The 57,671-nt window shown below is 51.8% G+C and carries 55 protein-coding genes, 1 other RNA gene and 1 other annotated feature (1 of these 57 only partly in view); of the genes, 25 read left to right on the plus strand and 31 right to left on the minus strand.

The genetic code is table 11. The annotated features are described in order from the left end of the window. From chbR to chbG, 3 genes are all read left to right on the plus strand, one after another. On the plus strand, nucleotides 1–33 hold the end of the coding sequence (chbR, locus tag FOB24_RS11975) for a transcriptional regulator ChbR (protein ID WP_003030617.1). 807 nt of this gene lie to the left of the window's left edge; 33 of the gene's 840 nt are visible here — the last part of the coding sequence; its start codon lies off the left edge, out of view; its stop codon occupies nucleotides 31–33. 124 nt (nucleotides 34–157) lie between these two features. After that, the gene (locus tag FOB24_RS11980; protein ID WP_038640160.1) at nucleotides 158–1,513 is read left to right on the plus strand and encodes a 6-phospho-beta-glucosidase; all 1,356 of its coding nucleotides are present in this window, start codon (nucleotides 158–160) and stop codon (nucleotides 1,511–1,513) included. Between the two features lie 12 nt (nucleotides 1,514–1,525). Beyond that, complete coding sequence (chbG, locus tag FOB24_RS11985; protein WP_150344967.1) at nucleotides 1,526–2,284, plus strand: chitin disaccharide deacetylase; 759 nt, start codon at nucleotides 1,526–1,528, stop codon at nucleotides 2,282–2,284. A gap of 37 nt (nucleotides 2,285–2,321) precedes the next feature. On the opposite strand, the gene katE is transcribed toward chbG, so the two are convergent. Next, the gene (katE, locus tag FOB24_RS11990) at nucleotides 2,322–4,580 is read right to left on the minus strand and encodes a catalase HPII (RefSeq protein WP_087856705.1); all 2,259 of its coding nucleotides are present in this window, start codon (nucleotides 4,578–4,580) and stop codon (nucleotides 2,322–2,324) included. 213 nt (nucleotides 4,581–4,793) lie between these two features. Between katE and cedA the strand changes: the two genes are divergently transcribed. After that, entirely contained in the window at nucleotides 4,794–5,036 is a 243-nt protein-coding gene (gene cedA, locus FOB24_RS11995) for a cell division activator CedA (RefSeq protein ID WP_230592298.1), read from the plus strand. Between the two features lie 62 nt (nucleotides 5,037–5,098). On the opposite strand, the gene tcyP is transcribed toward cedA, so the two are convergent. From tcyP to hxpB, 4 genes are all read right to left on the minus strand, one after another. Beyond that, nucleotides 5,099–6,490, minus strand: coding sequence for a cystine/sulfocysteine:cation symporter (tcyP, locus tag FOB24_RS12000; RefSeq protein WP_006684833.1), 1,392 nt, complete (start codon nucleotides 6,488–6,490; stop codon nucleotides 5,099–5,101). A 135-nt stretch (nucleotides 6,491–6,625) separates the two neighbouring features. After that, nucleotides 6,626–7,225 (minus strand): metal-dependent hydrolase, encoded by a 600-nt coding sequence (locus FOB24_RS12005; protein ID WP_087050648.1) that lies wholly within the window; start codon nucleotides 7,223–7,225, stop codon nucleotides 6,626–6,628. A gap of 83 nt (nucleotides 7,226–7,308) precedes the next feature. Next, complete coding sequence (gene kduD / locus FOB24_RS12010) at nucleotides 7,309–8,070, minus strand: 2-dehydro-3-deoxy-D-gluconate 5-dehydrogenase KduD (protein WP_069324270.1); 762 nt, start codon at nucleotides 8,068–8,070, stop codon at nucleotides 7,309–7,311. A gap of 139 nt (nucleotides 8,071–8,209) precedes the next feature. Next, nucleotides 8,210–8,878, minus strand: a complete 669-nt coding sequence (hxpB, locus tag FOB24_RS12015) for a hexitol phosphatase HxpB (RefSeq protein WP_069324269.1) — start codon at nucleotides 8,876–8,878, stop codon at nucleotides 8,210–8,212. A gap of 167 nt (nucleotides 8,879–9,045) precedes the next feature. On the opposite strand from hxpB, the gene FOB24_RS12020 reads away from it, so the two are divergent. Then, nucleotides 9,046–9,582, plus strand: coding sequence for a YniB family protein (locus FOB24_RS12020; protein ID WP_069324268.1), 537 nt, complete (start codon nucleotides 9,046–9,048; stop codon nucleotides 9,580–9,582). A gap of 56 nt (nucleotides 9,583–9,638) precedes the next feature. Here FOB24_RS12020 and FOB24_RS12025 read toward each other — a convergent pair whose 3' ends face one another. Together FOB24_RS12025 and pfkB are read right to left on the minus strand one after the other, a co-directional pair. Continuing rightward, nucleotides 9,639–10,499, minus strand: a complete 861-nt coding sequence (locus FOB24_RS12025; protein ID WP_069324267.1) for a fructosamine kinase family protein — start codon at nucleotides 10,497–10,499, stop codon at nucleotides 9,639–9,641. 269 nt (nucleotides 10,500–10,768) lie between these two features. Continuing rightward, nucleotides 10,769–11,698: a 6-phosphofructokinase II gene (pfkB, locus tag FOB24_RS12030; protein WP_061381454.1), complete on the minus strand. Its 930-nt coding sequence runs from the start codon at nucleotides 11,696–11,698 to the stop codon at nucleotides 10,769–10,771. 287 nt (nucleotides 11,699–11,985) lie between these two features. Here pfkB and FOB24_RS12035 point away from each other — a divergent pair, with 287 nt between their 5' ends. Then, the gene (locus FOB24_RS12035) at nucleotides 11,986–12,744 is read left to right on the plus strand and encodes a DUF481 domain-containing protein (protein ID WP_038640176.1); all 759 of its coding nucleotides are present in this window, start codon (nucleotides 11,986–11,988) and stop codon (nucleotides 12,742–12,744) included. A gap of 165 nt (nucleotides 12,745–12,909) precedes the next feature. Here FOB24_RS12035 and yniD read toward each other — a convergent pair whose 3' ends face one another. After that, on the minus strand, nucleotides 12,910–13,017 hold the full coding sequence (gene yniD, locus FOB24_RS24440; protein WP_223851243.1) for a small membrane protein YniD: 108 nt from the start codon (nucleotides 13,015–13,017) through the stop codon (nucleotides 12,910–12,912). 302 nt (nucleotides 13,018–13,319) lie between these two features. On the opposite strand from yniD, the gene thrS reads away from it, so the two are divergent. The 14 genes from thrS (at nucleotide 13,320) to selO (ending at nucleotide 26,174) form a co-directional block, all read left to right on the plus strand. Next, entirely contained in the window at nucleotides 13,320–15,248 is a 1,929-nt protein-coding gene (gene thrS / locus FOB24_RS12040; RefSeq protein ID WP_032939806.1) for a threonine--tRNA ligase, read from the plus strand. A gap of 3 nt (nucleotides 15,249–15,251) precedes the next feature. Next, a complete protein-coding gene (gene infC / locus FOB24_RS12045) occupies nucleotides 15,252–15,794 on the plus strand; it encodes a translation initiation factor IF-3 (protein WP_048997935.1) in 543 nt (180 codons plus the stop codon). 96 nt (nucleotides 15,795–15,890) lie between these two features. Next, on the plus strand, nucleotides 15,891–16,088 hold the full coding sequence (gene rpmI / locus FOB24_RS12050) for a 50S ribosomal protein L35 (protein WP_003030583.1): 198 nt from the start codon (nucleotides 15,891–15,893) through the stop codon (nucleotides 16,086–16,088). Between the two features lie 54 nt (nucleotides 16,089–16,142). Beyond that, nucleotides 16,143–16,499, plus strand: a complete 357-nt coding sequence (gene rplT, locus FOB24_RS12055; protein WP_003030578.1) for a 50S ribosomal protein L20 — start codon at nucleotides 16,143–16,145, stop codon at nucleotides 16,497–16,499. Nucleotides 16,500–16,618: 119 nt separating this feature from the next. After that, nucleotides 16,619–16,743 (plus strand) — a sequence feature (Phe leader region). Then, a complete protein-coding gene (gene pheM, locus FOB24_RS24285; protein ID WP_001386830.1) occupies nucleotides 16,624–16,668 on the plus strand; it encodes a pheST operon leader peptide PheM in 45 nt (14 codons plus the stop codon). Its footprint overlaps the feature before it by 45 nt. A gap of 165 nt (nucleotides 16,744–16,908) precedes the next feature. Beyond that, nucleotides 16,909–17,892 carry a phenylalanine--tRNA ligase subunit alpha gene (gene pheS, locus FOB24_RS12065; protein WP_150344968.1) on the plus strand — a complete coding sequence of 328 codons (984 nt, stop codon included), beginning with the start codon at nucleotides 16,909–16,911 and terminating at the stop codon, nucleotides 17,890–17,892. A 15-nt stretch (nucleotides 17,893–17,907) separates the two neighbouring features. Continuing rightward, complete coding sequence (gene pheT / locus FOB24_RS12070) at nucleotides 17,908–20,295, plus strand: phenylalanine--tRNA ligase subunit beta (RefSeq protein WP_137347197.1); 2,388 nt, start codon at nucleotides 17,908–17,910, stop codon at nucleotides 20,293–20,295. 4 nt (nucleotides 20,296–20,299) lie between these two features. Further along, entirely contained in the window at nucleotides 20,300–20,599 is a 300-nt protein-coding gene (gene ihfA, locus FOB24_RS12075) for an integration host factor subunit alpha (RefSeq protein WP_003030571.1), read from the plus strand. Nucleotides 20,600–20,754: 155 nt separating this feature from the next. Continuing rightward, nucleotides 20,755–21,735, plus strand: coding sequence for a vitamin B12 ABC transporter permease BtuC (gene btuC / locus FOB24_RS12080; RefSeq protein ID WP_042308812.1), 981 nt, complete (start codon nucleotides 20,755–20,757; stop codon nucleotides 21,733–21,735). A gap of 60 nt (nucleotides 21,736–21,795) precedes the next feature. Then, the gene (locus tag FOB24_RS12085) at nucleotides 21,796–22,347 is read left to right on the plus strand and encodes a glutathione peroxidase (RefSeq protein WP_038640185.1); all 552 of its coding nucleotides are present in this window, start codon (nucleotides 21,796–21,798) and stop codon (nucleotides 22,345–22,347) included. Beyond that, a complete protein-coding gene (btuD, locus tag FOB24_RS12090; RefSeq protein ID WP_038640187.1) occupies nucleotides 22,347–23,096 on the plus strand; it encodes a vitamin B12 ABC transporter ATP-binding protein BtuD in 750 nt (249 codons plus the stop codon). The genes FOB24_RS12085 and btuD overlap by 1 nt, the downstream gene beginning before the upstream one ends. 77 nt (nucleotides 23,097–23,173) lie before the next feature. Beyond that, nucleotides 23,174–23,638, plus strand: a complete 465-nt coding sequence (locus tag FOB24_RS12095) for an NlpC/P60 family protein (RefSeq protein WP_038640189.1) — start codon at nucleotides 23,174–23,176, stop codon at nucleotides 23,636–23,638. A gap of 318 nt (nucleotides 23,639–23,956) precedes the next feature. Beyond that, entirely contained in the window at nucleotides 23,957–24,670 is a 714-nt protein-coding gene (locus FOB24_RS12100; protein ID WP_038640192.1) for an EAL domain-containing protein, read from the plus strand. Between the two features lie 61 nt (nucleotides 24,671–24,731). After that, the gene (selO, locus tag FOB24_RS12105; RefSeq protein WP_150344969.1) at nucleotides 24,732–26,174 is read left to right on the plus strand and encodes a protein adenylyltransferase SelO; all 1,443 of its coding nucleotides are present in this window, start codon (nucleotides 24,732–24,734) and stop codon (nucleotides 26,172–26,174) included. On the opposite strand, the gene FOB24_RS12110 is transcribed toward selO, so the two are convergent. From FOB24_RS12110 to ppsR, 8 genes are all read right to left on the minus strand, one after another. Then, complete coding sequence (locus FOB24_RS12110) at nucleotides 26,171–26,950, minus strand: heme ABC transporter ATP-binding protein (protein ID WP_137350530.1); 780 nt, start codon at nucleotides 26,948–26,950, stop codon at nucleotides 26,171–26,173. The two genes, selO and FOB24_RS12110, sit on opposite strands and share 4 nt — an antisense overlap. Beyond that, entirely contained in the window at nucleotides 26,943–27,935 is a 993-nt protein-coding gene (locus tag FOB24_RS12115) for a FecCD family ABC transporter permease (protein WP_150344970.1), read from the minus strand. Before FOB24_RS12115 ends, FOB24_RS12110 begins: the two co-directional genes overlap by 8 nt. Continuing rightward, the gene (locus tag FOB24_RS12120) at nucleotides 27,935–28,756 is read right to left on the minus strand and encodes a heme/hemin ABC transporter substrate-binding protein (RefSeq protein WP_038640201.1); all 822 of its coding nucleotides are present in this window, start codon (nucleotides 28,754–28,756) and stop codon (nucleotides 27,935–27,937) included. The genes FOB24_RS12115 and FOB24_RS12120 overlap by 1 nt, the downstream gene beginning before the upstream one ends. Further along, nucleotides 28,753–29,784, minus strand: a complete 1,032-nt coding sequence (locus tag FOB24_RS12125) for a hemin-degrading factor (protein ID WP_150344971.1) — start codon at nucleotides 29,782–29,784, stop codon at nucleotides 28,753–28,755. Before FOB24_RS12125 ends, FOB24_RS12120 begins: the two co-directional genes overlap by 4 nt. A gap of 47 nt (nucleotides 29,785–29,831) precedes the next feature. Beyond that, entirely contained in the window at nucleotides 29,832–31,817 is a 1,986-nt protein-coding gene (locus tag FOB24_RS12130) for a TonB-dependent hemoglobin/transferrin/lactoferrin family receptor (protein WP_150344972.1), read from the minus strand. A gap of 74 nt (nucleotides 31,818–31,891) precedes the next feature. Then, the gene (gene hemP, locus FOB24_RS12135) at nucleotides 31,892–32,080 is read right to left on the minus strand and encodes a hemin uptake protein HemP (RefSeq protein WP_038640207.1); all 189 of its coding nucleotides are present in this window, start codon (nucleotides 32,078–32,080) and stop codon (nucleotides 31,892–31,894) included. A 170-nt stretch (nucleotides 32,081–32,250) separates the two neighbouring features. Beyond that, complete coding sequence (gene aroH / locus FOB24_RS12140) at nucleotides 32,251–33,297, minus strand: 3-deoxy-7-phosphoheptulonate synthase AroH (RefSeq protein WP_038640209.1); 1,047 nt, start codon at nucleotides 33,295–33,297, stop codon at nucleotides 32,251–32,253. Between the two features lie 126 nt (nucleotides 33,298–33,423). Continuing rightward, a complete protein-coding gene (gene ppsR, locus FOB24_RS12145) occupies nucleotides 33,424–34,257 on the minus strand; it encodes a posphoenolpyruvate synthetase regulatory kinase/phosphorylase PpsR (RefSeq protein ID WP_038640212.1) in 834 nt (277 codons plus the stop codon). Between the two features lie 328 nt (nucleotides 34,258–34,585). Here ppsR and ppsA point away from each other — a divergent pair, with 328 nt between their 5' ends. Further along, nucleotides 34,586–36,964 (plus strand): phosphoenolpyruvate synthase, encoded by a 2,379-nt coding sequence (gene ppsA / locus FOB24_RS12150; RefSeq protein WP_150344973.1) that lies wholly within the window; start codon nucleotides 34,586–34,588, stop codon nucleotides 36,962–36,964. Between the two features lie 67 nt (nucleotides 36,965–37,031). On the opposite strand, the gene fadK is transcribed toward ppsA, so the two are convergent. From fadK to FOB24_RS12175, 5 genes are all read right to left on the minus strand, one after another. Then, entirely contained in the window at nucleotides 37,032–38,669 is a 1,638-nt protein-coding gene (fadK, locus tag FOB24_RS12155; RefSeq protein WP_038640218.1) for a medium-chain fatty-acid--CoA ligase, read from the minus strand. 81 nt (nucleotides 38,670–38,750) lie between these two features. Further along, a complete protein-coding gene (locus tag FOB24_RS12160) occupies nucleotides 38,751–39,044 on the minus strand; it encodes a ferredoxin (RefSeq protein WP_038640220.1) in 294 nt (97 codons plus the stop codon). Next, nucleotides 39,041–40,330 (minus strand): FAD-dependent oxidoreductase, encoded by a 1,290-nt coding sequence (locus FOB24_RS12165; protein WP_150344974.1) that lies wholly within the window; start codon nucleotides 40,328–40,330, stop codon nucleotides 39,041–39,043. Before FOB24_RS12165 ends, FOB24_RS12160 begins: the two co-directional genes overlap by 4 nt. A gap of 56 nt (nucleotides 40,331–40,386) precedes the next feature. Beyond that, a complete protein-coding gene (locus FOB24_RS12170; RefSeq protein WP_150344975.1) occupies nucleotides 40,387–41,322 on the minus strand; it encodes an electron transfer flavoprotein subunit alpha in 936 nt (311 codons plus the stop codon). A gap of 21 nt (nucleotides 41,323–41,343) precedes the next feature. Further along, nucleotides 41,344–42,108, minus strand: coding sequence for an electron transfer flavoprotein (locus tag FOB24_RS12175; RefSeq protein ID WP_085049448.1), 765 nt, complete (start codon nucleotides 42,106–42,108; stop codon nucleotides 41,344–41,346). 473 nt (nucleotides 42,109–42,581) lie between these two features. Between FOB24_RS12175 and FOB24_RS12180 the strand changes: the two genes are divergently transcribed. Next, nucleotides 42,582–43,472, plus strand: coding sequence for an AraC family transcriptional regulator (locus FOB24_RS12180; RefSeq protein ID WP_038640228.1), 891 nt, complete (start codon nucleotides 42,582–42,584; stop codon nucleotides 43,470–43,472). 54 nt (nucleotides 43,473–43,526) lie between these two features. Here FOB24_RS12180 and FOB24_RS12185 read toward each other — a convergent pair whose 3' ends face one another. The 9 genes from FOB24_RS12185 to ydiK all read right to left on the minus strand — a co-directional run bounded on the left by FOB24_RS12185 (nucleotide 43,527) and on the right by ydiK (nucleotide 52,778). Then, nucleotides 43,527–44,678 carry an acyl-CoA dehydrogenase gene (locus FOB24_RS12185; RefSeq protein ID WP_038640230.1) on the minus strand — a complete coding sequence of 384 codons (1,152 nt, stop codon included), beginning with the start codon at nucleotides 44,676–44,678 and terminating at the stop codon, nucleotides 43,527–43,529. Between the two features lie 13 nt (nucleotides 44,679–44,691). Next, a complete protein-coding gene (locus FOB24_RS12190) occupies nucleotides 44,692–46,287 on the minus strand; it encodes an acyl CoA:acetate/3-ketoacid CoA transferase (RefSeq protein WP_150344976.1) in 1,596 nt (531 codons plus the stop codon). A gap of 157 nt (nucleotides 46,288–46,444) precedes the next feature. Then, nucleotides 46,445–47,203 carry a type I 3-dehydroquinate dehydratase gene (gene aroD / locus FOB24_RS12195; protein ID WP_087856690.1) on the minus strand — a complete coding sequence of 253 codons (759 nt, stop codon included), beginning with the start codon at nucleotides 47,201–47,203 and terminating at the stop codon, nucleotides 46,445–46,447. 36 nt (nucleotides 47,204–47,239) lie between these two features. Further along, on the minus strand, nucleotides 47,240–48,106 hold the full coding sequence (ydiB, locus tag FOB24_RS12200) for a quinate/shikimate dehydrogenase (protein WP_069324249.1): 867 nt from the start codon (nucleotides 48,104–48,106) through the stop codon (nucleotides 47,240–47,242). A 21-nt stretch (nucleotides 48,107–48,127) separates the two neighbouring features. After that, nucleotides 48,128–49,363, minus strand: coding sequence for an MFS transporter (locus FOB24_RS12205; RefSeq protein ID WP_038640238.1), 1,236 nt, complete (start codon nucleotides 49,361–49,363; stop codon nucleotides 48,128–48,130). Between the two features lie 238 nt (nucleotides 49,364–49,601). After that, complete coding sequence (locus FOB24_RS12210) at nucleotides 49,602–50,822, minus strand: MFS transporter (protein WP_038640240.1); 1,221 nt, start codon at nucleotides 50,820–50,822, stop codon at nucleotides 49,602–49,604. Between the two features lie 48 nt (nucleotides 50,823–50,870). Then, a complete protein-coding gene (locus tag FOB24_RS12215; RefSeq protein ID WP_038640241.1) occupies nucleotides 50,871–51,227 on the minus strand; it encodes a YdiL family protein in 357 nt (118 codons plus the stop codon). 158 nt (nucleotides 51,228–51,385) lie between these two features. Next, an RNA gene (gene rprA / locus FOB24_RS12220) (antisense sRNA RprA) lies at nucleotides 51,386–51,493 on the minus strand. Nucleotides 51,494–51,677: 184 nt separating this feature from the next. Beyond that, complete coding sequence (gene ydiK / locus FOB24_RS12225; RefSeq protein WP_069324246.1) at nucleotides 51,678–52,778, minus strand: AI-2E family transporter YdiK; 1,101 nt, start codon at nucleotides 52,776–52,778, stop codon at nucleotides 51,678–51,680. A 213-nt stretch (nucleotides 52,779–52,991) separates the two neighbouring features. Between ydiK and ydiJ the strand changes: the two genes are divergently transcribed. From ydiJ to FOB24_RS12240, 3 genes are all read left to right on the plus strand, one after another. Continuing rightward, nucleotides 52,992–56,048, plus strand: coding sequence for a D-2-hydroxyglutarate dehydrogenase YdiJ (gene ydiJ, locus FOB24_RS12230; RefSeq protein ID WP_150344977.1), 3,057 nt, complete (start codon nucleotides 52,992–52,994; stop codon nucleotides 56,046–56,048). After that, the gene (gene menI, locus FOB24_RS12235; protein WP_042308766.1) at nucleotides 56,045–56,455 is read left to right on the plus strand and encodes a 1,4-dihydroxy-2-naphthoyl-CoA hydrolase; all 411 of its coding nucleotides are present in this window, start codon (nucleotides 56,045–56,047) and stop codon (nucleotides 56,453–56,455) included. The genes ydiJ and menI overlap by 4 nt, the downstream gene beginning before the upstream one ends. A 77-nt stretch (nucleotides 56,456–56,532) precedes the next feature. Then, the gene (locus tag FOB24_RS12240; protein WP_029139522.1) at nucleotides 56,533–56,721 is read left to right on the plus strand and encodes a YdiH family protein; all 189 of its coding nucleotides are present in this window, start codon (nucleotides 56,533–56,535) and stop codon (nucleotides 56,719–56,721) included. Between the two features lie 67 nt (nucleotides 56,722–56,788). Here the strand turns inward: FOB24_RS12240 and FOB24_RS12245 are convergent, their stop codons facing one another. Then, nucleotides 56,789–57,640, minus strand: coding sequence for a Vmh family MBL fold metallo-hydrolase (locus FOB24_RS12245; RefSeq protein WP_121528977.1), 852 nt, complete (start codon nucleotides 57,638–57,640; stop codon nucleotides 56,789–56,791). Nucleotides 57,641–57,671 lie beyond the last annotated feature (31 nt).

Here is a 57,671-nt window from a genome sequence, read left to right on the forward strand (position 1 = left end):
TATCGTAAGAAATTAACTGAATTTAATCAGTAGATATTATTTTCCAATAACTCATTTTTTATAGCTTGCCCTAAATAGCGTCGGGACAGCCACGCTATACCTGACAAACGGGTTGAGCATAATACATGTCAGTGTTTTGACACTGAAGGGAGAACGTATGAGCCAGAAATTAAAAGTCGTCACTATCGGTGGCGGGAGCAGCTACACCCCTGAGTTACTTGAAGGCTTTATTAAGCGCTATCACGAATTACCGGTTTCTGAATTGTGGCTGGTTGATGTAGAGGGTGGTAAAGAGAAGCTGGACATTATTTTTGACCTTTGCCAGCGGATGATCGACAAAGCTGGCGTTCCGATGAAGTTGTATAAAACGCTGGATCGCCGCGAAGCGTTGAAAGATGCTGATTTCGTTACCACCCAACTGCGTGTAGGACAACTTAAAGCCCGTGAGAAGGATGAGCGTATCCCGCTGAGCCACGGTTATCTGGGACAGGAAACGAACGGTGCGGGCGGCCTGTTCAAAGGTTTGCGTACCATTCCGGTTATTTTTGACATTGTAAAAGATGTGGAAGAACTGTGCCCGAATGCGTGGGTGATTAACTTTACTAACCCGGCAGGGATGGTGACTGAAGCGGTCTATCGCCATACTAATTTTAAGAAATTCATCGGCGTGTGTAATATTCCCGTCGGCATGAAAATGTTCATTAGCGATGTGCTGGCGCTGAAAGAGAGCGATGATTTATCTATCGATCTGTTCGGTCTGAACCATATGGTCTTTATCAAAGATGTGCTGGTGAACGGCGTGTCACGTTTTGATGAACTGCTGGACGGCGTCGCATCGGGCGAGTTGAAAGCGTCTACCGTGAAGAACATCTTTGACCTGCCGTTTAGTGAAGGACTGATTCGTTCGCTGAAACTACTGCCGTGCTCTTACTTGCTCTACTACTTCAAGCCAAAAGAGATGCTGGCAATTGAGATGGGTGAATACTATAAGGGCGGGGCACGCGCTCAGGTGGTACAGAAAGTTGAGAAACAACTTTTTGATCTCTATAAAAATCCTGAGCTGAACGTTAAGCCGAAGGAGCTGGAACAGCGCGGTGGCGCTTATTACTCCGACGCGGCCTGTGAAGTGATCAACGCTATCTACAACGATAAGCAGACCGAACATTATGTCAACATTCCGCACCATGGGCATGTCGATAACATTCCTGCGGACTGGGCGGTAGAAATGACCTGCACGTTGGGACGCAACGGCGCCACGCCACACCCACGTATTACTCATTTTGATGAGAAAGTCCTCGGTCTTATCTATACCATTAAAGGCTTTGAAGTGGCGGCGAGCAATGCGGCATTGAGCGGAGAGCTAAATGATGTGCTGCTGGCGCTGAACCTTAGCCCGCTGGTGCATTCTGACCGCGACGCTGAAGTCCTGGCGCGTGAATTGATTCTGGCGCATGAACAATGGCTGCCAAATTTCGCCGGGTGCATCGAGAAACTGAAAAGCGAACAACACTAACTGAGGTCGGCTATGGAACGCGTACTGATTGTGAATGCGGATGATTTTGGCCTGAGTAAAGGCCAAAACTACGGCATTGTTGAAGCCTGCCGCAATGGCGTGGTCACCTCGACGACGGCGTTGGTAAATGGCGCGGCGATTGACCATGCGGTACAACTGAGTCGTGACATACCTGCACTTGCCGTCGGGATGCACTTTGTTCTGACGCTGGGCAGACCGTTGACGCCAATGCCAGGCCTTACGCGTGACGGATTGCTGGGGAAATGGATCTGGCAAATGGCAGAAGAAGATGCTTTGCCGCTGGATGAAATTTCGCAAGAGCTGGCCGCGCAGTATCAGCGTTTTATAGACCTGTTTGGGCGGGAACCGACGCATCTGGATAGCCATCACCATGTGCATATGTTCCCGCAGATTTTCCCCATTGTCGCGAGCTTTGCAGCCGAACGAGGGATTGCGTTGCGTATCGATCGTCAGACGGTGTGCCAGTCGTCTGATTTACCCGCCACGTTGCGTTCTTCCCAGGGATTCAGCAGCGAGTTTTATGGCGAAGCGATTTCTGAGACGCTGTTTTTACAAACGCTGGCTGCCTCAGCAGACCGGGGAGAGTCCTCACTGGAAGTCATGTGCCATCCAGCCTTTATCGATGACACTATTCGTCAAAGTGCCTACTGTTACCCCCGCTTAACTGAGCTTGACGTACTGACGTCTTCGTCACTGAAATATGCTATTGCGGAGCGCGGTTATCGTCTTGGCAGTTTTCTGAACGTGTAATTCCTGAGTTTGCGGCGCAATTATGCGCCGCATTTTTTTAGGCAGGGATCGCGTCGATTTTTCCGGCTCGCGACCAGACACGATGCGCAGTCATCAGTGTCAGTAAGGTATCCATAAACTGTGCGTCTGCACTGTCCGCTTCTACCACGCCTTCCTCACTCTGATTTGTGATATTCAATGCAGCTTTAAGCTGGCGGGCATCTCCTGCCAGGGCGATAGGTTTCAGGTGCTTATACGCTTCCAGTAAGTAATATTTCGCATCGCCATTCATGGCGATATCCGCGATATTCCCACCCGGAACGATAACCGCATCGACCGTCAGCGACGGCGAGCCGGCAAAGGTACCCGCGATCGTCAGGACGGAGCCATCGTCGGCAACCACATTACCCATTCTGGAATAGAGCAACCTGGCATGAACGCCTTTCGCCTGCAGGGCCTGCATAATGGTGAGCAGATCGTCTGCCTTTACCTGATCATTGAGCAGAATGGCGACCACGCGGCCTTTGATATCACCTTTTGATCCCGCATATAAACTAAGCGAAGGCGCATTGGTTAACCCGTTGACGTCCGGTGGAGGGGAGATCTGGGTTTGCTCTTCGGTCAGTTCAAAACCGAGGTTGCTGGCCACGGACTGCGCCAGAGTGGTATCAATATGCGCCAAATGATCGACCACTCTTTCGCGAATATAAGGCCGGGTCACTTTGCTGAGTTCGAAACTGAATCCGCCAATAATATGCTGTTGCTCTATTGGTGTCTGGCTTAGCCAGAACAGGCGAGGGTGGGCATAGTATTCGCCGAAAGAGGGGCTACGCTCACGAATTTTATTCCCGTCAATGCGCTCCTGATACGACTCAAATCCACCACGTTTTGGCCCCGGCGGCGTTTCTCGTGGCCAGTTGTCATTGATGGAGTTAGGTTCATAGTTGGCGGGATTGGTATCAATATCCATGCGATGCATACCGTCGCGTTGGAAGTTATGGTACGGGCAGGTAGGGCGATTGATCGGGATTTCATGGAAGTTGGGCCCACCCAGGCGACTGATCTGTGTGTCCGTATAGGAGAACAGTCTGCCCTGTAACAGAGGGTCATTGGTAAAATCGATGCCCGGAACGATGTGACCGGGATGAAATGCCGCCTGTTCGTTTTCCGCGAAGAAATTGTCCGGGTTGCGGTTTAGTACCATTTTACCGACGCGCTGAACCGGAACCAGCTCTTCCGGGATGAGTTTTGTCGGGTCGAGCAGGTCAAAATCGAATTTAAACTCATCTTCCTCCGGAATTAACTGCAGGCCAAGTTCGTATTCCGGGTAATCGCCGGCTTCAATTGCCTCCCACAGATCGCGGCGATGGAAATCAGGATCGCGACCCGTCAGTTTCTGTGCTTCATCCCATACCAAAGAAGCTTTGCCAGCCAGCGGTTTCCAGTGGAAGCGGACGAAAGTGGCTTTCCCCTGCGCATTAATCAGCCGAAAAGTATGGATGCCAAAACCTTCCATCGTGCGATAACTGCGCGGGATCCCCCGGTCAGACATCGCCCACATCACGTTGTGCAGGGTTTCAGGTTGCAATGAGACATAATCCCAGAAGGTATCATGCGCGCTTTGGCCCTGTGGGATTGCCCAATGTGGCTCCGGTTTTACGGCGTGGACGAAATCCGGGAATTTATGTGCATCCTGAATAAAAAAGATCGGCGTGTTATTTCCTACCAGATCAAAGATGCCCTCTTCAGTATAAAATTTTGTCGCAAATCCCCGAATATCCCTGACCGTATCCGCTGAGCCTGCGCCGCCCTGGACTGTTGAGAAACGGACAAAAACGGGTGTTATCTTGTTTTCTTCGGACAAGAAATCGGCTTTTGTCGTTGCGCTTAAATCGGTATAGGACTGAAAGTAACCGTGCGCGGCTGACCCTCGAGCGTGAACGATACGTTCTGGTATACGTTCGTGATCAAAATGGGTGATTTTTTCTCGCAGGATAAAATCTTCCAGTAATGTTGGCCCGCGATTTCCGGCGCGCAGCGAGTTTTGATCGTCTGCAATGCGTACGCCCTGATTGGTGGTCAGGGCAAATTCTTCGCTTCCTTTGCGAAAACTGTCCAGCGCGTTGAGTTTGTCACTTCTGATGTCAGGCGCTTTTAAGCTGCCGGACGTGGTGGGTTGCATGCCCGGAGGCGTGGGTTCAGGCGTTGGACGATGTGAACCGTCTGCTGGCGCCAGAGAATCAAGACCGGGTTTGGACTCGCTGGCATCATGAACCGGCGCAGTGTGATGGAGCGGATGCTTATCTTTCTGTGACATTAAACTCGTCTCCTGTATTCATCGCTGAAAGGGTCGTTGTTGCTGTCAAAAGCTTTAACTATAGACCACTCACTCAGCCCTGCAGGAATATACCGGGGAAGTAAAGCGCGATGAGACAGGCAAACCGCGCACGCAAGGCAGGACGCGGGAGGGGAAAATCGGCTAAGATAGCGGTTTTCTGATTTTTAGAATTTGTCTTTAGTGAAACAACTGATTATGAAACCTCTTCGCCAACAAAATCGTCCGGTTATTAGCTACGTGCCCCGTGTGGAGCCTGCTCCGCCAGAGCATGCGGTTAAAATGGATGCGTTTCGTGACGTATGGATACTGCGCGGTAAATATGTCGCTTTTGTCTTAATGGGGGAGTCGTTTCAGCGTTCGCCTGCATTTACGGTTCCGGAATCAGCGCAACGCTGGGCTAATCAGATTCGCCAGGAAAATGAACTGAGCGATTAACTGGATATAAAAAAACCGCCGGAGCATTACACGCCGGCGGTTTTTTTTATCAGCAAACAGGCTTAACGATGCGCCAGTTCGGCGTTATCGTCGCTGTCCAGAATCGTTTTGTCGGTCTGCTTCAGCCACTGGCTGGTCAGCGTACCGGCAGTCATGGAGCCGCTAACGTTCAGCGCCGTACGACCCATATCAATCAGCGGTTCAACGGAGATCAGCAGCGCGACCAGCGTTACCGGCAGACCCATGGCAGGCAGAACGATCAGCGCGGCAAAGGTCGCGCCGCCGCCCACACCCGCAACGCCTGCGGAACTCACGGTCACGATACCTACCAGCGTGGCAATCCACATGGGATCCAGCGGGTTAATACCGACAGTTGGGGCGACCATCACCGCCAGCATGGCCGGGTACAGGCCGGCACAGCCGTTCTGACCAATCGTGGCGCCAAAAGAGGCGGCAAAACTGGCAATGGATTCAGGTACGCCCAGACGACGGGTTTGTGCTTCAACGTTCAGCGGGATGGACGCGGCGCTGGAACGGCTGGTGAAAGCGAAAGTCAGGACAGGCCAGACTTTGCGGAAGTATTTCAGCGGGCTAACGCCGTTAACTCCCAGCAGGATCCCGTGTACCACAAACATAATGCCCAGACCGAGATACGAAGCGACGACGAAGCTGCCAAGCTTGATGATGTCCTGCAGGTTGGAGCCTGCAACCACTTTAGTCATCAGCGCCAGAACACCGTACGGCGTTAACTGCATAACCAGACGAACCAGCTTCATCACCCAGCTTTGCAGGGTATCGATAGCGACCAGAACACGCTCGCCTTTTGGGGCGTCATCTTTCAGCAGTTTCAGTGCGGCTACACCGAGGAATGCTGCGAAGATAACCACGCTGATAATTGACGTCGGGTTCGCTCCGGTCAGATCGGCAAACGGGTTTTTCGGGATGAACGACAGCACCAGTTGCGGAACGCTGAGGTCGGCTACTTTGCCAACATAATTGGTTTCAATGGCATTCAGGCGTGCGGTTTCAGCCCCGCCTTGTACCAGACCTTCGGCGGTCAGGCCGAACAGGTTGGTCACCAGAACACCTACCAGCGCGGCAATCAGCGTGGTAAACAGCAGCGTGCCGATGGTCAGGAAGCTAATTTTACCTAACTGAGAGGCGTTGTGCAGACGCGCAACGGCACTGAGAATAGAGGCAAAGACCAGCGGCATAACAATCATTTGCAGCAACTGGACGTAACCGTTGCCGACAATGTTGAACCACTGTACGGAATCTTTAAGAACCTGGCTGTCGGAGCCATAAATGGTGTGCAGCGCGAGACCGAACACCACCCCCATGACCAGACCGACCAGTACTTTTTTTGCCAGACTCCACTGTTTGTGACGGGCTTGCGCCAGCACGAACAGCAGCACTACGAACACGATAATGTTCGCGATTAATGGAAAGTTCATCCCCGTTCTCCTGATCTTATTATGCGGATCACCGTACGATGGTGATTCAGTTGGCGCAAGATTAGCAGAACTGTGACATGCCTCTTATATTCAAATGGAATTGTTTATGCCAAAAATGACATTTCGGCTGATTTATTAGTCAACCTGGTGCGTTATGAAACGATTAAACTGCATTTGTAGCGTATTTATCATTTGCGATGACCAGCGTACTGCACTGTTTTCTTGTACGGTCTGTGGCATCCAGATGGCCCAGGCAAACAGCGCCATACACAGGAATCGCTCCAGTTGATTCCCTTTTTGCGGTACAAGGATCGGCAGGCGAAAGCGCCAGCGACAGGGCCAAAGCAGGGGGACGCCTGCCGGGGTCAGCATGTCGGCCAGAATGTGGCTGAGATAACCGAGAACCATGCCCTGTAAGGCATCAGCTGGAATTATCCAGGTATCAGGGACTTTCAGGTAAAACGTGGCCAGCAGGGCAAAGACTGCCAGCAGGCTATGCGTAAACCCGCGATGGCCAAATGCGCGGGCAATGGGTTTCGATATCCACTTCAGACGCTGTCCGAGCAGAGATTTTGGATGATCGATATCCGGTAGCAGACATGTCAAAATGGCTGAAGGAACAATATGCCACCAGTCACCCTGCGCAAGAACGGGCGTTAGTTCGGCATTTTTGGCAAATACCGCACAGGCAATAGAAAAAAGAAGGTGGCCTTCCGCCGTCATGATAAAACCCAATAAACTGTCGATTCATACAGTATAGGGGTTTTATACAGTAGGCGGAAGAGGTGACGTTGTAACCCTTTGTCACAAGTGCGACATTACCGCGCCAGCCAACCACCATCCACGGCCAGCGTATAACCATGAATATAGTCAGAGGCTGAACTTGCGAGGAAAACGACCGGGCCTTTCAGATCGTCTGGCTTTCCCCAGCGTCCGGCTGGAATACGATCGATAATCTCCTGATTGCGCTCGCTGTCTTCACGTAGTTGCTGCGTGTTATTGGTCGCCATATAGCCGGGCGCAATAGCGTTGACATTAATACCTTGTGCAGCCCATTCATTAGCCAGCAGGCGGGTGATACCCAGTACACCGCTTTTCGATGCGGTATAGGAAGGAACGCGGATCCCGCCCTGAAATGAGAGCATTGAGGCAATATTAATTATTTTCCCACCGTTACCCTGCGCCACAAACTGGCGCGCCACGGCCTGCGACAGAAAGAACACGGATTTGAGATTCAGGTTCATCACGTCATCCCAGTCTTTTTCGCTGAAGTCCAGCGCATCCTGGCGACGTATGGTGCCCGCATTATTGACCAGAATATCGATCCGACCAAATGCCTCCACCGTTTGTGTCACAATGCTGGCGAGTACGTCCTGTTGGCTGAGATCGGCCTGAATCGCCATAAAGCGTCGACCGAGCGCGTTAATTTTCTCTGCGGTATCATGCGGGGTTTTACGATTCACTCCGACTACATCACAGCCAGCTTCAGCCAGCGCCAGTGCCATACCTTGTCCAAGGCCGGTATCACATCCGGTGACGATGGCAACTTTACCTGCGAGACGAAAAGCATCCTGAATCATATTCACCTCAATTATTCATTCCATTCACACTTTACCATGCGGAAAGAATAGGAGAGGCTGAGCAGAAATACAATAAAAATGAAACGCTGTTTTAAAAAAACAATCTCACGGGCAATGATTCGCATTGCCCGTGAGAGGATTAGCCGCGCAGATGAACGGCTGTAAGTTCGGTGAGCGAGGACAGTTTTACGTCGGCCAGTACATAGCGAGGATCGTCCTGATTTTCATGTGCAGGCACCACGATAGAGCGCATGCGAGCCGCTTTCGAGGCGATCATGCCGTTGACTGAATCTTCCAGGGCAACGCAACTCAAAGGATCAATGCCCAGTTTCGCTGCGCAATCGAGATACACCTGCGGGTGCGGTTTGCTGTAGGGAAGTTTCTCTGCGGAGGCCAGTGCATCGAAGCTGTCGCGTAAACCAAACATGGTCAGCACTTTTTCCAGCATATGCAACGGTGATGCGGATGCCAGCCCGACCAAAAGTCCCTGCGATTTGCACAACGCCACGGCTTCACGTACGCCAGGCAGCAGCGGTCTTGTTTCTTCAACTAACGCAATAGCCCGCGTGATGATACGTTCAGTCACTTCCTGACGTGTGGGGCCATTCCACGGTTGCTGCGCAAACCACAAATCAACCACCATGTCGATGCGTAAGCCAAGGGTATCGGGAAGCTCATGGCGGCGAGTGATATCAACGCCTAAACTTGCCATCACATCCAGTTCGGCCTGATCCCAGAGCGGTTCTGAATCGACCAGTAATCCATCCATATCGAAAATTGCAGCAAGAATTTGACGCGGGGTTGACATCACAACCTCTCCTTTAGGGTGATAAAAGGGATTTCGAGCCAGTCATAACAGGCTCTGAGCGTTCATAATGGCTAATTCTCTATTATACCGCCTTTAAAGATCAGGCGAAAACGGTTATCAACGGGTAAACTTAGGCCAAAATGACACGTCTTTATCAAGGGGAACTCATGACGTATCAACAAGCTGGACGCATTGCCGTCTTGAAAAGGCTGGTGGGATGGGTGATTTTCATTCCCGCGCTGATTTCAACACTGGTTTCTGTACTGAAGTTTATGTATGCGCACAGCGAAAAGCAGGAGGGGATTAATGCGGTGATGCTCGATTTTGCCCATGTAATGATCGACATGATGCGGGTGAACACCCCCTTTCTTAACGTATTTTGGTATAACTCGCCGACACCCGATTTTCAAAGTGGACTCAATCTCGTTTTTTGGCTGATTTTCATCCTGATTTTTGTCGGCTTAGCGTTGCAGGATTCAGGTGCAAGAATGAGCCGTCAGGCGCGTTTTTTACGCGAAGGTGTTGAGGATCAACTGATTCTGGAACAGGCCAAAGGCAGTGAAGGGTTATCACGCGCACAAATTGAATCACGTATCGTGGTACCGCACCATACGATCTTTTTACAAATTTTTCCGTTGTATATATTGCCGGTGATCGTTATCGTCATCGGCTACTTCTTCTTCTCATTACTGGGCTTTTTGTAAGCGTTGAAACATCAGGCCTGCCGCATTGTGTAACGTCAGGCCTGATAAGCGCGTTGTTAAGCCGCCAGTAACCTATCCATCGCTTTCTGCGCCACAACCAGATGCTGCCCTCCGAACAGAATAGCCCGATTCAGCAGCGTATAGAGCTGGTAGACAGGCTGTCTGTCAAGAAAATCCAGGGGGAGCGGCGAGACGGACTGATAACCATCATAAATTTGCGGCGGCTGCTCGGTATGTAACGGCAGCATTGCCAGATCGCACTCTCTGTCTCCCCAGTAGCAGGCAGGGTCGAAGATGTAAGGACCGTTCGGGCCGAGCGCGCAGTTTCCCGACCACAAATCCCCATGCAGGAGAGACGGCTGCGGCTGATGGGACGAGAGGCGTTGCTGAACATGCTCGACAATGGCGTCAATATTGCCAAACGCAATACCTTTTTCAGCGGCGAGTTCCAGTTGCCAGCCAATGCGCTGCTCGGCAAAAAAAGTTGACCAGCGACGTTGCCAGGCATTGGGTTGCGGCGTGGTCGAGAGCGCATTGTCGAAGTCGAGTCCGAACTGCGGCTGATCGCTCCATTCATGCAAATGCGCAAGCTGTTGGCCGAGGATAAACGCATTGTGCGCGTCAAGCGGACGGGGAGGGAGGAAGTCCATTACCAGGAAACTGTAATCTCTGTCTGCGCCTACCGCCCAAACTTTCGGTACAGATACGGTTTGACTGCGGGAAAGTAGCTCCAGCTGATCGGCTTCCGCCGTAAAGCCGGTCAACAGCTCTCTTTCATCGCATTTGACGAAAAAATCGCGCCCCGCATAGCGTAAATGCCATGCGGCGTGGATCTCTCCGCCGGGCAGTTCATTACGCAGTTCGATTTCGCCTTCACCTAATTGCTCGCTTAAAAGACGACTGATAGCCTGCCACATGATGTCTCTCCCCATGTTGTCTGCCAGATCATAAGGTTAGCGCAAGAATGCGGTTAAAAAACACGAACTGACGCACACCACGGACGCGTCATCGCTGGAAAGGCACTTAATGTTTGTCGTTCTTCTTCATCTCGCACAGTTGTGGAGACGTCTGTTTGCACATGATTCACTTCTTTGTAATCACGTGATTTTTTATCATAGACGTATAACAACCATGCCGACAGTTTTACCGGAAAATCCCCCTTCCTGGTAAGAAGGGGACGGTGGCATTACTGCGCAAGGTATGCATATATTTTTTGCGTATCGTCCAAAGCGCACAGACGCGTCCCCTGATTCAGGGTTGCTGCGCTACCGGCGGCAACCCCGAAACGAACAATATCGTCAAAAGGTGCGTTCTCAGCCAGTTTAAGCGTCATGGCGCCGACCATGCTGTCGCCTGCGCCTACGGTACTTTGACTTTTCACCGGTGGTGGAACCACCTGGACGCAGGTGTCGCGATCAACGCCCAGCGCCCCTTGTGGCCCAAGAGAGACCACGACGCGATGTGCTTTACCCGATTGCACAATCTCCTGTGCGGCTTTACGCACGTCATCAGGTTGGGTGAGTTCGCGGTTCACCAGCGCGCTCAGTTCTTTAAGGTTGGGTTTGACCAGTTCGATATTGCCGATGGCTAACGCCGCCGTTAGCGCCTCGCCTGAGCTATCGACGATGCAGCGAATACCCTGTTTTTGTGCTGAGGTAACGAGTCGGGTCAGCTTCTCAAGTTGTACGCCAGGCGGCAAACTGCCGCTAATCACCAGCAGCGCGCCGGACTCAATTTCCAGCACCTGATCCTGAAGTTGATAGAACTCATCATCGGTCAGCGCAGCCCCGGGCATAACGAAGCGATACTGCTCACCGCTGGACTCAACGTGGACGTGCAGATTTTGGCGGGTCCAGTCTTTGGCTTCGACTGTAGAGACGGGAACGTTTTCGTCGGCGAGCAATGCAACAAGATGCTCACCCGTGGCCCCGCCCGCGGGGAAGATAGCCGTCGCAGTACCGCCAAGATGCGCTATTGCACGAGCGACGTTGATGCCGCCGCCACCGGGTTCAAAAACCGGCGAGGTACAGCGAAGTTTACCCTCAGGGTAGATTTGCGGAGTAATTGTTGCGCTATCGAGAGAGGGCGCAAGTGTTAACGTATAGATACGTACCATCTTTACCTCCTGTTAGGCTGCCTTCAGTCTGGCACTTAACATCCCGAAAGTGAAGTAATTAACAACATGATTTTTCATATCTTTATTTAAAATTATCGGGTCAAAGTTATATAAATAAAATATCGATTTAAGAACGCTCTTATTCAAAAAATGAAATAAGAATTTATTGCTATGTTATTCGAGTCTTTTTATAATTTGTTACCTTTCAAGGGTCTTTTGTCATTGATCCATATGAAAGTTTCCGAGACCGTTATGGTCTCTTTTTTTGTTGTACGGACTCTTAATAAATGAAGCTTTTGAAGACAGTGCCCACAGCATTCATGCTGATGGGAGGCCTGCTTGCGTCAATGCATGCTGCCGCCGATGATTCCGTTTTTACTGTCATGGATGATCCTTCCAGCGCGAAAAAACCCTTTGAAGGTAACCTGAACGCGGGATATCTCGCCCAGTCAGGCAACACAAAAAGTTCTTCTTTAACTGCAGACACCAACATGACCTGGTATGGTCAAACTACGGCGTGGTCTCTGTGGGGAAATGCCAGCAACACCTCCTCAAATGATGAGCGTTCATCAGAGAAATATGCCGTAGGGGGCCGTAGTCGTTACAACATGACCGACTATGACTATCTCTTTGGGCAGGCAAGCTGGTTGACCGACCGCTACAACGGTTATCGCGAGCGTGACGTACTGACCGCAGGTTACGGTCGTCAGTTCCTTAATGGGCCGGTGCACAGCTTCCGTTTTGAATTCGGTCCTGGTGTTCGTTATGACGAGCACACTGATGGCACCACCGAAACGCAGCCGTTGGGCTATGCGTCCGGGGCGTATGCGTGGCAGATGACGGATAACACCAAATTTACTCAGGGTGTATCGGTATTCGGTGCTGACGATACGACACTCAACTCTGAAACGGCTTTGAACGTTGCCATCAATGAACACTTCGGGTTAAAGGTGGCTTACAACGTGACCTGGAACTCTGAACCGCCGGCAACGGCGCCGGAGCATACCGATCGTCGAACGACTGTTTCGCTCGGTTATCGTATGTAATGACAAGCCGGGTCAAATAATTGGCCCGGTTTTCCCAGTTAAAGTTAAGTTTATTTAATATTTACTCTACGTTTTATTTTTAACACGTACCAATAACGCGCTATTTTTCAGGTAAATTCTATTTAATAGATAAATAAACGGAACCGTACTGCCGGTGCCAATAATTTAACCCCAGATCATTGCGGCCCAACGCAGCATCAGCATGGCCGCCCAAATAACAAGCAGAATCACAACTATTTTCCCGTGTTTTTTCGCAAAGCGATTTGTTGGCATAGTTCTTTCCCGCTCATATTCGATGACTTTCGGCAAGTGTAACAAAGACGTCAGGGTGTCAGTGAATTGATTTACATCATACAGTGCGCGTTGATTGCTGCTTTGATCGGCTCGTAACACCGTGTACACTGTCAACGGTGTTATCAAAAAAAGGGCGTAGGTCCAGCGTCGCCACCAAGGCGACCCGTGACATATTTCGCAGAGTGAAGCGGGAATCAGCCCACACCTTTTTGATAATTTTAAATATTGAATCTTTGTATGTGCTCTTACGTGTGGGGCACCACTGCAAATAAGGATATAACATGCCTGTTATTACTCTTCCTGATGGCAGCCAACGCCATTACGACCACGCTGTAAGCCCCATGGATGTTGCGCTGGACATCGGTCCAGGTCTGGCGAAAGCCACGATTGCTGGCCGTGTTAACGGTGAGCTGGTAGATGCTTCCGATCTGATTGAACATGATGCGAAGCTCTCCATCATCACCGCGAAGGATGAAGAAGGTCTGGAGATCATTCGTCACTCCTGTGCGCACCTGTTAGGGCACGCGATCAAACAACTCTGGCCGCACACCAAAATGGCGATCGGACCGGTTGTTGACAACGGTTTTTACTACGATATCGATCTTGACCGTACGTTAACCCAGGAAGACGTCGACGCGCTCGAGAAGCGGATGCACGAGCTCGCTGAGAAAAACTACGATGTCATTAAGAAGAAAGTCAGCTGGTACGAAGCGCGTGAAACCTTCGTGAAGCGTGGCGAGACCTATAAAGTCTCTATTCTTGATGAAAACATTGCCCATGATGACAAGCCTGGCTTGTACCATCATGAAGAATATGTCGATATGTGCCGTGGCCCGCACGTGCCGAACATGCGTTTCTGCCATCACTTCAAACTGATGAAGACCGCTGGGGCATACTGGCGTGGCGACAGCAATAATAAGATGCTGCAGCGTATTTATGGTACTGCATGGGCAGATAAAAAAGCCCTCAACGCCTACCTGCAACGTCTGGAAGAAGCCGCCAAACGCGATCACCGTAAAATCGGTAAACAGCTTGACCTGTATCATATGCAGGAAGAAGCGCCGGGTATGGTGTTCTGGCACAATGATGGCTGGACTATCTTCCGTGAACTGGAAGTCTTCGTTCGTTCGAAACTGAAAGAATATCAGTATCAGGAAGTTAAAGGTCCGTTCATGATGGACCGCGTGCTGTGGGAAAAAACAGGTCACTGGGATAACTACAAAGATGCGATGTTCACGACTTCTTCAGAGAACCGTGAATACTGCATTAAGCCCATGAACTGCCCGGGCCACGTACAGATCTTTAATCAGGGTCTGAAATCTTATCGCGATCTGCCGCTGCGTATGGCTGAGTTTGGTAGCTGCCACCGTAACGAGCCGTCAGGCGCGCTGCACGGTCTGATGCGCGTTCGTGGCTTCACTCAGGATGATGCGCATATCTTCTGTACTGAAGAACAGATCCGTGATGAAGTTAACGCTTGTATTCGTATGGTCTACGATATGTACAGCACCTTTGGCTTCGAGAAGATCGTCGTCAAACTGTCCACTCGCCCCGAAAAACGTATCGGTAGCGATGAAATGTGGGACCGTGCTGAAGCTGACCTGGCCGTTGCGTTGGAAGAAAACAACATCCCGTTTGAGTTCCAACTGGGTGAGGGCGCATTCTACGGTCCGAAAATTGAATTTACCCTGTATGACTGCCTCGATCGTGCATGGCAGTGCGGTACTGTACAGCTGGACTTCTCCCTGCCGTCCCGTTTAAGCGCCTCTTATGTTGGCGAAAACAACGAGCGTCAGGTGCCGGTTATGATTCACCGCGCAATTCTTGGGTCGATGGAACGTTTCATCGGTATTCTGACCGAAGAGTTTGCTGGCTTCTTCCCGACCTGGCTTGCGCCGGTTCAGGTTGTGGTCATGAACATTACCGATTCTCAGTCTGAATACGTTAACGAATTAACGCAGAAACTACAAAATGCGGGCATTCGTGTAAAAGCAGACTTGAGAAATGAGAAGATTGGCTTTAAAATCCGCGAGCACACTTTACGTCGTGTCCCTTACATGTTGGTCTGTGGCGACAAAGAGGTTGAAGCAGGCAAAGTTGCCGTGCGCACCCGTCGTGGCAAAGACTTGGGCAGCCTGGACGTAAATGAAGTGATTGAGAAGCTGCAACAAGAGATTCGCAGCCGCAGTCTTCAACAACTGGAGGAATAAGGTATTAAAGGCGGAAAACGAGTTCAAACGGCACGTCCGAATCGTATTAATGGCGAGATTCGCGCCCTGGAAGTTCGCTTAACAGGTCTGGAAGGCGAAGCTTTGGGTATTGTGAGTCTGAGAGAAGCAATCGAAAAAGCTGAAGAAGCTGGAGTAGATTTAGTTGAAATCAGCCCTAACGCCGAACCGCCAGTTTGTCGTATTATGGACTACGGCAAGTTCCTTTATGAAAAGAGTAAGTCTTCTAAGGAACAGAAGAAAAAGCAAAAAGTTATCCAGGTTAAGGAAATTAAATTCCGTCCTGGCACCGACGATGGCGATTACCAGGTAAAACTCCGCAGCCTGGTACGCTTTCTGGAAGATGGCGATAAGGCTAAGATCACGCTGCGTTTTCGCGGCCGTGAGATGGCCCACCAACAGATCGGTATGGAGGTGCTCAACCGCGTCCGTGACGATCTGAGTGAACTGGCAGTAGTCGAATCCTTCCCTACGAAGATCGAAGGCCGTCAGATGATCATGGTGCTCGCTCCTAAGAAGAAACAGTAAGGCCTTCAAGTAGCAATGTCTGTGGAGCCTGCGGGTTCCACAGCCGTTGTTCGCCTACGTTTCGTTTATTAACAATGCGAAGTGGAAGTTATTAAAATGCCAAAAATTAAGACCGTACGCGGTGCTGCTAAGCGCTTCAAAAAAACCGGTGGTGGTGGATTTAAGCGTAAGCACGCAAACCTGCGTCATATTCTGACCAAAAAATCTACTAAGCGTAAACGTCACCTGCGTCCAAAAGGCCTGGTTTCTAAAGGCGATCTGGGTCTGGTTATCGCGTGCCTGCCGTACGCATAAGCCGTTAACGTTTAATTAATTTTTTACTAAGAATATAGATACAGGAGAGCACATATGGCTCGCGTAAAACGTGGTGTAGTTGCCCGTGCACGTCACAAGAAAATTTTGAAACAAGCTAAAGGCTACTACGGTGCGCGTTCTCGCGTATACCGCGTTGCCTTCCAGGCTGTTATCAAAGCTGGTCAGTACGCTTATCGTGACCGTCGTCAGAAAAAGCGTCAGTTCCGTCAACTGTGGATTGCGCGTATCAACGCAGCAGCACGTCAGAACGGTATTTCTTACAGCAAATTCATCAACGGCCTGAAAAAAGCCTCTGTTGAAATCGACCGTAAGATCCTGGCTGACATCGCAGTATTCGACAAAGTAGCGTTCACCGCTCTGGTCGAAAAAGCGAAAGCAGCTCTGGCATAAGCCGGTGAAAAGAGGGAGCCTGGCTCCCTCTCTTTTATTGTAGCGCAATCAATTAGTTGACATTTTACCCGTAAGCCTTTTCAATAAAGGTTGTCCGGTTTTTACCACATAAGGTAATGCAAGCATGAATGCTGCTATTTTCCGCTTCTTCTTTTACTTTAGCACCTGAATCCAGGAGGCTTGCGCGTGAAAGAAGAAACGGAAAACAGCGCCTAAAAGCCTCCCTGGTGGAGGCTTTTTTTATACGCGTCATCCTTCAAGTTGTCTCTGTGTTGGCTGCATTCGCTCACCCCAGTCACGTACTGATGTACGCTCCTGAGGATTTGCTCTTTTGCCGCCTTGATACAACTTGAATGATTTTGCGTATAGACGAGCGACTAGTGAATATCGCCACATAACGAGGAAAACCATGTCACATCTCGCAGAGCTGGTTGCCAGTGCAACGGCCGCCATTAACCAGGCTTCAGATGTTGCCGCGTTAGACAATGTCCGCGTCGAATATTTGGGCAAGAAAGGGCACTTGACCCTTCAAATGACAACCCTGCGCGAGCTGCCGCCAGAAGAGCGTCCGGCAGCAGGTGCGGTGATAAACGAAGCCAAAGAGCAGGTACAGCAAGCGCTGAACGCACGTAAAGCCGAATTAGAAAGTGCTGCGCTGAATGCCCGTCTGGCTGAAGAAACGATCGATATCTCTCTGCCGGGACGTCGTATCGAAAATGGCGGTCTGCATCCGGTAACACGTACTATCGAGCGTATTGAAAGCTTCTTCGGTGAGCTGGGCTTTACCGTGGCGACCGGTCCGGAAATCGAAGATGACTATCATAACTTCGACGCACTGAATATTCCTGGCCATCACCCGGCGCGTGCTGACCACGACACTTTCTGGTTTGACGCGACCCGTCTGCTGCGTACGCAGACTTCCGGCGTGCAGATCCGCACCATGAAAGAAAAACAGCCGCCGATTCGTATCATCGCCCCTGGGCGCGTATACCGTAACGATTACGATCAGACGCACACCCCAATGTTCCATCAGATGGAAGGGCTGATTGTTGATACCAACATCAACTTCACCAACCTGAAAGGTACGCTGCACGATTTCCTGCGCAACTTCTTTGAAGAAGACCTGCAGGTTCGCTTCCGTCCTTCTTACTTCCCGTTCACCGAACCTTCTGCGGAAGTTGATGTGATGGGCAAAAATGGCAAATGGCTGGAAGTGCTGGGCTGCGGGATGGTTCACCCGAACGTGCTGCGCAACGTGGGTATCGATCCGGAAATCTACTCCGGCTTTGCATTCGGTATGGGTATGGAGCGTCTGACCATGCTGCGTTATGGCGTGACCGATCTGCGTTCTTTCTTCGAAAACGATCTGCGTTTCCTCAAACAGTTTAAATAAAGGCAGGATAAAACAATGAAATTCAGTGAACTGTGGTTACGCGAATGGGTAAACCCGGCGATTGATAGCGATGCGCTGTCAAACCAAATCACGATGGCGGGTCTGGAAGTTGACGGTGTGGAACCTGTTTCGGGCGCGTTCAACGGCGTTGTGGTGGGTGAAGTGGTTGAGTGCGCTCAGCACCCGAACGCTGACAAACTGCGCGTCACCAAAGTGAATGTAGGCGGTGACCGTCTGTTGGATATCGTCTGTGGCGCGCCGAACTGCCGTCAGGGCCTGAAAGTGGCGGTGGCAACCGTGGGCGCCGTACTGCCAGGCGACTTTAAAATTAAAGCAGCGAAACTGCGCGGTGAACCGTCTGAAGGCATGCTGTGCTCGTTCTCCGAGCTGGGTATTTCCGACGACCATAGCGGCATTATCGAACTGCCCGCCGATGCGCCAATTGGCACCGATATCCGCGAATACCTGAAGCTTGACGACAACACTATCGAAATCAGCGTTACGCCGAACCGCGCCGACTGCCTGGGTATCATCGGCGTGGCACGTGATGTTGCCGTACTGAACCAGGCTCCGCTGGTTGAACCGGAAATGGCGCCAGTAGCCGCAACCATTAGCGATGTCCTGCCGATTCAGGTCGACGCGGTGGAAGCCTGCCCACGCTATCTGGGGCGCGTGGTGAAAGGCATCAACGTTAAAGCGCCAACCCCGCTGTGGATGAAAGAAAAACTGCGTCGCTGCGGCATCCGCTCTATCGATGCCGTGGTTGACGTGACGAACTATGTGCTGCTCGAACTGGGTCAGCCGATGCACGCGTTCGACAAAGACCGCATTGAAGGCGGGATTGTTGTCCGGATGGCAAAAGAGGGGGAAACCCTGGTTCTGCTGGACGGCAGCGAAGCTAAACTGCATGCGGATACGCTGGTGATTGCCGACCATAACAAAGCGCTGGCCATGGGCGGCATCTTTGGTGGTGAACATTCCGGCGTGAATGATGAAACGCAAAACGTCCTGCTGGAATGCGCGTTCTTCAGTCCGCTGTCTATTACCGGTCGCGCGCGTCGTCATGGCCTGCACACCGATGCTTCTCACCGCTATGAGCGTGGTGTCGATCCTGCGCTGCAGTACAAAGCGATGGAGCGTGCTACCCGTTTGCTGATTGATATCTGCGGCGGTGAAGCCGGTCCAGTTATTGATGTAACCAACGAAGCGACGCTGCCAAAACGCGCGACCATTACGCTGCGCCGCAGCAAACTGGATCGTCTGATCGGACACCATATTGCTGATGACCAGGTGAGTGATATTCTGCGTCGTCTGGGTTGTGACGTCACGGAAGGTCAGGATGAGTGGAAAGCGGTAGCGCCGAGCTGGCGTTTCGATATGGAAATCGAAGAAGACCTGGTCGAAGAAGTTGCCCGCGTTTACGGTTATGACAATATTCCGAATACGCCAATTCAGGCAGGTCTGATCATGGGTACGCATCGTGAAGCGGATTTATCGCTGAAACGTGTAAAAACCATGCTGAATGACAAAGGCTACCAGGAAGTTATCACCTACAGCTTTGTCGACCCGAAAATTCAGGCATTGCTGCATCCGGGTGAAGAATCGCTGCTGCTGCCAAGCCCAATTTCTGTTGATATGTCGGCAATGCGCTTGTCGCTGTGGACCGGTTTGCTGTCAACGGTGGTGTATAACCAGAACCGTCAGCAGAACCGTGTGCGTATTTTTGAAACGGGTTTACGTTTCGTACCGGATACGCAGGCCAACCTCGGGATCCGTCAGGATCTGATGCTGGCAGGCGTGATCTGCGGTAATCGTCATGATGAACACTGGAATCTGGCAAAAGAGACCGTTGATTTCTATGATTTGAAAGGCGATCTGGAAGCGGTTCTCGACTTGACCGGCAAACTGGCGGACATTCAGTTCAAAGCTGAAGCGAATCCAGCACTGCATCCGGGTCAGTCTGCGGCGATTTATCTGAAAGGTGAACGTATTGGTTTCATTGGGGTTGTTCATCCTGAGCTGGAACGTAAACTGGATCTGAACGGTCGCACTCTGGTGTTTGAACTGGAGTGGAACAAGCTCGCAGACCGCGTGGTGCCTCAGGCGCGTGAAGTTTCTCGCTTCCCAGCGAACCGTCGCGACATCGCAGTCGTTGTGGCAGAAAACGTTCCCGCTGCGGATATTTTATCCGAGTGTAAGAAAGTTGGCGTAAATCAGGTAGTTGGCGTAAACTTATTTGACGTGTACCGCGGTAAGGGTGTTGCGGAGGGCTATAAGAGCCTCGCTATCAGCCTGATCCTTCAGGATACCAGCCGTACACTTGAAGAAGAGGAGATTGCCGCTACCGTCGCCAAATGTGTAGAGGCATTAAAAGAGCGATTCCAGGCATCATTGAGGGATTGAACCTATGGCGCTTACAAAAGCTGAAATGTCAGAATATCTGTTTGATAAGCTTGGGCTTAGCAAGCGGGATGCCAAAGAACTGGTCGAGCTGTTTTTCGAAGAGATTCGTCGTGCTCTGGAAAATGGTGAGCAGGTAAAACTCTCTGGTTTTGGTAACTTCGATCTGCGTGATAAGAATCAACGTCCGGGACGTAACCCGAAAACGGGCGAAGATATTCCCATTACAGCACGGCGCGTGGTGACCTTCAGACCCGGACAGAAGTTAAAAAGTCGGGTTGAAAACGCAACGCCCAAAGAAGAGTGATTTAACGATTCGTTAAACCACTTGCGTTGCCATCAAAGCGGCAGCGTAAAGCATGACGTATATAACTAAAAAGGCCGCTCTGCGGCCTTTTTCCTTTTCACTACCGAAACAGCACCGTAGAATCACCCCCATCTTTTTTCAGCAGAATGGAAAACATGCTGACTTTCGCCCATCAACAGCAGCGACGAAACGTGCGCTGGATACTGTCACTGTCAGTGCTGATGTTACTGGCAACGATTTTAAGCCTGTGCGCAGGAGAACAGTGGATCGCTCCTGGCGACTGGTTCAGCGCCCGCGGCGATCTGTTCGTCTGGCAAATCCGCTTTCCACGTACCCTCGCCGTTTTGCTGGTAGGCGCTGCGTTGGCTTTATCCGGTGCGGTAATGCAGGCCCTCTTTGAAAATCCACTCGCGGAACCGGGTCTACTGGGCGTGTCTAACGGCGCAGGTGTAGGACTTATTGCTGCTGTGCTGCTCGGCCAGGGGCAGCTTCCCGGCTGGGCGTTGGGCTTATGTGCCATCGCCGGGGCGCTGATTATTACTCTCATTCTGTTACGCTTTGCCCGTCGTCATTTGTCTACCAGTCGCTTGCTGCTGGCGGGAGTGGCGCTGGGCATTATCTGTAGCGCGTTGATGACGTGGGCCATCTATTTTTCCACCTCTTTTGACTTACGACAACTGATGTACTGGATGATGGGGGGCTTTGGCGGCGTCGACTGGCATCAGGCCTGGCTGATGGTGGCGTTGATCCCCGTACTGATATGGATCTGCTGTCAGTCTCAGCCGATGAATATGCTGGCGCTGGGGGAAACTTCTGCGCGCCAACTGGGGTTACCATTATGGTTCTGGCGCAATCTGCTGGTGGTCGCCACAGGATGGATGGTCGGCGTAAGCGTGGCTCTGGCGGGTGCGATTGGTTTTATTGGATTGGTTATCCCCCACATTTTGCGGTTGTGTGGTTTAACCGATCACCGTGTTCTCCTGCCTGGCTGCGCGTTGGCTGGCGCAATCGCATTATTGTTTGCTGATGTTGTCGCGCGTTTGGTGTTGGCTTCGGCTGAACTACCCATCGGCGTGGTGACGGCTACCATGGGAGCACCGGTATTTATCTGGCTATTGTTGAAAGCCGCGCGCTAGAAAGCGTTGGTTCGGTCTATGATTAAAAACTGAAAATCAACCTGTTGTTCTGGAGATGCTATGCAAGACACTATCCTCAATACCGAAGTGACGACCATTGACGGCGAGGCGACTACGCTGCAACCGTATTCCGGCAATGTACTATTAATCGTCAACGTTGCTTCAAAATGTGGACTGACGCCGCAATACGAACAACTGGAGAACCTGCAGAAAGCCTGGCATCAGCAGGGCTTCAATGTGCTTGGTTTTCCCTGCAATCAGTTTCTGGGCCAGGAACCGGGCAGCGAAGATGAAATAAAAACGTACTGCAGTATGACCTGGGGCGTTACCTTCCCGATGTTCAGCAAGATTGACGTCAACGGCGAGGGGCGTCATCCGCTGTATCAGAAGCTGATTGATGCCGCGCCAACGGCTGTGGCGCCAGCAGACAGTGGATTCTATGAACGTATGGCCAGTAAAGGCCGGGCGCCGCTCTACCCGGACGATATCCTGTGGAACTTTGAGAAGTTTTTAGTGGGACGGGATGGGCAAGTACTGCAACGATTCTCTCCGGATATGACGCCTGAGGATCCGATGCTGGTGCAAAGCATCAAGAAGGCGCTGGCAAACTAATGTCTCGATTGATGCAGCTACAGGATGTAGCGGAATCGACCCGGCTCGGCCCGCTTTCTGGTGAAATAAAAGCAGGGGAAATCCTGCATTTGGTGGGTCCTAACGGTGCGGGGAAAAGTACGCTGTTGGCGCGTATGGCGGGTTTGACGACCGGGGAGGGCAGCATCACCTTCGGCGACATGCCGCTTGAAGAGTGGCCGGCAGCAAAGCTGGCGCAATATCGTGCTTATCTTGCGCAACAGCAAAACCCGCCTTTTGCCATGCCGGTCTGGCATTTTCTGACGCTGCATCAACCCGACAAAGCGCGTGCCGATCTGTTACAGGAGGTCGCCGATGCGCTTGGTCTGGGGGATAAGCTGGGGCGTGGCGTCAATCAACTCTCCGGCGGTGAGTGGCAGCGTGTGCGCCTGGCGGCCGTTATTTTGCAAATTTGCCCGCAAGCTAATCCATTCGGTCAGCTTTTACTGTTGGATGAGCCGATGAACAGCCTGGACGTCGCGCAACAAAACGCCCTGGACAGGTTGTTGGGCCAACTGTGTTTGCAGGGAATAGCGATTGTGATGAGCAGCCATGACCTCAATCATACCTTGCGCCATGCGCATAAAGCCTGGTTGCTCAAACGTGGGAAGCTGCTTGCCAGTGGCTCACGTGATACGGTCCTGACACCAGCTAATCTGTCTGCGGCTTACGGCGTGAACTTCCGTCGTTTGGATATCGAAGGCCACAGAATGCTCATATCAACCACTTAAGTTAAATGGGTTCTTGAAAATCCTGTAATTTCCACGCTAAATTGGCATAAAAATAAAATCCAGAGGATTCGTCCTGAATGCGCTTTTGGCTCCTTTTCATCACAGCATTGTTTTTGGCGGGCTGCAGCAGCCATCGTGCTCCTGCGCCAAATGCCCATTTGTCGGATTCTATCGCCGTTATCGCCGGTCTTAATGACCAGCTACAAACCTGGCATGGTACACCTTATCGTTATGGTGGTATGAGCCGTAGCGGGGTGGATTGCTCAGGGTTTGTTTTGATGACGATGCGGGATAAATTCGATCTACAGCTCCCGCGCGACACGCGCATGCAATCAAAGATTGGTACCGAAATCGATAAAGATGATTTGTTGCCAGGCGATCTGGTTTTCTTTAAAACCGGATCCGGAGAAAGTGGTCTGCATGTCGGCATTTACGACACCAATAATCAATTTATTCATGCCTCAACCAGCCGCGGAGTGATGCGCTCGTCACTGGATAATGTCTACTGGCGTAAAAACTTCTGGCAGGCTCGACGTATTTAATCCTCACAACTGACGAGGCTGCCAACGACTGTGCAGCCTCGACATTTTCATTTGAATGCTAACTGTTATTACTGCTTCCAGCCGATCAATAACCCTGTGTGTTAAGAGTGTATCTTGCTAAAAATATGATTTATGCCGGGATATTAAAAAGTGCAAAGCTGGATATTCGCTTATAATCACGATAAGCTAAAAAAAAGGATTCGATTTACTGGCTATAAAGGGACAAATGAAAGAGCCTCTACTTGCATCAGCAGTAACGTATTTCTCCATCCTTTGCTACAGGATGCCGGATAACACCTATGCAGAGGGGCTGGTACGATGATTGTTTCACTGGATAATCTTTATCAATCGGAGTTGTCTTTTCTCCCTGCGAGAAGTGAAAAAGGCGATCTTGAATTCGTAGATATCATCACCAGTTTTGCCAGCCTGCAGGGGGATGTGCGTATACCAACCGAGCTGGTCTTACCTCGGATGTCGGACGATGAACAATGTCGTTTATTTGCAGAGAAACTAGAATTAATCGAAACGTGCCAACATTTTTTTATTCAGCGAAAAGTCTCAGTCTGGATTAATTTAACCCCGGCAATTGCTCATACTTTATTATCAGACGCTGAATATGCTTCACAAATTGAACGATTTTCATTTCTGGAACTGGCTATTAATGAAAGCTATCCAGAGTTAAACAAGGGTAAAGACAATCCAACGCTGGCTGCACTTGCGGCAAGATTTCCATTAATTCTGCAAAATTATGGCGCTGGCGGCATATCAACGCGGGCAATTTTTGATGGCCTGTTCAAACGTGTGGTGTTGGATAAAAACTTTGTTCAACAAAGGATTGCACATATTTCATTTGAACCATTTATGCGCGCTATCCAGGCGCAAATATCACCCTGCTGTGAGTCAATCATCATTAGCGGTATTGATACGCAAGAAATGTTGGCACGAGTACTTCCCCTCGGTTTCAGCGCCATGCAGGGAGGACTGTGGCCTGCGGTACCGCCCGCGCAGATAATTTCGTTATCGAGGATATAACCCTTTTATTTGCTGGTGTTTAACAGGCTATTAACAGTCTACACTAGAGACAGGAGGCCCTATGACCCTGTCTTTTACCACCCGCTGGCGTGATGAATTACCAGCAACCTATACAGCACTGTCGCCTACGCCCCTGAAAAACGCGCATCTTATCTGGCATAACGATGCTCTGGCTGAGCAATTGGCTATTCCTGCGGCGCTGTTTACTATTCCAGAGGGTTCAGGCGTTTGGGGAGGCGAATCCTTGCTTCCCGGGATGTCGCCTTTAGCGCAAGTTTATAGCGGACATCAGTTCGGCGTTTGGGCCGGTCAGCTTGGTGACGGACGCGGGATCCTGCTGGGCGAACAACAGCTTGCTGATGGCTCGACGCTTGACTGGCACCTGAAGGGTGCCGGACTGACGCCTTATTCCCGCATGGGGGATGGGCGCGCCGTGCTGCGTTCAACCATTCGCGAAAGCCTGGCCAGCGAGGCGATGCACTATCTGGGAATACCCACCACGCGGGCATTGTCGATTGTCACCAGCGACACGCCGGTATATCGCGAAACGGTAGAGCATGGGGCGATGCTCATTCGCGTGGCGCAAAGCCATATGCGCTTTGGCCATTTTGAACACTTTTACTATCGTCGCGAGCCGGAGAAAGTCCGTCAACTTGCAGACTTCGCGATTCGTCATTACTGGCCGCATTGGCAGGAAGAAGCCGATAAATATCAGCTGTGGTTTAGCGATATTGTCACGCGTACCGCAAGCTTAATCGCCGACTGGCAGGCGGTAGGGTTTGCGCATGGCGTTATGAATACGGACAACATGTCTATTCTGGGGCTGACGATGGATTACGGTCCGTATGGTTTTCTTGATGACTACGTGCCGGATTTTATCTGTAACCACTCCGATCATCAGGGACGATACAGTTTCGATAATCAACCTGCAGCCGCGCTGTGGAACCTGCAACGTCTGGCACAAACCCTGTCGCCATTTATCCCGGTCGAGGCGCTCAATGATGCGCTGGACAATTACCAACTGGCGCTGTTAACGCGTTACGGTCAACGGATGCGGCAAAAGCTCGGCTTCTTTAGCGAGCAGAAAAACGATAACGAGCTGCTGAGTGAACTGTTTAGCCTGATGGCGCGAGAAAGAAGCGACTATACGCGAACGTTTCGCATGCTCAGTCTGACGGAACAACACAGTGCGCTATCTCCGCTACGCGATGAGTTTGTGGATCGTGCGGCGTTTGACGACTGGTTCACACGGTATCGCTCGCGCCTGGAACAGGACAGCGTTGCTGACGATGTCAGACAAACGCAGATGAAGGCGGCAAACCCGGCGATGGTTTTACGCAACTGGCTGGCGCAACGGGCGATTGGTCAGGCGGAGCAGGGAGATTACGCCGAGCTACATCGGCTGCACCAGGCGTTGCGTACCCCGTTTGTCGATCGCGATGATGACTATGTCAGCCGGCCGCCTGAGTGGGGCAAACGGCTGGAAGTGAGCTGTTCAAGCTAAGGCGCCAGAAACACCTGGGGGGACACGTTGGCCGGATGATGGCCAACGTGAACCTCAGCACCGTACCAGCGCATCAGATCATCGGCCCGTAACACGGTCTCCGGCGTCCCTTGCGACGCCAGCCTGCCATTATGCAGTAACACTATTCTGTCAGCCCATAAAGCTGCCAGATTCAAATCGTGAAGCACAATACACACATGCAGCTCTCCTGAAGCGACAAGCGTTTTCAGTAACCGCAGCAGATGTTGCTGGTGGTAAAGATCCAGCGCCGAGGTGGGTTCATCAAGAAATAACCAGCCGCGAGGCGCTCCGTCGCACCAGAGTTGCGCCAGGGCGCGGGCTAACTGCACGCGCTGTTGCTCGCCGCCGGAAAGCGTGGCGTATTGCCGACCTGCCAACGGCGCGCATCCGGTCATCTCCATCACCTGCGCGATAAGGCGAGGTTCCGAACGCTGGGTCCAGGGCGCACGGCCCATCGCGATAACGGCCTCTACCGGCCAGTCAAATCCCAGTTGCGTTTGCTGACGCATCACCGCCCGATGGCGCGACAGCGTCTGCATATGCCACTCATCCAGCGCTTTGCCCGCCAGCATGCAGCGCCCGGCAATCGGTTTGAGAAAACCGGTCAACAGGCGCAGCAGGGTAGATTTCCCCGCACCGTTTGGGCCGATGAGCGCCACCAGTTCACCTTTTGCGAGGGCAAGCGATACATCAGCAATCACCGACCTGCCAGCCACGCGATAGTGAAGTCCTTCAGCAACGAAATGTTCAGCCATGCGATCCTCGCTGACGAAAAATAAGCCATAAAAACCATGGGGCGCCGAGCAGACTGGTTAACAGACCGACCGGCATTTCCGCTGGCGCAACTGAAGTGCGGGCCAGCGTGTCGGCAATCAGTAATAAAAACGCGCCCGCCAGCACGGATCCGGGGATAACGGCCCGATGGTCTGCGCCGAGCCACATACGTATTAAATGCGGGATAACCAGCCCGATAAAGCCAATTACGCCGCTTACTGCCACCGCTGCGGCTACCAGCAAGGCGCTGCAAAGCAGCAAAATACGCTGGATTGTACGCACATTCACGCCAAGATAATGCGCCTCTTCCTCGCCCAGTTGCAGCAGGTTCAGGGCTGAAGCCAGACGCCAGACGATCAGCACCGTCGGGATAGCCAGCGAGGTAACTGCCAGCAGCGTGGACCATTGCGCAGCGCCCAGACTTCCCATCCCCCACAGCGACAGCTGGCGCAGTTGCGCATCATTACTGACCCACGACAGAACGCCAACAGCCGCCCCGCAGAGCGCGTTGATCGCAATACCGACCAGCAGCAGCCGCGAGAGTGAACCGTCGCGCTGTTGGCTGAGGATAAAAATCACCACGGTTGCCGCCAGTGCACCGACAAATGCAGCCAACATTGGCGCATACAGCATCAGTAGGGCGGGCAAAGAGACAGGCAGTACCACCCACAGGGCGACGGCGCAGGCCGCACCGCTGCTAATTCCGAGTAATCCCGGGTCGGCAAGTGGGTTGCGAAACAGTCCCTGCATCACACAACCGGATAGCGCCAGAGAACCGCCAATCACCAGCGCCAGCAGAACACGGGGCAGGCGAATAGTGAGCCAGATTTGACGCAGAGTTTCATTGTCATCACGCCAGAGCAGACTTAACGGCAGGCGCAACGCGCCAAAACCGGTAGCCAAAATTGTCATTACGACCAGCATTAGCGCCATAACCCACAAAGAACAAGTGATTCGTCGGGACATCAGGGCAATTGCTCTGCTTTCGCGCGTAGTTGCAAAATGGCCTGCGGCGTGCGGATACTGAAGCCAAGCAGTGCCATATCATCAACCTGCAATACCTGTTTATTCCGTCCCGCAGGTGTTTGCGCCAGCCCCGGCAGCGCCCACAGGCTCGCCTCGCCACCCATGGCCTTAACACCTTCCCGTGAAATCACCACCAGGTCCGGCTGGCTGGCAATCACACCTTCTTGTGAAAGAGGTTGATAACGGTTAACCCCCTGCATCGCGTTGCGCAAACCGGCGGCGCGAATAGCGGCATCGGCTCCGGTTTGCTGGCCTGCGGCCATGGCGGTCATCCCACCATGATTAAGAATAAACAGGACGCGTTTGTTAAGTTCAGATGACGGGAGCGCCGCCAGCTCCTGACGTAAGGTTGCACGCAACGTTTCGCCGTCGGCCTCCCGGTGAGTCGCCTCGGCAATGACGCGAATTTTTCCATCAATCGCGTTAAGGTCGTTGTTTGCCGGGATCGTAACAACCCTGACGTTGCTCTGCTCGACCTGTTTTAGCGCCAGAGAAGGCTGCGCCTGCGCACTGGCAAGGACCAGCGTCGGACGGGTGGCAAGGATCCCTTCGGCGTTAAGCTGGCGTAAATAGCCGACGTCAGCCAGGGCGTTTGCGGCTTCAGGCCACTGGCTGGTACTGTCTCGCGCCACAAGCGTTGACTGCGCCCCCAGCGCGTACACAATTTCGGTGACGTCGCCCCCCAGAGTAACGACTCTTTCCTCGGGGACCGCCAGCGCAGTAACGGGCAGCAACGCAATCAGGAGCAGCAGTTTGTTCATGCGGCCAGCCCTTTCGGCGTCAGTGCGTCAATTTGCGAGCGCCATTGCGTTTGCTCCGGTTCGCCTTCCGTACGTTGACCATACAGTTGGGCAATCTGTGTGCCATCGGCCGCAAACAGTTCCAGACTGGTAACGTGTCCATCGGCGGTTGGTTTGCGCGTTACCCACGTTTCAGCCACGCTTTCTTCCAGCAGATGTAATGTAAATGCTGGATTGAATATATTCAGCCAGCCTTTCATCGGTACCAGTTTTTCTATCACGCCGGTAAAAATTTGTACGCAGCCGCGATTACCCACAAACACCATAATTTCATTGCCATCCTGAAGCGCGGTATTGAGTAACTGCGCCAGTGCGCCATTGGTTACTTTACAGGCCAGGTCATCGCCTACCAGATTAAACGCCTGTTGGCGAGTGAGATCGTGGCGTTTCAGCAGACCGAAGAACTGGTGGACATCGGTCATGGCTCGCCACTCTTGATCCACGGTCTGTGCATCAACGGTGACGGTAGCAGGAGCAGGGTTTTTAGCGGATTGCAGCGCCAGTGGCGGGTTTTCAGTGAAGATGAAACGGCTCAGTAACGCTGCCCATTCTTCAACGAGGGTATTTTGTGTGGCATAGACCTTCAGTAATGCATCACCCTGATGGTCGAAAAACTGAATGCTCTGACGCTCGCCGTGAGCGGTTGTTTCTCTGATATGGAAGGCGCTTGCCCATTGATTCAGGAACAGACGCAGATCGAGGGCGCGTGGATTGAGTACCAGCCCGGCATGCCCGCTCAGGTGCTGGTTGGTAAATGCGCCGACCTGCTCATGCACCGCATATTCGTTGCGGCAAATACATTTGGTTTCGCCTACGGCTTCCAGCGCGCCGAGGATTTCGCGGACTTCGCCACGTAAGCGCCAGGCGTCATGACCGACGCGCGCGAAGGTCAGTTCTGCCTCGCTGATGTGCATCATAGCCGCGATGTCACGTGCGTATTTGCCAGGGTTTTCTTTTTTCAGTTCCAGCCAGCGTGTGTAGTGATTCATTGTCTCTTCCTTCCAGATTGCTGCCCCGGCGAACCGGGGAAAAGTGATTACCACTGATAACTCACGAAAATTTTGCCATTGCGGCCATCCTGCGGAATGCCCTGCGGCGACCAGTACTCTTTGTCGAAAGCGTTGCCCAGGACCAGTGTGGTGGTCATGCCTTTTAGCGCCTGTTGCCCCTGATAGCTCACGTAGAAGTCGTTTACCGCATAGCCGGGTTGTTTGGCGTAGCTGCTGCTGATGTGCGTTGAGCGGTCAGCAAATGTACCTATCCAGCCAACGGAGAAACCGCTGTGTGCAACCGGCACGTTCAGTTTGCTGGTGACGGTGTCCGGGTTAATGCTGGAAATGTACTCGCCCGTGTCAGTATCTTTACCCCGCGTGCGGTTATAGGCCATATCGAGGCTGAACAGATCGGCGGTGTATTTCGCCATCACGTCCCAGCCCCAGATTTTGGCGTTGGGTACGTTATAGGACATGGTCGTCGCGGCGGCAAAATCGACTCTGGTAGAGATGTAATCTTTGGCTTTGGTGTCGAAATAGCTGGCTTTAAATTCGAGCGCATCGCTCGCCATCAACAGATCGTCAAAGCGCAGGCCAAATCCGTATTCCTGTGTTTCGTTGGTTTCCGGACGCAGGTTCGGGTTTGGCACCCAGTAGTTGGTGTAAAAACGGCCAATCGAGAAGTGCTTCGCGTCGTTATACATCTCGCCCATGGTTGGAGCACGGAAGGCCTGAGCGTATGAACCGAAAAGCATCAGCCAGTCGGCAGGCGCAACGGTGAGTCCAGCGCGGGACGACCATTTGTCGGCATCGACATCTTCATAACCGTCGCTGCTGCCACGATAAGAATCATAACGGGTACCCCCCAGCAGCGTAACCGGCAGGTCGCGCAGGGTGATTTCATCCTGTAGCCAGCCGGAGCTAAAATCGATTTTTGCCTCCGGGAAACCGGTGGTTGCGCCGCCCGGTTGTTGTTCCTGACGATAGTATTCACCGCCGTAGGTCAGTAAGTGAGAAGCAAATGAATCGGTAAACAGGCGGCTACGGTTGTCGACTTTCCCGCCTTTGGTGGTCTGCTTGCGAAATTCGCCGGTGCTGTCTGTGTTTTGTGCATTAATGCGCGCTTCGGACCAGTAGATGCGGGCATCCGCGTTTAGCCAGTCATTATCCGCCGGGGCGAGGGAGTAGGTCAGTTGCGCATCGCGCTGGATGGTTGAGCGATCGGTCATCGGGTTGCTGGTGGTATCCGCCGCGCTGGTTTGTGGGTTTTTAGGTTCCCGGGCATCATTGTTGTAATAACGCAGCGAGCCGGCCAGCGTCTGGGCGCTGTCAATTTTCCAACTGCCTTTCGCCAGCATATTGTTAATCGCTTCATCGTTCGGGGCGGTAGTGCCGTCGCTCTGGCGCAAATTACCGCGATCGCGACTGGACCAGGCCAGCAGCCCGTCGAGGGTATCGGTGCGGCCAAATGCGCTGGCGCCCATACCGAGGCTGTGATCGCCGGTAGCCGCGGTACCGAACACGCGATAACCGCTATTCTGACCCGCCTCCAGTAAGTCTTTAGCATCCGCAGTGTCATAGGCGATTACGCCACCCAGCGCGCCGCTGCCATACAACAGTGCGGAAGGGCCGCGAACCACTTCAATCCGCTTGATTAGCGCCGGATCGAGGAAGGTACTGTTCAGGTGCCCGGTATCGGTTCCCTGGCGAACGCCATCCACCAGCACCAGAACACCGCGACGGTCATAGCCGCGCAGATTGACGTCCTGACCATTTGTCCGCCCCGTACCGTCAAGGCTCAGGCCCGGAACCTTCCGTAACAGGTCGGCTGCCGAGCTGGCTGTCTGGTTTTCAGGTGCAGTAGCGTCGATAACGCTGACCATCATCGGCGCTTCAAAGGCGCTACGGGGATTACCGGTGGCGGTGACGGTCATATCCTCTACTGCCGCCCAGGCAACGACGGGAAGATTACTGACAATCGCCAACGCCAGGAGCGACGGGCGCAAGGATGCGGTGTGCAGGTGGGGCATAGCAACTCTCCATTAGAAAATCGAAAAGCGCTGGCTGCCTGGGTATCACCTGGGTGGCTGGCGAAAAGTGTCGTTTATTTAGTCAGAATGAGTTTTCCAGCATGGGTCTGGCGCAGCAGGTAGTGCTGGCCATCGTGCTCTATAATCACGCGTCCTTCTTTGCCCAGCAAACTTTTACTGTCAATGCGACGCTCGGTTGCGGCGACGGCAGGCGGTGTTTTTTCTTTTGCAGGCGTAGCTGTTGTGTTATCCATACGTGACATAGAGTTTAAAAATAGCAATCAATGTAACAATGATAATCATTATCATCAAACTGCAAATGTGCGGCAAGCGTTTTTGTGAAATAATTGTGACGGGAACAGTTTTTGCACAACAATGAAGGGAAAAACAAAGAATTACCACCGGGCAACGTGGTGTTACCCGGTGTACAGCGTTAAAAACGGCTATCAACCGCCGAGGCGAGTTTGTCCACCAGTAGTTCAGTATCTTCCCAGTTCAGGCACGGGTCGGTAATCGACTGACCGTAAACCAGCGGCTGACCGCTGACGATTTTTTGCGTGCCTTCACGCAGAAAACTTTCCGCCATGATCCCGGCAATCGCCGTCGAACCGTTGCGAATTTGCTGGCATACGTCATCACACACTTCCAACTGACGGCGATGCTGCTTCTGGCAATTACCATGGCTGAAATCGACGACCAGATGCTCAGGCAGGGAAAATTCGTGCAAGGTATCGCAGGCGGCGGCAATATCTTCAGCAAAATAATTCGGCTTTTTACCGCCGCGCATAATGATATGCCCGTATGGATTACCGCTGGTCTGATAAATGGTCATCTGGCCGGTTTTATCCGGGGAGAGGAACATATGGCTGGCGCGGGAGGCGCGAATCGCATCGACGGCGATACGGGTATTACCATCCGTCCCGTTCTTAAACCCAACCGGGCAGGAAAGAGCAGACGCCATTTCGCGGTGGATCTGGCTTTCGGTGGTGCGCGCGCCAATGGCGCCCCAACTGATTAAATCAGCAATAAACTGGCCGGTCACCATATCGAGAAATTCAGTGGCCGTGGGGACGCCCAGTTCGTTGACCTGCAGCAGCAGTTTACGCGCCAGCTCAATGCCGTGGTTCACACGGTAGCTGCCGTTCAGGTCCGGGTCGGAAATTAAGCCTTTCCAGCCCACGACGGTGCGTGGCTTTTCAAAATAGGTACGCATCACGATTTCCAGACGCGTCTGGTGCTTTTCGCGCAGGGCCTGCAGGCGCGTCGCGTATTCCACGGCGGCATCGAGATCGTGAATTGAGCAAGGGCCAACGATCACCAGCAAACGGGGATCTTCGCCATTCAATATTTTTTCTATCCGGCGTCGGGAGTCCGTAACATGACGGGCGACGGCGGACGAAACAGGATGCCGCTGCGCAAGCTCTGCTGGAGTGACCAGGTTGTCAATACGCGCAGTACGGAGTTCATCGGTTCTGTTCATTACTTGTCTCAGAAATTTGTTGCTTCAACGGCAGGACTACCGGGAAGTGATGTGCATCACAATATCACACTCATCCGGCCTGGTGGCGAGCATAATAACAAAAAATCGAACCAATGCACTAGCATTCTAGTACATGCGGCGATTCAGCCCCATAATGTCGAGGATCTTGGTAGCAATCTCTTCTACCGAATAATTGGTACTGTTTAACCATGGGATCTGATTTTTCCGGTACAGCGCTTCCACTTCGGCAACTTCCATCCGACACTGGCGTAGCGAGGCGTAACGGCTGTTCTCTCGTCGCTCTTCGCGGATCGCCGCCAGGCGTTCGGGGTCGATGGTCAGGCCGAACAGTTTATGCTGCAGCGGCTTCAGGGATGTGGGCAGCACCAGATTATCCATATCATCGGCAATAAAGGGGTAGTTGGCCGCGCGGATACCAAACTGCATGGCCAGATACAAACTGGTCGGGGTTTTGCCACAACGGGAAACACCGAGCAGGATCACCTGCGCCTGATCGAGGTTGCGCAACGAAATACCATCGTCATGGGCAAGGGTGTAATCAATAGCGGCAATACGCGCATCGTACTTGTTGAGGTTGCCGGGATTCAGGCCGTGGGTACGATGGGCAATCGGCGTTGGGTCGAGCTTCATCTCTTGCTGCAATGGAGCGACCAGCGCCTGTACGATATCCTGACAAAACCCCTCGCTTTGCAGAATGATTGAGCGGATTTCCGGCAAGACGATGGAGTAAAACACCAGAGGACGCACGCCGGTTTGTTGGTAAATGGCGTCAATCTGGTCTTTAACCGCGCGCGCGCGGCTCTCGTTTTCAACAAACGGCAGCGTAATGCTGTTGATAGTGACCGGAAATTGCGACATTACCGCGTGGCCCAATACCTCGGCGGTGATGGCCGTACCATCAGAAATATAAAAAACGTGACGATCAACAGCATTATCCATTTTGCGCATCCTGGGGCAGACATAATTCTCTGAAAGCATAAATTAAAATTCGCCAGAAGCGAATATTGCGCCATCACTTTTATAAACTGAAACGCTATTTTTATATTTAATGAAAAGTGCATTTCATTTTTCGGAACAAATGTTTATACCGATAGTTTTTGTGGTGATCCCGTGTCGCCCGCGGGTTTGCGCAAATGCGGAAACAATCTTAAAAAATAAAAAATAAAGTTGCTTGAACGATTCACCGTTTTTTTCGCCGCGGTAAATATGCAAAGATAAATACGCAAAATTGAGTTTCCTAACCTCGTTCATATATAAGGATTGTTCGATGTCCAACAATGGCTCGTCACCGCTGGTGCTTTGGTATAACCAACTCGGCATGAATGATGTAGACAGAGTTGGGGGCAAAAATGCCTCCCTGGGTGAAATGATTACTAACCTTTCCGGTATGGGAGTTTCCGTACCGAATGGTTTTGCAACAACCGCCGATGCGTTTAACCAGTTTCTGGACCAAAGCGGTGTAAACCAGCGCATTTATGAGCTGCTGGATAAAACGGATATTGATGATGTTACCGAGCTTGCGAAAGCCGGGGCACAAATCCGCCAGTGGATTATCGACACTCCTTTCCAGCCGGAGCTGGAAAATGCCGTCCGCGATGCCTACGCGCAGCTGTCAGCAGACGATGCCCATGCATCTTTTGCCGTGCGTTCTTCCGCCACCGCAGAAGATATGCCAGATGCGTCATTTGCTGGTCAGCAGGAAACCTTCCTTAACGTCCAGGGCTTCGATGCTGTCCTGGTCGCTATCAAACACGTATTTGCTTCGCTGTTTAACGACCGCGCGATTTCTTATCGTGTTCACCAGGGCTATGACCACCGCGGCGTGGCGCTTTCTGCTGGCGTCCAGCGAATGGTGCGCTCTGACCTTGCGTCCTCAGGCGTTATGTTCTCCATCGATACCGAATCCGGTTTCGACCAGGTGGTGTTTATCACTTCCGCATGGGGGCTGGGCGAGATGGTGGTGCAGGGTGCCGTTAACCCGGATGAGTTCTACGTGCACAAACCGACTCTGGCGGCTAACCGTCCGGCGATCGTTCGTCGCACCATGGGATCGAAAAAAATCCGTATGGTCTACGCGCCAACCCAGGAACACGGTAAGCAGGTGACCATTGAGGATGTGCCGCAGGAACAACGCGATATTTTCTCTCTGACCAATGCAGAAGTGCAGGAACTGGCGAAGCAGGCGGTACAGATCGAGAAGCACTACGGTCGTCCGATGGACATCGAATGGGCGAAAGACGGTCATACCGGTAAGCTGTTCATTGTTCAGGCTCGTCCGGAAACCGTGCGTTCTCGCGGGCAGGTGATGGAGCGGTATACGCTGCACGCCCAGGGTAAAATTATTGCTGAAGGTCGCGCCATCGGTCACCGCATTGGCGCCGGCCCGGTCAAAGTTATTCACGACATCAGCGAAATGAACCGTATTGAACCCGGCGACGTACTGGTGACTGATATGACCGACCCGGACTGGGAACCGATCATGAAGAAAGCGGCGGCGATTGTGACCAACCGTGGCGGCCGTACCTGTCACGCGGCGATCATTGCCCGTGAACTGGGGATCCCTGCCGTGGTTGGCTGCGGCGATGCCACCGAGCGCATGAAGGATGGTGAGAAAGTCACTGTCTCCTGTGCCGAAGGCGACACCGGTTATGTTTACGCTGAGATGCTTGATTTCAGCGTGAAGAGCTCCAGCGTGGAGACCATGCCGGATCTGCCGTTGAAGGTGATGATGAACGTCGGCAACCCGGACCGGGCTTTTGACTTTGCCTGCCTGCCAAACGAAGGTGTCGGCCTTGCGCGTCTGGAATTCATTATCAACCGCATGATCGGCGTGCACCCTCGTGCGCTGCTGGAGTTTGATGACCAGACGCCTGAGCTACAAAATGAAATCCGCAGCATGATGAAAGGTTTCGACTCTCCGCGTGAATTCTACGTTGGCCGTCTGACGGAAGGGATCGCGACGCTGGGTGCGGCGTTTTATCCGAAACGCGTCATCGTGCGTATGTCGGACTTTAAGTCCAACGAATATGCTAACCTGGTCGGCGGTGAGCGTTATGAGCCGCACGAAGAGAACCCGATGCTGGGCTTCCGCGGGGCGGGCCGTTACGTTTCAGACAGCTTCCGCGACTGTTTCGCACTGGAATGTGACGCGGTGAAACGTGTCCGTAACGATATGGGTCTGACTAACGTTGAAGTGATGGTACCGTTTGTACGTACCGTTGCCCAGGCGAAAGCGGTGGTTGAAGAGCTGGCGCGCCAGGGGCTGAAACGCGGCGAGAATGGCCTGAAGATCATCATGATGTGCGAGATCCCGTCTAACGCCCTGTTGGCAGAACAGTTCCTTGAGTACTTCGATGGCTTCTCCATCGGCTCAAACGACATGACGCAGCTGGCGCTGGGCCTGGACCGTGACTCGGGTGTGGTTTCTGAACTGTTTGATGAGCGTAACGACGCGGTGAAAGCGCTGCTGTCGATGGCGATTCGCGCTGCTAAGAAACAGGGCAAATACGTGGGTATTTGCGGTCAGGGACCTTCTGACCACGAAGACTTCGCGGCCTGGCTGATGGAAGAGGGGATCGACAGTCTGTCGCTGAACCCGGACACCGTCGTACAGACCTGGCTGAGCCTGGCTGAACTGAACAAGTAACATTATGCCTTATCCGGCCTATTCAACGTAGGCCGGATAAGATGCGTTAGCATCGCCATCCGGCACTTTATCCTGCAACACTCTCCATGCTCAAACGTTTAATAATATCCTGACGCAACTGGTATTTTTGTACCTTGCCGGACGCTGTGCGCGGTAACTTCTCGACAACCACGATATGCTCCGGGTATTTATACTTTGCTACACGTTTGCGGCTAAAAAAGGCGACGACAGATTCCAGCGACAGCGAATGATGCGGGGCTTTTAGTACCACATAAGCGCATGACCTTTCACCTAACCGTTCGTCCGGCATCGCGACAACGCAGGCATCATGAATGCGTGGATGTTGCAATAAAATATCCTCTACCTCGCGGCTGCTGATATTTTCCCCTCCGCGCACAATAATATCTTTTTTACGCCCGGTGATTTTGATGTATCCCGCGTCGTCCATCCGGCATAAGTCGCCACTGTAATACCACCCCTCTTTATCCAGCGCGCGGGCGGTCAGTTCGGGTTCATCGAGGTAGCCCATAAAAACATTGGGGCCACGCGAGGCCTCTTCACCTTCTACTCCTGCAGGCAGGGTATTGCGCGCTTCATCAACGACTTTAATTTCGACCCCTGCGGCAGCATAGCCATCGGTGGTCATCATGCGGGAAGGTGAATCATCGAGATTGACCAGCGCATGCGGCGAGCTCTCCGTTGAACCATAAATGCTTAACAATTTAATGCCGAGTCGTTGGCAGTCACGGGCAATCTTTTGCGGAATGGTGGTGCCTCCGCATAAAAAAAAGCGTAGCGATGAGAGATCGCAGGCGCGTTTTTCCATGCGACACAACATGTCATAGACAAATGGCGTTGCGCCGAGTACGCAGGTGCAGTGCTGTTGCTCCAGCAGATCGAGACAGGCGTCTGGGGTAAAAATATCCAACAACACGCTGCGTGCACCGATTAAAAACGGTGCGGTAACGCCATGCAGAAAACCGGTAGCATGTCCAAGCGGCGCGGGCATTAAAAACACATCTTGCCAGGTGAGATTGAGACGGGCGCAGTAGGCGCGTTCGCTGGCAAGGATATTGTTGTGGGTTAACATTACGCCTTTCGGCATTCCCTCGGTTCCGGAGGTAAACAGTACCGCTGCCAGTTCATCCGCGTGAACGTTAATCGTTTGATTTAACGGCGGTGCTAAAAGCAGTTGGCTGAGTGCCTGCGAGGTGGTTGCCGGCGCCAGTTTATCCACGGCGACAATCTGTTGCAGATGCGGTAACTGGTTTTGTAAGGGGAGGATCAAATCGACCGGCCGGGTTTGTTTAAACAGGGTAGGTGCGAAAAAAATCTTCGCTTTACATTTATTTAATACCCATACTAACTCCGCTTCGCGCCAGGCGGGTAGTAACGGGACGGAAACGGCTCCGGTTTTCAGGCAGGCCAGATAAATAATGGTAAATTCGCACCAGCCAGGCAACTGGAAAGCGACGCGATCGCCGGGTTGAATACCGCAGGCTAAAAACCAGCTCGCCAGACTGCTGGCGGCACCGTCGAGTGCGGCGTAGGTATATGAAGCGCCATGATTATCAACCACGGCAATTTTATCCGGCATGGCTCTGGCTGTTTGGTTCCAGTAATCGCCAAGCGAAGCATCTCCCCATAAACCTTGTTGTCGCCAGGCATCGCGACGTTCGGCGTTAAACGTTAGTGTGATACTCATTCGTTATTCCCTGGATAATATCGGCATACGTCTGACCGGATTGGCCGTGGAGGCCGATCCGGGGTACAACGGCTCAATCCATTAGCCGTAGCGAAAATCAATGCCAAATGTTCCTGCCGGATACTCCCATTGTTCGAGGATCGTATCGCCGCACAGCACCCGACAGGTGCCACACTCCAGGCAGCCAGCAGAATCAAAATGAATATTCCCACTCTCGTCCTGCTTATACAGTCCGGCGGGACAGGCCTTCAGCAGTTTGCGAAATTCATTCAGATCGGGATGTTCGGCCAGAATAATGTGCGGGTGACCTTCATCGACATTGAATTTATTGACGCCCAGCTTGACGTCGACGTTAACGGTATTGTCCTGACTCATAGCGCAGTTGCCCCCTTGATGCCGTCTTTCAGTAAGTTCATCAACCCAATTTTCTTCGCATGGGACATCATCATCTTACGAATCGGTTGGTTCGGGCGTCCGTCAACGGTGAACATATCGTTCATGATATCTGCGACCATGCGAGGGTATTGGGTGAACAGGCGCGGGTTTTCCATCAGCGCCGGGATCTTGCGAAAATGCTGTAAATCACGCATCACACAGCCCTGTTCGAGGGAGCGTTTGTAGTCCATCAGGCTGCTGGCAGAGAAGTCCTGGCGTTCTTTGGCTGCAATGGCGGTTTGGGCGGCGGCTTCTGCGGAGGCTATTGCTAAATCCATACCACGCACCGTGTAACCCAGATTCAGACAGAAACCCGCGGCATCGCCGACGATCATTACGCCGTCATCAACCAGTTTGGGTACCATTGCCAGACCGCCTTCCGGTACCATATGTGCGGAATACTCCAGCAGTTCTCCTCCCGCAATCAGTGGACGAATAGTCGGGTGTTGCTTAAAGTCTTCCAGCATTTGTGGAATACTTTTCGTTGCGTGAGCAATATCCCCCAGCCCGCATACCAGCCCCAGAGAGACCGAGTCCTGGTTGGTATACAGAAAGCCTCCCCCCATCAGTCCATCCGACGGTGAACCGGCAAACAGCCAGGCTGCGCCTTCATCGCCTGAGAGGTTGAATCGATCCGCAATCACAGCCGGAGGTAAGCCGATCAACTCCTTTACGCCAACGGCATAGTGGTGAGCAGAAGAGGGAGGGACCATCCCCAGCGACCGTCCTAATATTGAGTTGACGCCATCGGCCAGGATGACAATATTGGCTTCCAGGATATCGTCACCAGCTTGCACGCCGGTGACCTTATTACCTTCGCGGATCAGCGCATCAACGCGGACGCCGGGGATGAACTGCGCGCCGGCCTGTTCTGCTTTTTCCATCAGCCAGGGATCAAGTCGGTTGCGCAACACGGTGTAAGAATCCTGCGCTGGCGCGTTGTCTTTATCCCGATGAAAGTCGAGCGTTACGGCGCTCTCTTCGGTCAGGAAGGATATTTTTTCGCGGGTCACTTTACGTTCGAGTGGTGCTTCCTGCGCGAATCCCGGCATGATGCGTTCCAGACTATGCGCATAGAGTCGCCCACCGGTCATATTTTTACTGCCCGCACTGTTTCCGCGTTCGATGACCAGCACGTCCAGTCCGGCCTGCGCCATAACGTAGCCTGCAACTGTACCCGCCACGCCAGCACCGACCACAATGGCATCGAATTTTTCATCTGACATGCTTTATGCTCCTTTCCCGCCGCGAAGCAGCGGGAGATGTGCGTTAAATGGGGGGGTTAGCGGCTGAGATGTTCGATAAGGGCCGGAACAACTTTGTAGATATCGCCTACCAGGCCGTAATCGGCGTAATTGAAAATAGGGGCTTTTTTGTCTTTATTGATAGCGACAATGACTTTCGCGCCGTTACCGCCGACCATGTGTTGAATTTGTCCTGAGATGCCTAACGTGAGGTAAAGGTCTGATTTCAGTAACACACCAGAAACGCCAATGTAGCGTTCGCGCTCCATCCAGTTTTCGCCTTCGGCAATCGGGCGTGAACAGCCCACTTCTGCGCCCAGTACCGATGCCAACTGGCGCACCATCTCCAGATCGTGTTGCGCAACCAGGCCGCGCCCCACGCCAACCACACGTTTGGCTTTACTGAGGTCCACGCTGCTCACGGATTTGGCGCGACGTTCCTGGCACATAATTTCATGAAGCGGTGCGATGTAAGCTGCCGAGACAACAGGACAGGTGTGCGATGCGTTTTCCGCTACAGGTTCAAGCACCCCTGGGGCTAGCGTGATAATTGCCAGCGCGCTTTTGATTTTTTCTTTGCCGAATGCCAGACCACCATACATGCGGTGCTCTGCGAACACGGTGTCATCCTCAAGCGTCACCGATATTGCGTCGTTCACCATCGCGGCATTGAGTTGGATGCTTAACCGTGCCCCAAGTGATTTCGCGCGCTTTGTAGCGGGCATCAACAGCATTCCGGCGTGTTCTTGCATCTGCGCTGCAATGGTTTCGGCGTAATTTTCAACACGCTGTAAACCGGAGGGGGCTTCGAGCACGATTATCTCATCGGCACCCAGAGGTTTAACCTGATTAGCTTGTTCGCTGCCTTGTACAATAAGATGGACGTGTTCACCCCACTGACGCGCGCCGGCCATTAATTCTGCGTAGCGTTCTACGTTATCGCTGAACACCCATACGTTAGCTAATTTACTCATGATAATTTCTCTCCGTTGAGCTTAGTTCAGGGCTTTTTTCAGGTGTTCCGCCAGTTCGGCAATGGCTTCAGCCGAGTCATTTTCCAGAATGATGTGCTTACGTTCTGTTTGTGGCGGTACCGTAAGGCTTACCAGTTCCGCTAACGGTGACGCCGGCGTCCAGCCAATATCGCTGGCTTGCCATGTTGTGACGGGCTTTTTACCCGCGCCGAGAATGGCTTTCATTGAGGGAATACGCGGCGTGTTGATATCCGAGGTTACGCAGAGTACAGCGGGGAGCGGCAGGTCAATCACTTCGACTTCATCTTCCAGCGTACGCTCAACCACAATGCGGTCGCCATTACGTTGGATGTTGCTGACGGCGCTAATCACCGGGAGTTGCAACAGTTCGCCAACCAGTAAGCCAACCTGTTGGGCGTAGATATCCCCCGATCCTTCTCCGAACAGCATCAGGTCGAAATTCATATTTTTGGCCGCGCAGACCAGCGCCTGAGCGGTGTCGCGGGGCAATGAATGCTCCAGCTGTGGATCCTGCACCATGAACAAACTGTCCGGTCCACGAGACAGCACGTCTTTACGCACTTTGGAATTTTGCAGTAGCGAGCCGCCCACGGTTAAAGCGACGATTTCATCACCCTCCGTACTCAGTTGCGCCGCGGCCTCAATCGCATTCAGATCAAACTGGCTGATTTTGGCGTCGGCCCGGTCAAAGTTAAGCGAACGCTGTGGGGTAACAACAATGTCCTGTTCTTCAGGCACCAACTTAAAGCAGGTTATTATTTTCATGGCATCTCCAGTCATCCACAGTAGGGAAAATTAACTGAAAATAGTGTGCGGCAGAGAGGGGACTGTTTTCGACGGGGCAATCTGTTTTCATTCCCAACAATCTTGCAAAAAAAAGTGCGGCGGGAATGCTTGTTTCATAAACGAGAGCCCGGGGTTGTGTACTGAAGAAAAAAAATAGCAAACACACCAGGGAAGGATAATTGCGAAATGCATCCTGTTTTTTATCGTTTCTACGCTTAATTTGTTTCTGATATGTAAATTGTTAATGTTGAATTAATAACATTTACTCTTATCAGTTTTATAAAACGGAAATAATCGTAGAGAACAGCGAGATAGCGCCGGAGGTATCATCTTGCAGTCGACGCAAATAATTTTGTTTCGCCAGCAAGGAATAACGTTGTATAACATCATTATTGTTTTCGCTTTCTGATATTAATTATTCGCAAAATTACTGCCTTTAGGTGGAGGTTGTCATGTATCAACGCTGCTTTGATAATGCCATGGAGACCCTTTTTGAGCAGGGGAAAACGCCGAGACTTTCCCGATTCGTCATTAGCGATGATCCTAACTGGGAGTCCGGCCATCATGTTCATGATAATGAAACGGAGCTTATCTATGTTAAAAAGGGGGTTGCAAGATTAATCATCGACTCTTCGCTGTATGTCGCGCATGCCGGGGACATTGTGGTGATTGAACAAGGGCGATTACATGCGGTTGCATCTGATACCAGCGCACCGGCTACCACTTACACCTGCGCGCTCTACGGTTTCCGGTTTAAAGGCTGGCAGGATAATCAGCTATTGCAGACGCACTCGTGTCCGGTCATTAACGTCAGTCAGGGTAAAGAGGTTATTAAGAGTATTTTTAATGAACTGGGGGTGATGCTCCCGCAGAGCAAGAACAACCTGACTTCTTCCGCTTATGACGCATTCGCGTATGCATTAACCGTGTTATATTACGAAAACTTTAAAAATGCTTACCGCTCTGAACAAGGATATATTAAAAAAGATGTCTTAATTAAAGATGTACTGGTCTATTTAAATAACAATTTCCGCGAAAAAATCACTCTCGAACAGTTATCTAAAAAATTCCGCGCCAGCGTGAGCTATATCTGCCATGAATTTACCAAGGAGTATCGTATTTCACCCATCAATTATGTTATTCAGCGACGAATGACGGAGGCAAAATTTTCCCTGACTAATACCGAGGCCTCGTTGGCGGAAATTTCGTGGCGGGTAGGGTATGAAAACGTCGATCATTTTGCCAAACTTTTTCAGCGGCATGTGGGATGTACTCCCAGCGATTATCGTAGGCAGTTTAAAAATAACCTTGCTGAGCAAGAATGCCTGATGCCTGAAGTCTGATTCCCCCGCACCGTCCCGGATAGCGCATCCGCGCTATCCGGTCAGTTATACCGCTTACTTATTTTGATAATCTTTCAGGATTTGGCGACCCGCGACGTAAATCATGATTTCATCGGTACCACCGCCAATGCGCTCACAGCGGACATCGCGCCAGAATCGGGATACGCGTGCTTCATCGGTGTAACCCAGTCCGCCCATAATCTGAATTGCGTCGTCAATCACTTCCATTGCCGTACGTGCACAATACAGTTTTGCCAGCGCCGCACTGGTGCGCAGCGACTGTTCCTGATCGGCCTGCCAGGCGACCTTCAGCACCATATTACGCATGTTTTCGATTTTTATTGCCATCAGAGCCAGTTTTTCCTGGATCATCTGGTTATGACCAATTGGCTTACCAAATGCGATGCGTTGGTTAGCGTAACGAGCGGCATCTTCGAAGGCGCATTCGGCAAAACCCGTGCTGCGCGCGGCGTTGATCAGGCGTTCCATTTCAAAGTTGTACATTACATTAAGGAAGCCCATGCCTTCTTCGCCGACCATATCGCTTTCGTCCACTTCAACGTTATCAAGATAGACTTCGCAGGTGCTTAACATGTGCCAGCCGATTTTATGCAGTGGGTTAACCTTAATGCCAGGTTTCTTTGAATCCACCCACCATAGCGTAAAGGCTTTCTTCGGATCTTTCGGCTCCGGGTCGCGAGCCAGTACCAGCATGTACGGATACTCTTTAGCGCCGGTGATAAATGTTTTTTGCCCGTTGAGATACACCTTGCCGTTTTTGCGGGTATAGCTGGTGGTGGCGCTGTTATTATCGGAGCCTGCTCCCGGCTCGGTTAATGCCAGCGCATACGCTGGATCGCCCGTTTCCATGGTGCTTTCTGCCGTTTTACGCAGTTGCTCGGCGGAGCCAAAACGTCGCATGCTGTGGATGCACTGACCATTGGTGATCAAAAATGCGGGCGCGCCACATTTTGACACTTCCATCAGCGCCAGCATCTGGGTGACGTAATCAGCCGGGATGCCGCCAAACTCTTCCGGAACGCCCAGCATCGAAATACCGTTGTCCGCAAGAGCTCGCATAAATTCCTTCGGATAAGTCGCCGTCTGATCGCAGGTGCGGAAATACTCTTCCGGGAAATTGCTGGTAATCAGTTCGCGAATGCTGGCAAGCAACAGTTCTTGTTCTTCAGTTAATGAAAAGTCCATCAGGGTACTCCTTTTAATTGGCTGCGTCGGGTAATACAAAGCCCATCGAGGCATCGATAAATAATCTTTCGTCCATCAGTTTCAGGTCTGGGGAAATAATTGGAGTGAAGTCCATTTTGTCGAGAATGTCTTCCTGCAAAGAGACCCCTGGCGCAATTTCAACTAAATGGAGGCCATCTTCTTTTAACGTAAATACAGCGCGTTCGGTGATGTAACGCACATCGAGACCACGCTCAAGGGCAATTTTTCCACTGAACGTGACTTCAGGTAATTCGTTAACGAATTTTTTCACCCGACCTTCCTGCACGATATTTAACTTGCCGTCGGCAACTTCCGTTTTCAAACTTCCGGCAGTTAACGTGCCGCAAAAAATAATTTTCCTGGAGGTGGCGCTAATATCGATAAAACCGCCGGTGCCCATGATTTTGCCATTGAATTTATGTACGCCGACATTGCCGTGCCGATCCACTTCAGCAAAACTTAAATAACACACATCCAGCCCGCCGCCGTGGTAGAAGTCAAACTGGGAGGTCATATCCAGAATGGCGCGGGTGTTGACGTTGGCACCAAATGCGATGCCCTGAGACGTAATGCCGCCAATCGGGCCGGTTTCGACCGTCAGAATAAAATCGTCGGCACAACCTTCTTCGCGTGCGACAAGGCCAATCCCGTCGGCGATGCCCACGCCAACGTTGCCGACCGCGCCTTTACGCATTTCGAACAGCGCGCGTCTGGCCACCAGTTTACGCTGGTTAAGCGGCAGGGTTGTTTGCTGGCTGTCATCGAGGACAAAATCGCCGGAAATAAAACGGTTAACCGGCGCGCCACCGTACAGTTGGGTTTGGTCGGGGTCGATGACCACAATATCGACCAGATAGCCCGGAATACGCACCGCTTTCGGATGCAACGTGGCTTTCTTCACCATTTTTTGCACCTGCATCATGACGATGCCGCCGTTGTTGTGTACGGCCTGAGCAATCACCAGCGCATCGAGATACATCACTTCATCTTCAAAGGTGGCGTAGCCTTCGCTATCGCAGGTCGTGGCGCGAATAAAAGCGATGTTTGGCGCAATGGCTTTGTAATAGAGATACTCTTTGTTATCGATTTCCACCAGTTTGATCAGATCTTCGGTCGTCACCTCATTCAGTTTGCCGCCCTGTTGGCGAGGATCGACAAACGTACCGATGCCGATATCACTCAGAATGCCAGGCTGGTGGGCTGCTGATGCTCGCAGGGCTTGGGTTAATACGCCCTGGGGATAGTTATAGGCAGCGATTTTATTCTGCTCAGCAAGGTCGGAGATTCGTGGCGATTGTCCCCAGTGGCCGCAGAGCGCCCATTTGACTAAACCTTCCTGCGCCAGCGGGCTGATTCCGCGGTCGGCGCGGTCGCCTAAACCCGTTGGGCTAATTAATGATAAATTACGTGGTGATTGCGTATTTTTGTATTTTTCTGCCAATGCATTAATTAATGTGGTTGCTTCAAGAATACCACCGCCTGCGCCTAATACGCAGAGGGTTGCTTCATCAGGAATATAATTAATGGCTTCTGCTGCGGATAATACAGGTACTCGACCATCGATACGGTTTGGTCTTGGAAATTTCATATAAACTCCAGATTATATGCGTGCGACTACCTGTCGCTATAGTCGACAATAATATTGTGAGTTAATTTAATCAGGCTTAGCTGCCAGCCAGATATTCGTGGTTAAGCGAATATCTGGGGCAGGGCATTGCTAATAGTGATGTGGATATATTCTGCTATTAAGCCTGATGCAATATTGTTAATACAGTACGCAGATCGGCGACCGAAATTTGTCCCGGGGCCGACGCTTTTTTCACGGCGCCAAAGGTGGCTGCTGAACCGAAAACCTCGCCGGAGAGACGTGAAATCACCCCAGTTTTAGCCATCGACATGGTAATTATCGGCCGGTCCGCATAGCGCTCTTGCATTTCCAGCGTAGCGCCCAACAGTGTCAGCACATCCGTTTTGTTTTGCGGCATCAGGGCGATTTTAGGAATATCCGCGCCAAGTTCCTGCATTTTACGCAGACGCTGGATGATCTCCTCTGCGGCTGGTGTCTTATGGAAATCATGATTCGACATAATCACGCTGACATTTTTCGCGTGGGCATGTTCGACGGTCGCTTTAACCAGCTCATCACCGGTGAAAAGCTCCAGGTCGATCATATCCACCAGACCGCTGTCTACTGCTGCACGGTTAAGTGCAATATAGTTTTCGACAGACAGTGCCTGTTCACCGCCTTCTTTGGCGCTGCGGAAGGTGAAAAGTAGCGGTTTGTCCGCTATCACATCGCGGATGGCGCGAGCCGCTTCCAGCACGGCATCTGTGGAAGAGACATCGCTGAAATGGTCAACGCGCCATTCCAGAATGTCGAAATCCGCTTCGCGATAGGCCAGCGCTTCGCTTTTTACCGTGGCGATGTCTTTACCCATCAGCGAGACAATGATCTTCGGCGCGCCCTCGCCAATCACGAGGTTTCTTACGGTTACGGTTTTCATTGATTACCCTTTAAATATATTACAAATGCGTGCCCGTCAGGCTGCAAAACCCATAACCTGTTTCACATACTCCAGTGGGAAATCTTTCCCGGTCCAGAGTTTGAACTGTTCAGCCCCTTGCCATAACAACATGCCGTAACCATCAATTGTTTTGCAACCCGCAAGTTGCGCCTGTTGCAATAATTTGGTCATATGCGGGTTATAAACGCATTCAGTCACCAGCAGCTCCGGGCGCAGCAGGGAAACGTCGGTCACGAGAGATTCGTTGTCCAGCGGCTTCATGCCGACTTTTGTGCCGTTGGTCAGAATATCCGCGCTGGCGAGGGCATCGGCAAATGCTTGCCGATCGGCGAGATCGATAACGGTCACGACGCAATCGGTGTTTTCATTGACGCGTTTGGCGAATGCCTGCGCCTTTTCAAAGAATTCATCTTTACGGTTAAACAGCTTAATTTCTTTGATGCCTTCAATGGCCGCCTGCGCGCCAATGGCTGTCGATGCGCCGCCCGCGCCCAACAGTACCATGGTTTTACCTTTAATATCGAAGCCGCTTTCTTTAATGGCGCGAATATGACCGGTGCCATCGGTATTGTAACCGCGCAGGTAACCATCATCGTTCACGATGGTATTGATTGCGCCGACCAGTTTGGCAGCAGGGGTCAATTCATCAACATATTCACATGCCAACTGCTTATTGGGCATAGAGACCCCGGTGCCGCGCATCTTCAACGCTTTCAGTCCGGCAATGGCATTGGCAAACGTTGAGTTATCGACTTCAAATGCCATGTAGGTAAAAGGTAGTCCCGCTTTTTCTAATGCCTTGTTTTGCATTTCTGGTGACAGACTATGTCTGATAGGGTAGGCCATTAAGCCAATCAGTTCATATTTAGCAGTTACGTCCATTTGATACTCCTTCTAAACAATTTATTGAAAATAACGTTCGCCCAACCGCACATCATTTTTGGGGATATCAAATACGCGGTAGTAACGAATAAAGACGATGATGGCGGTGATGAAGGCCAGCAGAGCAAATGCAAAGTCCAGCAAAATGATGTATTGCAGGCCAATGTTAGAAAGGTATCCGGTGATTAATGGGATAATAAAATTGGCTACGCCACCCATCATCATATAAACACTGGTGACTTTGGCTTTGCTCCTGGGGAAAAACTCTGACATCACCGAGACGCCAAGCTGTAAAATACCGCCAGCGGCAGAGAAACCAATCAGAAATGAACCGGCGTTACACACCAGCGGAGAGGGATATAAATAGATGACCGCTGCGGTGATGGTTGCCAGCGCGGCGTTAAACACATTTGCCCATATCGGTCGAACCATTTTCTTCAGCAGGGCGGCAAAAATAAATACGCAGACCAACGATCCCATACTGTAGTAAGAGATCGTTTTCAGGGCGTCGGCTTCCGCCATGCCGGCAAACGCCATGGCGTATTTCGGCATCCAGACCACGATGACGTAAAAGGTTGAAAACGCCGCGACACCAAACATCACGGAAGCGACGCCTTCCAGCCAGACCAACGGTTTGCTGTTCATCTGTGGCAGCTCTTTGGCGATACCGGCATCCACCATCTGGCTGGGAAAGCGGCTTTTTAACAGCATCAGGGTGATAACGACGAACAGTACGCCGGGGATAATGACTGCATAGCCGTACCAGATATGGTTGAGCAGCATGGTGCTGACGACAATGGGGTAGAGCATCTGCCCGAACGAGACCATCGCTTTAACCAGGATAACAGCCGATCCTGATGCTTTGGGGAAGCATTCCATTAATGCCGGATAGCCACCGGTATCCAGCGCCGAGTTAGCCACGCCAACGCAAACAGCCAGAATAAAGGCAATCAGCAGATTAGGGCTGGCGGGAATACCGAAGAAAAACAGCATATACAGAATAGCGCCTAACAGAATGATCGCCCGGCGGCCAAACTTATCTGAGAGCACACCAAAGAATAAAATACTCACCAGTCGCCCCAAACCAATGCCTGAAATTAAATAGGCAATCCCGGCATTATCGGTGGAGAACTTTTCTGCGAGAGACGTCATATTTTGCGCCAGCGTAATGACGCTAATGCCGTGGAGAAAATAACTTAAATAAATACAGATTATCGCCAGAAGAAATGGCGTATTAAAGGTCTTGTTTTGAGACATTTTCACAACTCCTTGCGGATTTTAAAATTATTTCGTGCTTGACGATATTTTTAAATTTTGGCGACCTTGTGCTTAATATACCGTTCAGTAGACACATTACCTACATAGCATGGCGTTTAACTTACCAGGTATTTTGCATCTTAAACTGTGAATTTAATTCTTCCTGATGACTTTTTGCTGATAATTTAAAAGGGCAGCCAATTATGTTGCAGAAGGGATGAACAATATTGCATCCCCGTTATTCTGCGACCGTCGCCATTTTTAGTTGATGTTTTAATGCGGCGCGGCTGCGATACCCAATAAACAGCGCCAACAGGAAACCGACAGCGGCGATACCGGCATCAAACCACATGATATGAGCAATGCTGGTCTCTGAGATTCTTGCTGTGATCAGCGGAATGGTGAAAGTCGCAATGCTGCCCGCGCTGTAGTAAATGCCGGTCGCTTTACCCTTTGCATGTGGAAAGCGTGCCGCCATCAGTGTTAAACCGATTTGCACCACGCCTCCGGCTGAAGAAAATCCAATGACAAACGCAAAGGTGATAACCACGTAGGGTGTCGGGTGCAGGCAAACCACCAGCAGCGCAATAAATGAAATAAAGGTGTACAGCATCAACAACAATGTCGCGCGTTCCGCTTTGCGCGCCAGTGGAGCAGTAATCAATACGCACAGCAAAGAGCCGCAGGTGTAAATGCTTAACAATTTGATAGATAACGTATAAGGCATGCCAGCAACAAACTGTCCGTACTGCGCCAGCCACTGGCTTACCAGATAAAATGTCGCCATGGCGATATAGCCATACAGAGTGTAACAGGCAAGGTCGAGAATCGAACAACGATGTTCAGATTGTTGTGTTTCCCGTTTAGCAGGTAATGCCTTGATGGAAGTTTGATTTCCTGGATGCGCCGGGAAGCGACAGCGAAACAAAAACACGCCGTTGATTATCATAATGGCGGCCGCCAGCAGGAAGGACCAGCCAAACCAAAGCTCGGCCCACACCAACAAACTGATAATCATAGGTAGCAGAAACTGGCCGCTGGAGACGAAGGCTTTTATTAATATATTGGCTGTACTGGGCGATCGGGGAAACGCCTCCATCAGGCTGGGATAGGTTCCGGCATCGAGAAAACTGTTGGCCATTCCCGCCAGAAAGCCAAAGGCATAGGCGATAAAAATACTATGCGTATTGATGATGCCAACAAAGAAAATCAGGTAGCAGATCATGCCGAAAATAATAAACGGTCGGCGGCCATAGCGGTCGGAGAGCATGCCAGCCATTAATAAGACACTTAAACGACCGATGCCCAGCGAGGAAATAACGATCGAGACGCCCGCGGCGTTGGTTTGCCACTGGTGTTCAAGCGAAGACATATTGAGGCTCATCAGAATGACCCCCATGCCGTGGACCAGGTAATTAAAGTACAGCCCTATCGCAGTGGAGAAATAGGTGTTTTTCATAATGTGTTACTCAGCGAAGAGGCTAAATTGGTATGGCGTTGTAAATGCTTAACACAAACGCTCAAGGTCGTGAGCGTAGAGCTCAACAGCAGCCGATTGATAGATTTTCCAGTCGAGGAAATCGTTGTGGTGATAAACCGTCTGAAATGAGTTCAGATCGGGAAAAAAACGCATAGTGTTATTACCAATGCGGTTATTAATTTTGTCGATAACTGCATTAATTCTTACTTTCCGTCTGGCTTTCATTTCTTTACAAATGTGCGCGATGTACTCCGGGATTTCCCTTTCGCCATTTTCCCATTGTTGCCATGCGGCAACATTATTATCACGCGAGATATACATCGCGCTTTCTTCCACCGTCATAGCAAAAATATGGCGGATAGCCTGCAGTTCCAGTGCGTTCATTATTTGATCACCTCATAAAAGACGGTGGAATAGTAATAGCATTGCTGTGGATATTTCGGCTTGAAGAGAGTCACAGTATCTTGTGCAATATTATTTGTTGTATAGCAGGGAAGAGGTACTGAGTTTTGCAGTCAGTCGAGTGCGGAGGTGAGTGAAGGACAAAAAAAAGCCCATCGTGGGAGATGGGCAAAGACTACACACAGCAATTCGTTGTTTCACTCAGGGGAATTCCATGCTTATAAATCAATGTGTTGATCTACAGCCTTGAGCTAATAGTAGGCATACTGATTTTTCGCGTCGATCAGATTCATCTCAATAGTTTAAAAACTGTAAAGAATTTGCGACATAAATGAGTGCTGCGAGGAGAGTACCGTTCGGTTTAACTCAGTACCGGGACGGGATAGATTAACATTGCTAAACAATCAGGCGGCAATGCCGCCTGACGTTGGATTACTTATTGCTTTCAATTTCTGCGAGGAGTTCGTCAGGATCGCTCCCCGGCGCAGGCGCTTCATTCACCCAGGCAGAGAACAGACGCCAGGACACGGCCAGGACTACCGGGCCGATAAACAGACCAATCATGCCGAATGCAATTAATCCACCGATGACGCCAGAAAGGATAAGGATCAGCGGCAAATCGGCGCCCATACGAATCAACATTGGGCGAATGACGTTATCCAGCGTTCCGACCACACCGCTCCACACCAGCAGCACGGTGCCCCAGGTTGAATCCCCGGTCCAGTACAACCAGATAATGGCCGGGACCAGCACCGGCAGCGGCCCCAGTTGTACCAGGCAGGAGAGGATCATTAATACTGCCAGCAGCGTCGCATACGGCACGCCGGTTACCGCCAGACCAATGCCGCCGAGGACCGCCTGTACCAGAGCCGTAACCACAACACCTAACGCAACAGCGCGAATGGCCTGCGCCGCCAGCAGAATGGCGGCATCACCGCGTTTAGATGCCAGTCGACACGCGAAATGACGGATCCCTAACGCCACCTGCTCACCACGCCAGTACAGCAGGGCGCTGAATAGCAGCATCAGGCCACAATGCATCATAAAGCGACCAATATGCGCAGCCTGACCGACAAACCAGGTCGTTGTGGCGCCGACATAAGGCCGAACTTTGGCCATAATGGCTGCGCCGCCCATATCCAGCAGGCTGTGCCATGCGCCATACATTTTGGCTCCCACCAACGGAATGCTGTTCAACCACGCCAGATCCGGCAGCGTCATATCGCCAGCGGTGACGGCATGGATCAACGGTCCGCTGCCATCAACAATGCTATTAACCAGCAGCGCAATAGGAATGATAAACAACATTACCAACAACAGGGTCATTACCAGCACCGCCAGTGAACGGCGTCCCCACAGCAGTTTTTGCAAGCGTAACAGGATAGGCCAGGTTGCGATGACCACCGTACCCGCCCATGCAAAACCGAGGATAAAGGGCTGCACAATCCAGAGACAGGCCACAATCATGATGGCTAAAAACAGCACCGTTAGCAGCACTTGCGCAATATCCCTGGGCTGACGAAAATTTACCATAAATACTTTTCACCTTTGTCTTTGCGTCAGAACGTTGACGCGACGTGAACACTTAAATCACACCCTGTAATGATGAGCAATTTCAGCGGTTTTGAACAGGCGGATTCTGCCTGTAAATCTGCTGAGCGTATTAGAAAAAAATGTGATACAACAAACAAAGCAACACGCAAACGATTAAATTCACAACACAGACCGCAGGAAAGGGTCACTATAATGATTCCACAAATTTCTCAGGCGCCAGGTGTCGTTCAACTGGTGCTCAATTTTTTGCAGGCGCTGGAGCAGCAAGGATTCACGGGCGATACGGCAACGAGCTACGCCGATCGGCTGACAATGTCGACAGATAACAGTATCTATCAGCTGCTTCCTGATGCTGTGGTTTTCCCGCGTTCAACGGCAGATGTGGCGCTGATCGCCCGTTTGGCGGCTGAACCTCTTTTTTCGTCATTGATTTTTACCCCGCGCGGCGGCGGTACCGGGACGAACGGTCAGGCGCTGAATCAGGGCATTATTGTTGATATGTCCCGTTATATGAGTCGCATTATTGAAATCAACCCGCAGGAAGGTTGGGTGCGGGTCGAAGCCGGGGTAATCAAAGACCAGCTCAACCAGTTTCTGAAGCCTTACGGCTATTTCTTTGCCCCGGAATTATCCACCAGTAACCGGGCAACGTTGGGCGGGATGATCAATACCGACGCATCCGGACAAGGTTCGTTGGTTTACGGTAAAACCTCCGATCACGTGCTGGGTATCCGCGCGGTGCTGATGGGCGGCGATATTCTTGATACCCAGCCAATGCCGATCGAACTCGCCCAAACGCTAGGCAACAGCAATACCACTATTGGCCGCATCTATAAGACGGTGTATGAGCGGTGTCGTGATAATCGGCAGCTTATTCTTGATAAATTCCCCAAACTCAATCGCTTCCTTACTGGTTACGATCTCCGACACGTCTTCAACGACGAGATGACCGAGTTTGATTTAACCCGCATTCTTACCGGCTCAGAAGGTACGCTGGCGTTTATTACCGAAGCGCGCCTGGATATCACGCCGTTGCCCAAAGTCAGGCAATTGGTCAACGTCAAGTATGACTCGTTTGATTCAGCATTGCGTAACGCCCCGGTTATGGTGGAAGCGCGCGCACTGTCGGTAGAAACCGTTGACTCCAAAGTGCTTAATCTGGCGCGGGAAGATATCGTCTGGCATTCGGTAAGTGAGTTGATTACCGACGTACCGGATAAAGAAATGCTGGGCCTGAATATCGTCGAATTTGCGGGTGATGATGAAGCATTGATTGATGCTCAGGTCAGGGCGCTGTGCGAACGCCTGGACGGCTTAATTGCCCGTCAGGAAGCCGGTGTCATTGGTTGGCAGCTGTGTACTGAGCTTGCGGGCGTGGAGCGCATTTACGCCATGCGTAAAAAAGCCGTCGGTTTGCTGGGAAATGCGAAAGGTTCAGCGAAGCCTATTCCGTTCGCTGAAGATACCTGCGTTCCACCGGAGCATCTGGCTGACTACATTGCCGAGTTCCGTGCGCTGCTCGACAGCCACGGTCTGAGTTATGGCATGTTTGGTCACGTGGATGCCGGCGTGCTGCACGTCAGACCGGCGTTGGATATGTGTGACCCGCAGCAAGAAGTGCTGATGAAACGCATTTCTGACGATGTGGTCGCGCTGACGGCAAAATATGGTGGTTTGCTGTGGGGCGAACACGGGAAAGGTTTTCGTGCAGAATACAGTCCGGCGTTTTTCGGTGACGAACTGTATCGCGAATTGCGCAAAGTGAAGTCGGTATTTGATCCGCAAAACCGGCTGAACCCGGGGAAAATCTGTCCACCGGAAGACGTTGACGCGCCAATGATGAAAGTGGATGCCGTCAAGCGCGGGACTTATGACCGACAGATCCCACTGGCGGTGCGGCAAGAGTGGCGCGGAGCAATGGAGTGTAACGGCAACGGGTTATGCTTTAACTTTGATGCGAAAAGCCCCATGTGCCCGTCGATGAAAATCAGCCTCAACCGTATCCACTCGCCGAAAGGCCGTGCCACGCTGGTACGTGAATGGCTGCGTCTGTTGGCGGATCGCGGAATTGACCCGATACAGCTGGAAAAAGAGCTGCCGGAAAAACGCGCCAGTTTACGCACGCTGATTGCCCGCACCCGCAACAGCTGGCATGCGCGTAAGGGCGAATACGATTTCTCGCATGAAGTCAAAGAGGCGATGTCCGGTTGTCTGGCGTGTAAAGCCTGTTCCACGCAATGTCCGATTAAAATTGATGTACCGGAGTTCCGCTCGCGCTTCCTGCAACTGTACCACACGCGTTATCTGCGACCGTTGCGCGATCATATGGTGGCGACCGTTGAGAGTTATGCGCCGCTCATGGCGCGTGCGCCCAAAACGTTTAATTTCTTCATCAATCAGCCGCTGGTGCGTAATCTGGCTAAAAAGCACATCGGTATGGTGGATTTACCGTTGTTGTCTGCGCCGTCGCTGCAACGTCAGTTGGTTGGTCATCGTTCTGCCAACATGACACTGGAACAGCTCGAATTACTCAGCCCGGAACAAAAAGCCCGTATGGTGCTGGTGGTACAGGATCCGTTCACCAGCTATTACGATGCGCAGGTGGTGGCTGATTTTATCCGTCTGGTAGAAAAACTGGGCTTACAGCCGGTACTGCTGCCGTTCTCGCCAAACGGCAAAGCGCAGCACATTAAAGGCTTTTTAAACCGTTTTGCCAAAACAGCGAAAAAGACATCTGAGTTTCTCAACCGGGTGGCGAAGCTGAATATTCCAATGGTGGGCGTTGATCCGGCGCTGGTGCTCTGTTATCGCGATGAATACAAGCTGGCGCTTGGAGAACAGCGGGGGGATTTCCATGTATTGCTGGTCAACGAATGGTTATCTACCGTTGTGGCGTCACAGCAGCCAGCTGCTATTGCCGGTGAGCCGTGGTATTTCTTTGGTCATTGTACCGAAGTGACGGCCCTGCCAGGCGCGCCTGCGCAGTGGGCAGCTATTTTTGCCCGTTTTGGCGCCAGGCTGGAGAACGTCAGCGTGGGGTGCTGCGGCATGGCTGGCACTTATGGGCACGAAGTGAAAAATCACCAGAACTCCCTGGGGATCTATGAGCTATCATGGCACCAGGCAATGCAACGACTGCCGCGAAATCGTTGTCTGGCTACCGGATATTCCTGTCGTAGCCAGGTTAAACGCGTTGAAGGCACGGGCGTTCGCCATCCATTACAGGCACTGCTGGAGATTATAGGATGATCTGGAAACGTGAAGTCACTCTTGAGGCGCTCAATGCCATGGGTGAAGGAAATATGGTGGGGTTGCTCGACATTCGCTTTGAACATATTGGCGACGATACCCTGGAGGCCACAATGCCGGTGGACCATCGCACCAAACAACCTTTTGGTTTACTACATGGCGGTGCATCGGTGGTGTTGGCGGAAAGCATTGGTTCAGTGGCCGGTTACCTGTGCACTCAGGGAGAGCAAAAAGTGGTGGGCCTTGAGGTTAATGCCAACCATGTTCGCTCTGCGCGGGAAGGGCGTGTCAGAGGCGTGTGTAGCGCCATTCATACCGGCTCTCGCCATCAGGTATGGCAAATCGAAATCTTCGATGAGCAAGGGCGATTGTGTTGCACATCGCGTCTGACGACCGCTATTTTGTGATGCATATTGCTTTTGGTCATTATCTGCGCAGTGAATGGTGTTATACTGTGCAGGTTTTGAACACAAGCGAGGATGATATGTCTACCCAATTAGACCCGGCCCAACTGGCAATAGAGTTTTTACGTCGTGATAAAACCGATCTTTCACCGGCTCAGTACCTGAAAAGACTGAAACAGCTTGAGCTGGAGTTTGCGGATTTATTGACGCTCTCTTCAACAGAACTGAAAGAAGAGATCTATTTTGCCTGGCGCATGGGCGTTCATTGATTCCGGTATGCTTATTGTAATGTAACCCCGACATGCGTTCGGGGTTATTTTTGGCGTTAAATCTTGTTTACCACTTCATCTCACCGCTATTGACCTTCGCGCTTAGCTCCAGAGAGCTGGCGTCCGCCAGGCCTGGCCATGCCGCCGTCATGGTTTTAATCACGTAAGCTGAACCTTTATTCGCGCTTAACGCCTGCTCAAATGACTGCAAATAGTCCCGGGTGAAGCGAATCGCTTTATCGCCTGTCGGGCGTTCGCCAATGTAATGCCCCGGAACCACCTGAGCGGGCTGTAAGTTCTGCATCTCGCTTAACACATTGCGCCACGCGGAACGCTGTTCAGCAGACTGCGTATCCGCCGTCCAGACATGAATACCCGAAGCCACGCCAGTACCGCCAATGATTGCGCGGTTCGCCGGGATCCAGACATACGCCGCATAATCGTTGGGATGGCGAAGTTCCAGCATTTCGCCATCAACCGTGAAACGCGTTTGTGTGGTGGCTTGCGGCACGGTGAGTGATGTTGGCGCGCCGTCCTTCATTTGCGGGCCCCAGAACTGCAGTTTGGCCTCTTTCGTGGCGCGGATATGCTCAACCACATGCGGTGTTGCCAGCACTTTTACCTGTGGGAAGGCGTTGACGAGGGGCTGCAGACCGAAATAGAAATCCGGATCGCCGGAGGTGATTACGATGGCTTTCAGCGTTTTACCGCTGGCGTGAATCATCTGTACCAGTTGTTCGCCATCTTTGGTGCTGAACTGCGCATCAAACAAAATCGCTTCTTTCGGTCCTGAAACCAGCGTCGAGGAGACTGGGAAAATAGCCTTATCCTGCGGGTTGTAGACGTCCAGCTGGAGCGGGGCGGCAAAGAGTGAAGAGGAGAACAGGGGTAACAGCAGTGCCAGAGTTTTAACATTCATACCAGGTAACCTTGTGCAGGAAATTGTCTTT

It is taken from the genome of Citrobacter werkmanii (genome assembly GCF_008693645.1).
Classification (GTDB): Bacteria; Pseudomonadota; Gammaproteobacteria; order Enterobacterales; family Enterobacteriaceae; genus Citrobacter; species Citrobacter werkmanii.

Bases quoted from the DNA above. Each gene is read 5' to 3' on its own strand.
- FOB24_RS11980 (WP_038640160.1), top strand. From the start codon at position 158: ATGAGCCAGAAATTAAAAGTCGTCACTATCGGTGGCGGGAGCAGCTAC.
- chbG (WP_150344967.1), top strand. From the start codon at position 1,526: ATGGAACGCGTACTGATTGTGAATGCGGATGATTTTGGCCTGAGTAAA.
- katE (WP_087856705.1), bottom strand. From the start codon at position 4,580: ATGTCACAGAAAGATAAGCATCCGCTCCATCACACTGCGCCGGTTCAT.
- tcyP (WP_006684833.1), bottom strand. From the start codon at position 6,490: ATGAACTTTCCATTAATCGCGAACATTATCGTGTTCGTAGTGCTGCTG.
- kduD (WP_069324270.1), bottom strand. From the start codon at position 8,070: ATGATTCAGGATGCTTTTCGTCTCGCAGGTAAAGTTGCCATCGTCACC.
- hxpB (WP_069324269.1), bottom strand. From the start codon at position 8,878: ATGTCAACCCCGCGTCAAATTCTTGCTGCAATTTTCGATATGGATGGA.
- FOB24_RS12020 (WP_069324268.1), top strand. From the start codon at position 9,046: ATGACGTATCAACAAGCTGGACGCATTGCCGTCTTGAAAAGGCTGGTG.
- FOB24_RS12025 (WP_069324267.1), bottom strand. From the start codon at position 10,499: ATGTGGCAGGCTATCAGTCGTCTTTTAAGCGAGCAATTAGGTGAAGGC.
- pfkB (WP_061381454.1), bottom strand. From the start codon at position 11,698: ATGGTACGTATCTATACGTTAACACTTGCGCCCTCTCTCGATAGCGCA.
- FOB24_RS12035 (WP_038640176.1), top strand. From the start codon at position 11,986: ATGAAGCTTTTGAAGACAGTGCCCACAGCATTCATGCTGATGGGAGGC.
- yniD (WP_223851243.1), bottom strand. From the start codon at position 13,017: ATGCCAACAAATCGCTTTGCGAAAAAACACGGGAAAATAGTTGTGATT.
- thrS (WP_032939806.1), top strand. From the start codon at position 13,320: ATGCCTGTTATTACTCTTCCTGATGGCAGCCAACGCCATTACGACCAC.
- rpmI (WP_003030583.1), top strand. From the start codon at position 15,891: ATGCCAAAAATTAAGACCGTACGCGGTGCTGCTAAGCGCTTCAAAAAA.
- rplT (WP_003030578.1), top strand. From the start codon at position 16,143: ATGGCTCGCGTAAAACGTGGTGTAGTTGCCCGTGCACGTCACAAGAAA.
- pheS (WP_150344968.1), top strand. From the start codon at position 16,909: ATGTCACATCTCGCAGAGCTGGTTGCCAGTGCAACGGCCGCCATTAAC.
- pheT (WP_137347197.1), top strand. From the start codon at position 17,908: ATGAAATTCAGTGAACTGTGGTTACGCGAATGGGTAAACCCGGCGATT.
- ihfA (WP_003030571.1), top strand. From the start codon at position 20,300: ATGGCGCTTACAAAAGCTGAAATGTCAGAATATCTGTTTGATAAGCTT.
- btuC (WP_042308812.1), top strand. From the start codon at position 20,755: ATGCTGACTTTCGCCCATCAACAGCAGCGACGAAACGTGCGCTGGATA.
- FOB24_RS12085 (WP_038640185.1), top strand. From the start codon at position 21,796: ATGCAAGACACTATCCTCAATACCGAAGTGACGACCATTGACGGCGAG.
- btuD (WP_038640187.1), top strand. From the start codon at position 22,347: ATGTCTCGATTGATGCAGCTACAGGATGTAGCGGAATCGACCCGGCTC.
- FOB24_RS12095 (WP_038640189.1), top strand. From the start codon at position 23,174: ATGCGCTTTTGGCTCCTTTTCATCACAGCATTGTTTTTGGCGGGCTGC.
- FOB24_RS12100 (WP_038640192.1), top strand. From the start codon at position 23,957: ATGATTGTTTCACTGGATAATCTTTATCAATCGGAGTTGTCTTTTCTC.
- selO (WP_150344969.1), top strand. From the start codon at position 24,732: ATGACCCTGTCTTTTACCACCCGCTGGCGTGATGAATTACCAGCAACC.
- FOB24_RS12110 (WP_137350530.1), bottom strand. From the start codon at position 26,950: ATGGCTGAACATTTCGTTGCTGAAGGACTTCACTATCGCGTGGCTGGC.
- FOB24_RS12115 (WP_150344970.1), bottom strand. From the start codon at position 27,935: ATGTCCCGACGAATCACTTGTTCTTTGTGGGTTATGGCGCTAATGCTG.
- FOB24_RS12120 (WP_038640201.1), bottom strand. From the start codon at position 28,756: ATGAACAAACTGCTGCTCCTGATTGCGTTGCTGCCCGTTACTGCGCTG.
- FOB24_RS12125 (WP_150344971.1), bottom strand. From the start codon at position 29,784: ATGAATCACTACACACGCTGGCTGGAACTGAAAAAAGAAAACCCTGGC.
- FOB24_RS12130 (WP_150344972.1), bottom strand. From the start codon at position 31,817: ATGCCCCACCTGCACACCGCATCCTTGCGCCCGTCGCTCCTGGCGTTG.
- hemP (WP_038640207.1), bottom strand. From the start codon at position 32,080: ATGTCACGTATGGATAACACAACAGCTACGCCTGCAAAAGAAAAAACA.
- aroH (WP_038640209.1), bottom strand. From the start codon at position 33,297: ATGAACAGAACCGATGAACTCCGTACTGCGCGTATTGACAACCTGGTC.
- ppsR (WP_038640212.1), bottom strand. From the start codon at position 34,257: ATGGATAATGCTGTTGATCGTCACGTTTTTTATATTTCTGATGGTACG.
- ppsA (WP_150344973.1), top strand. From the start codon at position 34,586: ATGTCCAACAATGGCTCGTCACCGCTGGTGCTTTGGTATAACCAACTC.
- fadK (WP_038640218.1), bottom strand. From the start codon at position 38,669: ATGAGTATCACACTAACGTTTAACGCCGAACGTCGCGATGCCTGGCGA.
- FOB24_RS12160 (WP_038640220.1), bottom strand. From the start codon at position 39,044: ATGAGTCAGGACAATACCGTTAACGTCGACGTCAAGCTGGGCGTCAAT.
- FOB24_RS12165 (WP_150344974.1), bottom strand. From the start codon at position 40,330: ATGTCAGATGAAAAATTCGATGCCATTGTGGTCGGTGCTGGCGTGGCG.
- FOB24_RS12170 (WP_150344975.1), bottom strand. From the start codon at position 41,322: ATGAGTAAATTAGCTAACGTATGGGTGTTCAGCGATAACGTAGAACGC.
- FOB24_RS12175 (WP_085049448.1), bottom strand. From the start codon at position 42,108: ATGAAAATAATAACCTGCTTTAAGTTGGTGCCTGAAGAACAGGACATT.
- FOB24_RS12180 (WP_038640228.1), top strand. From the start codon at position 42,582: ATGTATCAACGCTGCTTTGATAATGCCATGGAGACCCTTTTTGAGCAG.
- FOB24_RS12185 (WP_038640230.1), bottom strand. From the start codon at position 44,678: ATGGACTTTTCATTAACTGAAGAACAAGAACTGTTGCTTGCCAGCATT.
- FOB24_RS12190 (WP_150344976.1), bottom strand. From the start codon at position 46,287: ATGAAATTTCCAAGACCAAACCGTATCGATGGTCGAGTACCTGTATTA.
- aroD (WP_087856690.1), bottom strand. From the start codon at position 47,203: ATGAAAACCGTAACCGTAAGAAACCTCGTGATTGGCGAGGGCGCGCCG.
- ydiB (WP_069324249.1), bottom strand. From the start codon at position 48,106: ATGGACGTAACTGCTAAATATGAACTGATTGGCTTAATGGCCTACCCT.
- FOB24_RS12205 (WP_038640238.1), bottom strand. From the start codon at position 49,363: ATGTCTCAAAACAAGACCTTTAATACGCCATTTCTTCTGGCGATAATC.
- FOB24_RS12210 (WP_038640240.1), bottom strand. From the start codon at position 50,822: ATGAAAAACACCTATTTCTCCACTGCGATAGGGCTGTACTTTAATTAC.
- FOB24_RS12215 (WP_038640241.1), bottom strand. From the start codon at position 51,227: ATGAACGCACTGGAACTGCAGGCTATCCGCCATATTTTTGCTATGACG.
- ydiK (WP_069324246.1), bottom strand. From the start codon at position 52,778: ATGGTAAATTTTCGTCAGCCCAGGGATATTGCGCAAGTGCTGCTAACG.
- ydiJ (WP_150344977.1), top strand. From the start codon at position 52,992: ATGATTCCACAAATTTCTCAGGCGCCAGGTGTCGTTCAACTGGTGCTC.
- menI (WP_042308766.1), top strand. From the start codon at position 56,045: ATGATCTGGAAACGTGAAGTCACTCTTGAGGCGCTCAATGCCATGGGT.
- FOB24_RS12240 (WP_029139522.1), top strand. From the start codon at position 56,533: ATGTCTACCCAATTAGACCCGGCCCAACTGGCAATAGAGTTTTTACGT.
- FOB24_RS12245 (WP_121528977.1), bottom strand. From the start codon at position 57,640: ATGAATGTTAAAACTCTGGCACTGCTGTTACCCCTGTTCTCCTCTTCA.